Here is a 57671-nt window from a genome sequence, read left to right as displayed (position 1 = left end):
GGTTCATTATAGATTTTGGAAGTATCGATCCCCAACCTCATCAATAATCGTTGCGATCAATACTTCCAAAATTGCTTCGGGCATAGCTTTATAAGCTTGATGTAAACCGGTAAGCTCCCGGCATCAAGCGATAAATTGCTTTGTTTCCTTCAAACCTGATAAAGCTGATACCCTTTGCCCCTGCCACAGGCTTACCACCTTCAGTTATGCCTTTAACAGTAACTGCCGGAAGAAACAATGTAGCTGTGGTATTCGCCGGAACAGTTGCATCATAGGCCAATGTTTTACCGCTTACGGACCAGCTACTGTTTATCCGTCCATAAGGTGAATCATAAGATCCTTTAGCCCAGGTCATCTCCCCGGTGGGGTCGGGCTCAGGCTGCAAAATAAATTTCTTAAAACCAGGTTCATCACGCTGAATCCCGATAGAATAAGCAATCATCCATTGACCAACAGCGCCAAATGAATAGTGGTTAAAAGAGTTCATGCTGTTATTACCGCCAAAGCCGTTTTCTACAGTATACCCGTTCAGCCTTTCCCAGATAGTTGTAGCGCCCTGATTAATAGCATACAGCCACGATGGATAATGCTCGTTCTGCAACATTTTATAAGCAAGGCCCGAGTGCCCGTTATCTGAAAGGGCTTTACTGATCGCGCCCGTACCTACAAATCCGGTCATGAGGGAATAAGACGGACGGACGATCCCCTGATCATCTTTATTCTCACGTTCAACCGCAGCCTCAAGGTTCTTTGCCATATAACTGACATTTTCGTCGCTGAATACACCAAGGGCCAAACCTGTTGCATAGGCGGTTTGTGTATCCGAAACTTTAAACTCTTTCTTGCCCGGCTCGCCGAACATCCCACCCCCAATAAGACCTACGGCTTTTTTATCAGCGTTAACAAATGTTTTGTTGAAGAAAGCTTTTCGCTCTTCATATTTTTTCCTGAATTTCTCAGCATCATCTTTCTTTCCTAAAATGCCAGCCACCTTTGCCATAATGCCCAAATCATAAACATGATAAGCCGTAACCGGGAAAGCAGTGCCAAGCTGCATATACTGTGGCCCAAGCCAGTCGCCCAGCACACCATCCGTACTGAAGCCGGTTTTAGGATCAATAGTTGAGTCGATGTAATCCATATACCTGCACATGGCATCATAATGTTCGGCAAGTAATGATACATCATTATATTGCTGGTAAGTTTCCCAGGCTACAGTAATGCCAGCGCTTCCCCAAATCACGCCGCCAAATCCGCCGCCAACAGGCGCAATATCGGTAAATCGCCCTTGCTCGGTTTGCAAATCGCGCATAGCCAGCATGTGCCTGCGCAGAAACTGATCGGCATTGGATACATAGGTTGCAGTACGCGAAAAAATACTGATATCGCCCGACCAGCCCATCCGCTCATTCCTTTGCGGGCAATCGGTTGGTATTGTGAGGAAGTTATCGATGTTTGACCACGTTAGGTTGGACCATAGTTTGTTTACCCTTGGATTGGAGGTAGTATAATTGGCAGTGAGTTTTTTTACAGAACTTATAACCAGGCCTTGTACATCCTCTAACGGCAGCGGCCTATCAATGCCGGTAATTTCGATATATTGATAACCATGCGATGTAAAATGCGGTTGGATCACCTGATCGCCATCCTTCATGATATAGAGATCCTGACTTAAAGCTGCACGGTAATTTTCGGTCATGATCATACCTACATTTTTACCAGACTCCTTCAGGTTGGGATACAGGATTTCGGCATAACGTAAGGTTAGTTTTTTTCCGGCGATACCATTTTTGATGCTGATCTTGGGCACACCTACAAAATTCTGTCCCATGTCATATACATAAACACCTTTTCTAACTTCCCTCACTCCTTTTGCAGTAAGGGTTTTATAAATTCCTGCCGATGTTCCGATCTGCCCGATCATCGAAATATGATCAAAATCCAGCGGGATCTTTTTCCCGAAATAGTCAACGTCATCCCCCGTATATGTTGTTCCTTTCAGAGATACTTCCTGCGCCTTTTGCCAGTTATGATCATCATAAGCTACCGTGTTCCAGTCTTTAACTGCAACTTCCTTTGTGGCATCATCAACCTCGCCCATATCCAGGCTGCTGTAAACAACAGGGCCATCGTTAAAATATTTCCAGTTTTTGTTATTGGTTTTGATCACCTCCTGCGAACCATCAGTATAAGTAATAACCAGCTTGGCTAATAAGGATTGCCTGTCGCCAAAATGGTTCCAGACCGAGCCGTAGCTCAACAAGCCACTCCACCAGCCTTCGCCGAGCATAGCACCAATAGCGTTTTTCCCTTTACTTACCATACCGGTTACATCGTAGGTTTGATAAAGATGAGTTTTGTTATATTGTGTAAGGCCGGGGTTGTAATAATCGTTACCTACCCGTTTACCGTTAAGATAGATTTCATAAATCCCCCTTGCCGTTACATAAAGCCTTGCCTGCGAAATACTTTTATCGGCATTAAAAACCGAGCGTAGCATAGGCATAGCGTTATGACTGGGATCGGCAAGGATAAATGCGCCCGCACTTCCGCCATCTACCTCATATTTCCCATCTTTTATAACTAAACCGGATGAAGGAGTAATAACTGCTTCTTTAAAAATCCCTTTGTAATTATGTTCTTCGGGCTTTTCGCTGAATAAATTGTTGCGCGGCGACCTGAAATTGGAAACCGTCAGCTCAGAAAATTCGGCTTTCTGACCTTTATCTACAGAAAAACCTATCTCGCCAAGCATTCCAAAAGAGATTACATCATGGCGGCCAAGCGGATTAAGTGTTATCACGGCGTCGCGGTTTGCAGGTACAGGCTGGGCTATAGCAATTGCATCTTTCTCATCTGCTAAAAATGTTTTATTATCATCAACAGTGAATGTAAGTGTACCAAGCTCATTATTGATCAATATGGAGTGTTGTTTGTTCTTATTACCGTTGCCAATCAGGTCGGTTTTTATTGGGAAGCTTTTAAATACTTTATCCAATGTATCTTTTTCCGAATACCCTGCTCTGTATACGTTGATCCGTGCATTGCCTCCCTGATCCAGCCCTGAAATATCCACCTCCACTTTAAAATAAGATTGGTTCTTTTTATTGGCAAGCTGAAAAATGTTCCTGTTACTATCCATCAGCCGTGGGTCATTAGCGGCAAAAATCAGGCCTGCCCTGGAGCTCCCCGGCGCGATAGCCACTTTATATTTCAGGTTATACAGCGGCAGGTAATGTGCATAAAGCACCAGGTCATTATCTCCTCCCCCTATCCATTGCGCGCCATCCCAGGCCGACATTCCCGTGTCCATGAGCCCCATTTCAAACCAGGAGCCCGAGGAAGAAACACCGCCTGCCTGATCCCAAACATTTACCGTCCAGCTATAGCGGGTTGCGGCTTTAAGCGGCGAGCCTGCGTAAACCACAGCTAAGGCTGTTCCACTTTTTATTCTGGTGCTATTCCATACCACTTTTCCCTGTGTATCTTTTACGATGATCTGATAAGCAACCTGGTTATAGCCTCTCGATCCTTCAGGGGCCAGCATTTGCCAGCTAAACCGGGGCAGTTTAACATCAATCCCAATAGGATGATCTGTATACTCCACCTGCAGGTTAACTATCCTGGTCCCTTTTACAGCACCGTAAAGGTTAATTTGTATAAATGAAAATAACAGTAATAAAATCAGGATAGCCGGTTTAGTTATCGGGGCAGGATTTTTTGTCATAATTGGGTTTACAGTAAAAATAATTGGTAAAGCAATATGCTAATAAAATGATACTTAACTGTCCCTTACTTACCCCTTTGATTGCAAATACTTTTTTATAGGACTAAAAGCAGAATACGAAGCTTAAAGCTAATAAATTATCACGGCATCAACGCATCAACGCCCAGGCCAAACCATCAGCCCCGCGAATATCAATATGCCCGGTCACTTCTAATTTATTAAGGTCGATCACTGCCACATAATTATCACCAGTGCAGCCGATAAATGCACGTGATCCGTCGTCGTTTACCAGAATCCCTGCCGCCCCATGGCCTGTATTTATACGTTTTATTTCCTGATGCGAAGTAGCATCAAAAACGAACAAGTCGCCGGTACGAAGACTGGTAACCAATACACGTTTGCCATCAGGCGTAAATTTAAGCCGGTTGGCACCTGCCACCTTTGCATCAATTGTGGCAGTTACCTTTTTGGCCGCGATATCGACGATTGAAATATTGCCATCCTCAGCACCTGCAGTCCACAATTCGCGCCCATTGGGTGATACGTCAAAACCCTCAGAACCTTTAGCTACCGGGACAACAGTTTGTACCCAGTCATGGCGTGCCGGAGGTGCAAAACCGCCCGGAGGCCCCATTGGCTTCAGCAAACTATCCTCCAAAATGCTTACCGTTGCTGAAGATACATTTGTGGTAAACACCTTTTTCCCATCATCGGTTACATAGATCATGTGCGTTCTATCCTGGCCTGTTCCCATGGCCCAGTCAAATTTGCCGGTTGCAGGATCATAGCGGCCAACAGCTTTAGCGCCTTCGGCCGAGAACCAAACTTTTCCTCCTGCAAATGTTAATCCATGCGGCCCCATCAATGGTTTGGTATCAATGGCGGGCAGCGCTTTTTGCGCCACAAGATCAATTACTCTCAGCTCGTGCAGGCTTCCTCCACCGTAGATGGAAACATAAGCCGTCTTTCCATCGGCTGAGGCAATAACTTCATGAGGATCGGATCCCACAGGAATACGCGCGATAACCTTTAAAGTCACCGGATTGATGATCGCCAAATTATGATCGCTTTTTGAAAGTGCAAGTAAAACCCGCGAGGGTGTGGCCTGCGCTGAACATTTGTTTGAAATAAAAACCATCGGAATCCATAATATGCTTACGACGAGTAATTTGACCATGTCAAATCTCATCGCTTTAAAATTGGGGGCGAATGCAGTTTTATTCATGCGATTTGTTAATTGAAGGGCGGTTTATAATTCGTTTAAAAGTAACGAAGCCGATCATTAGAGTGATCTCTCCTTAAAACAAATATACTGATCACAGCTTTGCTACCTCTGCCGGTGGCAAACAAATCGACGAAGACCAGATTGTTATCTATCGCGGTTTGTTTTTAATAGATTAACTATAATAACACCCAAATTTCTGATAACATTATTATCAACCTGCATTGATTTTATGCATCACATAATTAACGATCACATCACAACGAGTAAGGTTAAATTCCAGAAGTTCTCCGGGCTGCCAATAACTATTTAACTCGGTGCGTAACATTTCTTTGGCCCGGTTCAATCTTATTTTAACATTAGACTCCCCTATTTCCAGCGCTTCCATTGTTTCATTAGTGGTCATTCCCTGTATCTCCCTCATTACAAATACCAACCTGTATTTTTCAGGGAGCGTTAATACCGCCTTTTCTAAAATAGCTTTTAATTCTTTGTTCATAAGATTATCTAAAGGTGTTTCAGGTTGGTGATCAATGCGAATATGTTCCGTAAGTGTTTTTTCTAATTGAGCTTTCCTCTTTTTGTGCAACAGGCTCTCGTTAATCAGGATCCGGATTAGCCAGGTGCTAAAACTCGATTGATATTTGAAATTAGACAACTGGCGATAGGCGTTTAGGTAGGCCGTTTGCATAATGTCTTCAGCCTCCTTATCGTCGTTAATGATGGACATGCTGATCCTATACAATCTTTCGTTGAATTTGCGCATTAGTTTTTCGTACAAATGCTTTTCGCCATTAACTACTCGTTTTACAATCTCCTCGTCACTGAAAGTATCGGTCATATGATCGGCAGGTGGGTTCATAAAATCTGATTTATATAATAGAGCACTGTAAAGCTAAAGGGTTACAGATTACCTCTAATTAAACTTTGTAACCCTTTGTTCAAAGGCAATCTCTAATGGATATTAATTCAAAATAATCATGGAAGATCAAACTAAAAACACTCAAACTCTTTTAAAGTTTACTTATGGTTTAGTGCCTGTTGTAGCGGGAGCCGACAAATTCACCAACCTATTGACCGATTGGTCACATTATCTCAATCCAACAATTAAAACCATGCTGCCTTTCAGCGAACATGTATTTATGATGATTGTTGGTGTAATTGAAATTGTGGCCGGGATATTAGTTCTTTTGAATCCGCAAAAAGGAGCTTATCTTGTTAGTGCCTGGTTAGTATTAATTGCATTGAGTTTATTGGCAAGCGGAACCTATTTAGATGTGGCTGTGCGTGACATTGTAATGGCAATCGGTGCCTTCTCATTAGCAAAACTATCTACTACAGTCAAAAATTAACATCATAAGCACTTTACTGTGTTGTACAATTATTTATAACGGGCCATAAAGGACATTGCGATGCAAATCTGTCGGATAAGACTTATATCCGACAGACTTATTTATATATTCACATTATTCAGGAAGGAGAAACATATTTCACATATTGCCAATCCAGTACCTGCTTCATATATTTATATCTGTAGTCTTGTAAAATCAACTTATGAATCAGCCACATATAGCCGGCATTGCTCCATTCTTCATTGTACGCAATGTCACAACGGCAATATCCTTTTATCTGGAGAAACTCGGTTTTGATACCGTTTTCCAGGAGCCGGATCATGATCCGTTTTTTGCTATTGTACAGCGGGATGGGGCAATGATCTTCCTGAAATCTGTAGGCGAGGACCCGCTTCCGAACTACAAGCAAGCCCCGGATGCCCGGTGGGACGCGTATGTTAGTGTACCTGACCCGGATACGCTGTCCGCAGAGTTTATATCGCGCGGTGTTAGTTTCACTGTACCGTTACAAAATACTCCTGATGGCTTGCGCGGCTTTGAATTGGCAGACGCTGATGGTTATATTTTATTTTTCGGCCATCCCGGTTGATAGAGATAGTTACTAAACAGGTATACTTTTTGCAAAAGGTATAGCATGGATCAAAATTATTTACTGAACTCCGTAGATGGGGTCGACGTTATCTTAATTCCCGGTTCAGGCAGTAGCGTCTGCGTTTTCGAACCGGAAACGCAAACCAGTACGGGTTCGTCCCAACCATTGCGGGCCACAATACTGGATAAAGAATTGGTTTTCCAGCCCACAGGCAATAATATTATCTCAGAGGATGAGCTATTAAAAGTTATCCGCTGGTACAGTTACCGCAAAACTTTTTCCTGAAATATTGAGACAATTTTTACGGGCAAACCAGCTTTTGCGCCCGCCCATAAGCTCAATTAGCGTATATAAACTTTCCCGAACCGGGGAAGAATTAACCCTGCCATGACCTGCCTCGGCCAACCCTCACCATCCATCTTCATTGTATTGATATTGTTACAGATAGGCTTTTACTAAAATTATTCCTTCATCGGGTGGTTGAATAGATGATTAGAGGTATAAAAAAGCCTCTCCCTGGATAGGGAAAGGCTTAAGAGCGAAAGACGAGATTCGAACTCGCGACCCCGACCTTGGCAAGGTCGTGCTCTACCAACTGAGCTACTTTCGCATTGGTGGCCGCAAATATATAACTTCCACCAGGTGCTGGCAAAATATTTTTAAAAATTTTGCAAATTAAATTTAACACACTTTTAATCAAATACTTACACACGTCTCCAGACCTATTATAGTTTGTAATTAATGTCCGTGTAAGAAACAGGCACTTAAAAAAGGCAAAGAAGGTAATTAATTTATCCGTTTGGGTGTGTTTATTTAAAGTCGTTTTCTGATATGTTGACAAACAGTTTCCAGCACTATCGCACCTAATTATTAAATTTGAAGATAATTTCCTGATCCGGGGAGCAATAATATAACAAGTGTATGGTGTTGGAGCCTTTTCATGAACTCGTCCTTAAATTTATTGAAAATACTAACCGGCCGATATTTTTAACAGGTAAGGCAGGCACCGGTAAAACCACTTTTCTCCGCTGGATCAGGGCAAACGTTACCAAAAATCTGGCGGTTGTAGCCCCTACCGCAGTAGCAGCTATTAACGCCGGCGGCGTAACCATTCATTCCTTTTTCCAGGTGCCTTTCGGGCCGCAGGTGCCTGTAACGGATTATAACAATCACAGCACCCTGCTCAGGCAGGTAAGCCTCGAAAAATCAAACATATTAAAATGCCTCGATCTGCTCATTATTGATGAGATCAGTATGGTACGCGCCGATACCCTTGATTATATTGATACTGTATTGCGCCAGGTTAAAGGATCGGCGCGACCTTTTGGCGGTGTACAGTTATTGATGATCGGCGACTTGTTTCAGCTCCCCCCTGTTTATGAAAAAGACTGGCCGGTACTCAGAAACTTTTACAAAGGGCCTTATTTTTTTGATAGCCTTGCATTCCAAAAATTTCCGGTGTTAACATTTGAACTTACACAGGTTTACCGCCAAAAAGATCCGGTATTTGTGGAGATCCTGAACAGTATTCGCAATGGCTACGCCAACAACGAAATGCTGAACAAGCTTAACGCACATTATAACCCTAATCTGAATGCCAGCTGGCTTAAAGATTATGTAACCCTATCTACCCATAACCAACTTGTTAACGAAATTAACCAGCAGCGTTTAATGGAGCTTGATGGTGAAGCCCACACTTTTAAAGCCACCGTAACCGGCGATTTCCCCAAAGATGCCTGCCCCGCCGAAGATGAGCTTGTTTTGAAAGTTGGGGCACAAGTAATGTTCATTAAAAATGACAGCTCTGGTAAAAAGCAATATTATAACGGCCGCACGGGGCGCATCGTTGCAATGGGACCGGGTAATATTCGCCTTAGTTTCCTTGACGACGGTACCGAGTTTGAAGTGATCCCAGAAACCTGGCAAAACGTAAAATATGCATTGGCCGAAAATGAGCAGAAAGTAAATGAACAAAATAACGGTTCGTTTAGCCAATATCCGCTTAGGCTGGCCTGGGCCATCACCATACACAAAAGCCAGGGACTTACATTTGAAAAAGCGGTTATTGATGTCGACGCCGCCTTTGCTTTCGGGCAAGCTTATGTTGCGCTAAGCCGTTGCCGTTCGCTTGAGGGCATGATCCTGAAATCGCCGGTACGCCCCGAAAAATATCCGCACCGATCGAGAGATCATCAGCTTTATGCAAAATGCAGCTATCTCCATACCCGATGAAAATCTGCTGGAAAGTACTATCCGGCAAATAGCCCTGGAAGAAATGAAGGACATCTTCGATTTTTCGATGCTCACGGGTGCATGGAGGCAGCTTAAAACCATCATGCTAAACAGCGCGATTAAAAATAGCCCCTTATCCGAAAACATCAACAAAACCGATCACAGCTGGGAAACTGAAATTAAAACTATTGGCGACCGTTTTATCAGGAAGGAACTGGGCGCTTTACCCGATGATCAGCTTATCTGGACCAATGCCCCGTTTATAAGCAGGCTAAAAAATGCTGCTAACTATTTTCTGCCTAAATTAAATACTTTTTCGGAGGCTATTAACAGTTTTTATACTGTCATAAATAACACCAACCCTCCTGCCGAGTTTTACGACAGCTTAAATCACTTATTGGTTAACCTGAAAGCAAAAACGGCAGCATTTGTACGTCTGCCCATTGCTACATCGGGCAGGGATGTTTTATCGTCGGTACAGGAAGCAGGGATAAGTTACAAGCCCGTATATAAAAATTGGAACCCTAAAGCACTGCCAAAAGAGAAGGAAATTGTTAATCCCGAATTATACAAACAATTACTCAATTGGCGTAAAGAAACCAGTCTCGAACGTAAAATCCCCGAACATACGCTGGTGTCTGAAAACATGCTGCGCGATATCACTGCTAAGCTACCACGGTCATTAAACCAGCTTTCGCAATTAAAAAGTTTTGGTGATGCAAAAGCAACAGACCTGGGCGAACCCATTCTAAAAATGATCAGGACTTATTTAGGCGAAAACGACTTATTTTCCTAAAAAGAACGTCTAAAACCTCGGAATTTCCGGGCCGTTATATGGATTTTCGAGGGCATTTTTGATCCTCATTAACTGGTATTGGTGACGCCAATTATCAGGATAGTTTTTCATGTTCTTCAATAATTGCTTAACAAAATCGGCAACATGGAGCTGAGTTGTAGCGCGATCTAACCTTAATTCCTGGGGTAATGTAACATTAGTAAAGTATTCACTCAATTCTTCGTAGCTCATAGTGCAAAAGTAAAAGATTTTAGTGTATCTGTGCTAAAAACTCCTGCTGTTACTTTCCTTGCGGGAATTTATCTTCCATCAAATTTAAATGGATCCCGTACTCCAGCCAGGCTTTCAATCCATCTAATACCGTTGTGAAACCTCCTGTAGAATCTTTGATAGCAGCAATTAATTCATCTCCCGTTTGATTGAACCCATAATTCTGAATCTCTACATAGGTAGCATCCCCGCCCATAGGTTTAAAATTAAAATCAACAGTTGTAGCAGGCGATCCCCATTCAACGGTGATCAATTCGTTTTCTTTAATAACTATCGGAACCACTACCGATGATACACCATACATTTCCCATGACCAGATAACTTGTTTTCCGGTTTCCAGTTTACCTGTTGATTGGGTAAACCAAAATTGCGTGGTAACATACGGATCAATAAAAGCGTTAAACACTTCAGCAACAGGCTTGCGAATCAGCATTTGCGCTTCGGCGCTCTTTGATTTTTCAACTTTCATATTAATTAAATATTAAAGGACCTAAAATGTAATAAATCCGTGCTCCAGGATAATTAGTTTTAAAATAACATTTATCATATTTTAAATGTTTTATAGCAGGCAAGTCAAATGCAAACTGCTTCATATTATCCTCATTTAGGATTTGTATCTTTGTTTAACATTATTTAACTATCATTCGCTTGGAGTTTCGGGTTTGCTTTCTTTTATTTATAAGCGTAATGCTGGCATTGTTATCCCCAACTAAAATCCGCAGAGTTTTATTTATCTGCCTGTTTATCTTTATTTTACCATCGGCCCTGTTTGCACAAAATCTTTTTTTGCAAAAGGTTGAGATGTGCAATATCACCAATTATTGCATGGACTGCGGCGATCCCAAGGCCAGTTGCGACCAGCTTGCCATTGATTTTGTTTCTGCGAGGATCAATAACCGTTATCTGCTAAAAGAAGCTACGGGTTCCATAACGTTCCAGGTTTTGGTGGATGAGCGGGGTTTTAGCTGCGTGCTTAGCCATAATGATGCGAGCAAAAGCGCCCTCACCAACGAGTTGATCACCTACCTGAACGGTTGTATCTGGAAGCCGGCCAAGGTAGATGGCAAGCCGGTGGCCTCATCTGTAAATGTGATCTTTCGCTTTATAAGCGGCGGCGTTTATGGCCAGGTACAGAGGTTGGATCTTGCCGAAATGAAACCACCCGGCGACCCAACCATTTACAATAAAACTTTCACCTACACCAATCCATCATTAAAAAACTACGACTTTACGGTATGGACAAAATATAACTCGCCCCTGGTTGATAACATCGCCAAATCAGCTGCTATGGATCAATCGGATCTGTTATGGTATGCTACCGAAAAAGGAATGACCCGCTTTGAGGGAACAACGTTTATCCCGGTTAATGAATATAATTCGCCATTCCCGTCAGATGCAAACATAAAGGAAGTCACCATCGACAGGGATAATAATAAATGGGTTTATTACGATAATAAAATATTTATGTACGGCAGTGGCGGCTGGCAGCTGTTTGATTTTAAGCAATTTTTGGCAGGTGGGGTTAACCAGGTGCTGAACAGCCGCAATGGCGAATTACTTTTCACCACCCAAAACGGTCTTGTTGTAAAAAGGAAAGATAAAGTAGTAGTAATAAACAAAAAATCGATGCCTGAAATGCCCTCAAGCAATGTGCTTTTTGCTTATGTAGATAGTCAAAAACGGCTTTGGATAGGTACGTCAAAAGGCACCATCATGATTGATAAAAGCGTTATCACCTCATTTAACAGCCTTAACAACACTCCTCTGAAAAACGCCAGTATTTCGGGCGCGGTGGAGGATGAAAAAGGAAATGTTTACTTCTCACTGGTTGATTGTAATAAACAAACAGGTGAAAATGATAGTGACAAAGAAGGTATAGCCGTACTAAAGTTTAATGGCAACTGGCTGCATTATAATGATAAAAACTCGGGCATGCCTGCTAACCATGTTAATACCATGTTGTATGATAAGTTTGAGCATGTTTTGTGGCTGGGTACAGACGAATCGGGCATTGCCAGGTTTGACTTGAATAGTGGTTGGGAAAATTACCACAACAACAATTCGCCGCTCCCTGGTTTTACTATTTACCAGATTGTACAAGATTCAAAAGGTATTATTTATGCCACCACTGCTAATGGTTTGTTAAGGATCAGGAAAAAGACGGGAGCTTAACATTAAGCAACTGTATATTATCAAAATGGCCTGAAGCTTATAAATAAGCCGTTTACGTTTGTTTGCTGATTGCCATCAGATTCCCTTTTAGCAAACGTTAATATGGCAAGCAATCAAACACAATCTAACCTAATCAAAGGATATAACTCAATAGTCTCTATTGGGTCTTAAATTTACCTGGTAAGTTCATCTATGTTTAATTTGGCATATTCCTTTTCTTGTCCCACCCCCGTAATTGTCATCTTTCCCCTTCCCTCAAACATCATTTACAATTAGTTTTGTTATGTAGCCGGTGTTTTTAAAACTATCTTTAAATAAAACTACAATCATGATGCTCCAAAATAAAAACGCGGTAATTTACGGTGCTGGCGGTTCATTAGGCGGTGCTGTTGCAAAGGCACTGGCCGGCGCCGGCGCGCGCGTATTTCTAACCGGACCTAACCCCGGGTCAATTAGAAAGATATTCGATGAAATTATTGCTGCAGGGGGATTGGCTGAAATAGCAATTGTAGATGCATTTGACGAAAAAGCAATTGATCGGCATTTACAGCAAGTGGTAAGCAGCGCAGGGACGATTGATATCTCGTTTAACGCCGTTGGAGTTGACGTTGTGCAGAATGTACCGCTTACCGAAATATCAGCCGAAGACTTTGTAAAGCCCATTACCCTTACTATGCAAACCCGTTTCATGACCGCTATTGCAGCAGGCAAAGTAATGATGAAACAAAAATCAGGAGTAATTTTATCGCTTACAGCTACGCCGGGAGGTATAGGCTATCCTCACACAGGTGGCTTTGGCCCCGCTTGCAGCAGTGTTGAAAGTTTTTCGCGCACACTGGCATCCGAATTGGGTGCTTACGGCATCCGCGTGGTTAATATCCGATCGGGAGGCTCGCCCGATTCGCGCGTGTTCAAAAACGCAATTGACGCCATGCCCGATGTTATGGACCCTATCCTCAAAAAAATGGAAGCTGATACCATGCTCAAAAAACTACCATTAATGGCCGATATTGCTAATACCGCGGTTTTTCTGGCATCGGATCTGGCTGGCCAGATTACAGGCGTTACCATTGATGTAACCGGAGGTACAACTGCAGCATTAAATTACAGAGTAAACAGGCTTGATTAAACGGGTTTAGGAAAGAAACGCCATTAATTGATCCCAAAAAAGACAAGCATAAAAATCAGGTCGGGGCATTACAGTTAACTACTTTCCGCCCATAAATCCTATCGATTTTGCCGGGACCTGTTTCGTTACTACGCCTTCAATGTAAAGCTGACCATCCTTAATTTTATAATCGAGGGCACGTTCATCAACTTTATAGTCATCATCGTTAAAAAGGTCCTTCAATTTGCTCAGCAATTCTTTGCGATCAAATACCGGGCTGATACTTAACTGATCGTCAACCGGGGCAAGTATAATGCCATCTGCTCTGTATGAAAATATTTTAGATTCCATTCATTTGATAAAGATAGGCTTATATGCCGAACATCAACAAAGCGATCTCCTATGATTTTCGCCGGTAAACCTTGTGCTTTGCAAAGCCTTTGCCGCTTTGATAAATCCCGTTTATAGGTTGTGTTTGTTTAAGCTTATCAGCCGATGTATCGTTAAAGCCATGTTTTGCTATTCCGCTATAGGCGGCAGGAATCCATTCCAACTTTAGTTTACAGGAGTTATCCATAGCTATATTCAAATAAATATAAATTTACAAAACAAGAAGCATTCATATCACGGACAAACCATACAATAGTTTATGCCAGCGCATCGGCAGCAAATTGGCGACAAATTTTCACCTCCTTTACCGCGTCTGACCCTTCAGGGATTTTATACTCCAGCTCAATGGTGGCCGGGAATTTATAGTGGTTATTTTTAAGCAGTTGCAGTACTTCTTTTATCGGAGTATCGCCCTGTCCCCAGGGTTGGTTGGGACCGTCATGAAACTTACGATCTTTGATGTGCATGCTGATTATACGGTCATGATATTTTTCAATAAAGGGAACCGGGCTGCTGCTGGTACCCGCTACATAATGGCCGATATCCAAATTAATTCCGTTATACTTTGACTGGGCCAGGGCCGCGTCCCAAAGGGTTGGCGTGGCCTGGGTGTGGGCATGGTAGCCAACCATCATTTTATGTTTGGCGGCTATATCACCAAGGCGTTTGGTTTGAACCTCATCAGGCAACTCAACAGTTACGTGATTTACACCCAAAGCTTTCCCTGCATTAAAGGCATAATCAATTTCGGCATCGCTGTTTTTAGTACCGAGGGCATTGGGTTTCCAGGCATAAATATTGACACCGGCATCATGGTACATCTTCCTGATCTCCTTAAATTTATCCATTGGAGCCGAGACACGCCATTCGGCTATCTTTTTTCCAAATGCAGCCCAGTCTTCGCCAGCTTCCTGTTTAGGGGCACCGGCGTATATTTCGGCGGCATCGCCCATAAGTTCAATGGCGTTAATATTACAGTCGATACAGTACCTCAATAAATCTTCGATTGTGCCCGGCATGCTCCTGAATGAGTAGGTGATCACGCCTATTTGTACGCCATTGATAAGCGAGTTGGGTTTATCAACCCTGCCTGAAACCACGCCGGCGAATGATGATTTTGAAAATGCTAAAAGCCCCGCTGCGGCAAGTGCGCTGCTGCCAATAAACCTGCGCCTTGATAAGTTATGCTGCTTCATAAATTTTATAGGAAATACATTGGTTTACACCAAAGTTATCAATTAATTGATGCCTGCAAATTGTGTATTGAAAGTGTTACTAACAAAGTTAATTTGTAGCGTTTTGCCTGGTATTAACGTAAAGTATTATAAACCTTATGCTATGAAAAAGCTGTTTTTATTTGGCGTGCTCGCCGTTTTATCAGGCTGTAAAAAAGGCAATACCCCTAATAATGATCAGTTGATTGGCAGGTGGGAGTACCGCGGCACCAGTTGTTACTGCGAGCCTCCCAAAGATCTTAATTCGATAAGGCCGGGCAACGGCAACATTATTGTTTTTACCGCTAATACGTACAAACGATTTAAAAAAGACACCCTGATAAACAGTGGCACTTACCGTACCCGGAAATATGATAATGCAAATGAGCAAATCATGTATGACAATGATACCACGAGCAACAGTATCACATTTTTTAGGGTAGAAGGCAAAATACTGACTTTTTACGGGACAGTTCCCCTTGCAGCAGATGGCTCCGAATCTCACTATGAGCGGTTATAATATTATGGTACAGGCCAGTGGAAGCACAGCTGATATCCATCCGGATCAAGCAGAGAAATGGCTTTCCAGCCATAACCTGTAATTTGAGGTTGTTTAAGGTGCATGCCCTTACTTAATAAATAGCTATATAGCATATCAATGTCGGGGTGGCCGAAATAAAGTGAAGTATCGGCATGGGCAGAAACACGCTGTTCATCGGGCTCGAAAGGGCGGCCTGGCTTTTCGTACACGGTGTTGAGCATTAGTTCTATACCATTAAGTTTCAATAAAACCCAATCAACATCATCTCCTTCGCCCGATGCCTGCACTATTTCAAAACCCAGCACATCGCGGTAAAATCCTAAGGCCACGGGCATATCAAAAACCTGAAGCAAGGGGGCTATGCCCTGTATTTGTTTTGTGGTAGTGCTATCGCTCATAATCTCCTTCTAATAATTCTAATAAAAAAGATTTACAGCTATTACTTTCCGAGTTGAAGCCATATATCATAATAAGATAAATGAATACCAACATACCAAATGGAGTTATTGATAAGGGTCAGACCTATCAGACATTGAAGAATGTATCCAACCGCCAAAACCCGCGACCATTAAAAAAGCAGCCATTCCAATGATAATATATTCTATTTCCTGGTGCATAGCCATGGTTATATAAAGACAACTTCCCGTTTCCGCAAACTCCACGCGCCCCTTTATCAAAGGTATAAACGAATTCCTACCAACAACTACGGGTTCAATTTTAAACTTACCAATATTTACATACCCTTTAAAAGGAGTGGGATACCTGTTGGTTAATTGTTCAAAGAAACTTCCTGTGAAAGCAGGGCTTACTTGTTCTGTCAATCTTAATCTTACCTCTTCGGGGTTAAGCGGACTTATAATGGAAAATTTTTCATATGGCCACCAATTCATAACTAACAGATATTTACGTTAAAAGTACCAATACTGCTCATCAAAACCTATTTAAATAATAGATACCCCTGCACGAAAACGAACAATAAATGTATCATAACGATGCACATTATTGCATTAAAAACAATAGCAATTAATTGAATATCAATATCATAAATACATGGCACTTAATTTGAGTTCATAACAAAGATTACTGTATATATCATGAGACACGGCAAACAACTGGAAAGGCGTACTTTTAACCAGGACCGTTTTGAAATACTTATTAAACGGCAAAAAAACGGTATAGCCACCTTTAACGAGCTCACCGAACTGGATGAGATCGTAAACCGTGACCCTGAGATCCGTGAAATTGTTTTGGAAGAAATGCAGGATGCCGATACCCCAAATCCTCCGGACGATGATCAAATTCAAATGGTTGAAAAACCGGTCAGGAAAAGTTTCATCGAAAAGATAAAGGCGTTCATTAATCGCCTGTTCGCAGTTGAAAGCGATGATCTGAATCCCGCCATCGCTGCATAGGCAATGTAAACCTGTAAACAATTTTTAATTGGCGCACCATTCAAAACAAAACGGAACAATCTTTATAGATATGTTTGCAACACTGTTATGAAGCAAACTGTTTATGAAAATATTTCAGCAAATGCTTCAGCTTAGGGAGCGCAAAAGAGGCTCACATCTTATGACAGCGAAGTAATGAATGCATTGCCTCAAATACAAGAGCTAAAAACCGGTATTTGCCAGGTATTTATTCAGCATACTTCGGCATCATTAACCATTAATGAAAATGCCGACCCAACCGTTATTTTATGCAGATTAAAATTATATGGCCGTTGTTGAAGCTGGTACCTATGTACAGCTAAGACTTGGCCACAGGTTCAGATATCTTATTCAGAATAAACGCTGCCAACCCTGTCGCGCAGGTTATAGCCTGATGCCATCACCTCACCATAAGCACCCGCGGTACGTACAGCTATCAGGTCGCCGCGGAATGACTCAGGCAGGCTCACATCCTTCTGAAAACAATCCGTGCTTTCACATATCGGCCCAACAACGTCATATTTCAGACCATGGTCTATGGTCCATGGTCCATGGCCTTTCCTGCTCAAATTCTCTATCTGGTGATAAGCCTGATAAAGCATCGGACGAATCAGCTCGGTCATGCCGGCGTCAAGGATCAGGAAGTTCTTTTTCTGCCCGTTTTTAACATACAATACACGCGATATAAGCGACGCACTTTGGGCTACCAGTGCACGGCCAAGCTCAAAATGAACTTCTTGCCCCGGCTTAACGTTCAGGAAGTTTTTAAACACCTGGAAGTAGGCTTCAAAATCGGCTATGTTGTTATCCGGGCTGTAATAATCAACCCCGAGGCCACCGCCGGTATTAAGCACTTTTATCGGGAAGCCACGATCTTCAAACCATTCCTGCATTTCATTAATGCGGGTACACAGGTTTTTGTAAACTTCAAGGTCGGTAATTTGTGAACCAATATGGAAGTGGATACCTAAAAATTGCAGGTTATCACATTTGCGCAAAGCAGCGGCAACATCAGGTAATTGCCAGGTATTGATGCCGAACTTGTTTTCATCAAGTCCGGTGGTGATGAAATGGTGAGTATGTGCATCAACATTCGGGTTAATGCGGATAGCCACGCCAGCTTTTTTGTTTTTTGCTTTAGCAAGGCCATCAATAATGAAAAGCTCCTGAATGGATTCGACATTGAAGCAGAAGATATCCGCATCAAGGGCCAGGTTTATTTCACGGTCTGATTTGCCTACACCTGCAAATACAACTTTGCTTTTATCAAAGCCATGATCAATAGCTGCCCGAACTTCATTACCGCTCACGCAATCGGCGCCAAAGCCATAGGTTTGTATGGTGTCAATGACTTTTGGGTTAAAGTTGGCCTTCATGGCATAATGCACATGGAAACCATGCTTTGCAGATGCATCGCGGCAGGCGCTTAGGGTGTTTTTAAGCACCTCGAGATCGTAGTAATAAAACGGGGTATCTAAGCCGTTGAATTTATCTATAGTTTTACTTGTGAACATGGGTAATATTTCATCAAATCATGCTGAACTATTGCATATCAGGGATTGCTTCGTTCCTCGCGATGACGTTTTAAATTAAAAATTTCAAATAAGGCAATTCCGAAATCGAAAATCCGATATCCGGAATTAAAACAACCTGTTATGTAAACTTCTTAAAGCCTCAACCTTATCCTCTGTTTTAACCAGTAACGACAGGTTGTGATCACTGCCACCGTATGATATCATTCTTAAAGGGATATGTTTAACAGCTTCAAGCACACGTGCGGCATACCCATGTTTTTCGGCCCCGAAATCACCTACCACACAAATAATGGTTTGGTTTACATCAATTTCCACCGAACCGTAAGCGTTTAATTCTTTGGTGATGTCGCCCAGGTAAGTGGTATCATCGATGGTAACAGAAACACCAACTTCTGATGTGGTGATCATATCGATAGATGTTTTATAACGTTCAAATACCTCGAATACCTTGCGTAAAAAGCCATGTGCCAAAAGCATTCTGCTCGATTGGATCTTGATAGCCGTAATGGCATCCTTAGCAGCTATAGATTTGATCTTGTCCTTTTCGCTGGTATTGGTGATTAGGGTACCCAGCGCTTTAGGATCCATTGTGTTTAATAAACGAACCGGAATCTTATATTTTTGAGCAGGGAACACGCTTTGCGGGTGCAGAATTTTGGCACCAAAATAGGCAAGCTCAGCAGCTTCATCAAACGATAGCTGAGCAATAGGCTGTGTGCCTTTTACAATCCGCGGGTCGTTATTGTGCATGCCGTCGATATCTGTCCAGATCTGGACTTCCTCGCTGCGGATGCCGGCACCAATCAATGAAGCGGTATAATCGCTGCCGCCGCGGCGCAGGTTATCTATCTCGCCATAAGCATTGCGGCAAATATATCCCTGGGTAATAAACAAGTTTACTTCGGGGTGCTTATCAAGCAGCGGGAGCAGGTTTTCGGTAATATGATCAACAATGGGCTCATTATCCTCATCTATCTTCATAAAATCCAGGGCAGGCAGCAATACCGATGGGATACCTATCTCCTTTAAATAAACATGATAGAGGGTAGTTGAAAGCAGTTCGCCCTGTGCAACGATGATCTTATCTTCAATATGGGTGAAAAGATCATTCGCCAGGTTGCTGAGCAACGAAAAATGGTAGTCGATAACCTCTTTGCCCTGGGCTAAAAATTCGGGTTTCGCAAACAATTCCTTAATAAAAATTTCGTACTTATCCTTTAGGATAGTAATAAGCTGCACTGCCTTCTTCTTATCGCCGGCGAGATATGCTTGTCCAATTTCTACGAGGCTGTTTGTTGTGCCTGACACTGCCGATAGCACCACTACCTGGCGCTCGGCCGGGTTAATGATATCAAGCAGCGCTTTCATCCGGGCGGGGCTACCTACTGATGTCCCACCAAATTTTAAAACTTTCATTTTTATGTTGCTGTTAACCGTATATGATCGGTGTTCCTGAACATCATTTTACTGATATTCAAGCACCAATATTTGAGGCGCTAAAAATAGTGTTTTAAAACGCTTTAATGTAATGTGATTGGAATTTAAATTTGACGGGCATATCGCTTCTGAGTTTTGAAATTCGTTGGGCTTTGATTGAGAAATGACATCTCCGTTCCGTCATTCGGTATAAAATGTCGGGATCGTAATAAACCCAATTTTATCACTTTCCCCTCAACATATCAAGCGAGTAAAAACTCTCGCGCCAGTAAATGCCGCCCTGTACAACTGTTATTATTGATGCTTTTAAAAAATGCCAGGCCAGAAATAGCCCCGAAAAGGGTATCATGAATGCATACCACCACTTATTTGGTGGCACTATCATCATATAAATAATATGGGATACCAGCATAATAGCAGCCATGATGCGGATACCTGCAGTGCCGAAAATAAACATCAACGGCATGGGCAGAGCTACTGTTAATAACATATTCAGCACGTTAATAATGGCTTGCACAAGATTATAGTTGGCAACAGCAAATGAGTTTTTCTGCACACCGCGCCCAAGCTCACCAAGATTTTTATACCATTCCAGGCAAACGTAACCCTTACCGGCTAAAACATCCTGCCGTAAACCTTCTTTTTTTATCAATTGACCAAGTTGAAGATCATCATCCGGGCGCAGTTTTATGCGTACATGCGTGCCAATTTTTTCATAAGCTGTACGTCTGACCAAATTGAAAGCCCCTATGCCCGACGATGCTTTTGATTTCGGTTTTTTTGCCTCCCATGGTTTCATGGCAATCATGAGCATAATGCTTAATGTGGCAAATACACTGTTTAAAATTGACGACCGGGAGATCAACTCAGGTAACATGGTTAAATGATCAACCTCGTGCTTAACGGCATAACCGACAGCCTTGTTAATAGCATCAGGATGAAAAACGATATCAGCATCGGCAAAAAGCATCCATTCCTCAGTACTGCTAAGGTAACCCTGGTAAAGTGCGTTGTTTTTACCAAGCCATCCGTCGGGTAAAGTGTCTATCGTAGTTACCTGAAGCTTTGGATAGTGTAAGCTAAAATCTTTCAGGATGTCGGTGGTACGGTCGGTTGAGCGGTCGTTCACTACAATAAGGCGATGGTTAGGATAATTGATATGGCAAACGCTTTGCAAGGCTTTTTCAAGGTCTTCCTCCTCGTTTCGCACAGCTATAATGATGGCAAGGGGTGGGGGATTATCCATCACAGGTTGTCGGCTTACCTGTTTAATTTGTTTAAAGCCGATAAGCAGATAAAAGTTAAGCGCTAAAGTGGATACAAACAGTATTACGCTGTACCAGAATAATATCATGATAAATAGGTTTGGATAAAGGTGGGCAAAATCAGGAAATAATCACAACAAAAAATGGCATATTGCATTACCAATTTTAACACCTATGAAAAACATCAGCCGCAAAAAATTTATTGCTTCGGCCGCAATAGCTGCTGCCGGTTTACCTTTTGGTTTAAGTGCTTTGGCTAAGCAATCACCCTTAAATACTGACGTTGCCACAGGTAACCCCTCTGCGGGTGAAAAAATAAAAGTGAGCATATTTTCCAAACATATGCACTGGCTTAATTATGCCGATATGGCCGCTTTAACGGTACAGCTTGGTTTTGACGGAATTGACCTTACTGTAAGGCCCGATGGCCACGTGCTGCCCGAACGTGTTGCCGATGACCTGCCTAAAGCGGTTGAAGCTATTGAAAAAGCCGGGCTCAAGGTTTATACCATAGTAACCAATATTAAAACTGCTGATGAAAAATACGCCGAACCGATCCTGAAAACAGCATCGGCATTGGGCATTAAATATTATCGTACCGCCTGGTTTAATTATGATAAGGCTACCAGTGTACCGGCCAATATCAGGGCTATCAATAAGCAACTGGCCGGTCTTGCCCAGCTCAACAAAAGGTATGGCATGCACGGCGGCTATCAAAACCACTCCGGCGACTTGTTTGGAGCATCACAATGGGATTTATGGCTGAGCCTTGAAGGGCTTGATCCTAATAACATCGGTTGTCAGTACGATGTAAGGCATGCAACAACTGAAGGTGCCGATACCTGGCCTGTTACACTTGACCTGTTGAAGGCTTATTCCAAAACAATCAATGTAAAAGATTTTTACTGGGAGAAAAAGGGCGACAAATGGCGGGTGAAAAGTGTGCCATTAGGCGAGGGTATGGTTGATTATAAAAAATACTTCAGCCTGCTAAAACAATACAATATCAATGGCCCCATGAGCCTGCACTGCGAATATCCCTTAGGCGGGGCAGAGGATGGTAAACGTGAGCTGACTATTAGTAAGGATGAGTTTTCGGCCGCTTTAAAAAAGGATTTGACCAGATTGCGTGGATGGCTGGCAGAGTATGACCTGTAGGTCTCGTTCAACGCATTACAGGTTTAAGTATCCGCGCTTCAACCTGTCATTTTTTTTACTCCCCTAAAACTTGTTTTATAACAAATTTGTTACTAAATTTAATAACAGCATGCCCGTCGCTTGATCTCCCTGATCGCCCCGGGTTGCTCATAACCAATTATTAAACTAAAAGGAGGGCTTTATGAATCTGGTTCATAAAATTGAACACTGGGGCGACACTCATCACCCTAAAGTTTTGGATATTGTGCGTATTGTTCTTGGCGTATTTTTATTAGTGAAAGGCATAACTTTTATGGAAAATACATCATACCTGCGAGGTATTATTACCGATCAGGATGTTATTAACGTATCGCCAGATATGCTGATGATCCTGGTATACTATGTATCATTTGCCCACATGGTTGGTGGTATACTCATAGCCATGGGTATATTAACCCGTTTGGGCTGCATTATTCAGATCCCTATATTGGTGGGCGCAGTATTTTTAACAGGGATTTTCCAGGAACCTATCAATACCATGTTATGGCCATCAATTACAGCTCTGGCTCTGCTTATACTATTTACCATTTTAGGCTCCGGTCCATGGTCATTGGATAAAGTACTGTCGTTTAAGGGATAATGGAGAGATAAGAAATCAAGAGCCAGGAAAGGAATTTCTTTTAACTAACACCAAAACTGTAAAACTCCCAATTTGGGACTTAAAACTTCGAACTCAAAACTTCCGACTTCCAATTAATATCCTTTAACGGCTTCATCTACATAACACCATAGCCAGCGCTCACCTGGTTCGGCAGATATAACTACGGGATGGCCTGTAGCGTGGAAATGCTTAGTCATATGCGTATTGGGTGAACTATCGCAGCAAAGCGTAACGCCGCAGGTTTGGCAGGTACGCAGGTGCAGCCATGAACCGTGATGTTTTATGCATTCCTCACAAACGTAGCCTTTGGGCTCGGTTATGCTTTCAACAGCTTCGATGTGGGCACAGGTTTCTTCCATAGGTGTATGTAGTGATTAATAATTTAAACTTCGGCAAGATATTTATGTACGAAACTTATAGCCATTGAGCCTTCGCCTACGGCAGATGCCACGCGGTTCATAGCCCCGGCACGCACATCGCCGGCTGCAAATATACCCGGGCAACTGGTTTCTAACAGGAACGGATCACGTTTAAGCTTCCAAACTTTGTTAAAGTTCTCGTAACTGCGCAACTCCCGGCCGGTTTCAATAAAGTCTTTATTATTTTTAATGATGTCCAGCTTTATCCAGTCGGTATACGGCTTGGCACCAATAAATATATATAATGCGTTAGCAGTTTTAACTTCGCTTTCCTTGGTTTTGCAGTTTTGTATCGTAAGCTTTTCAAGGCAGTTAGTGCCTTCGGCCTCAATTACCTCGGTATTTGGCATAACCTTTATATTGGGCGTATCGGCAATCTGGTTGATCAGGTAGGCAGACATGGTTGCCGTCAAATCATCCCTGCGGATAATAATATGCACGTTTTTTGCAAATTTGGAAAGGTACATAGCTGCCTGTCCGGCCGAGTTACCTCCGCCAATTACAAACACCTCTTTACCTGTACATGCCGAAGCTTCGGTAGTAGCCGCGCCATAGTAAATGCCGGCTCCGGTAAAGTTATCAACGCCTTTAACTTCCAGTTTACGGTAATCAACACCGGTAGTAATTACTACTGTACGGCTGATGATCTCGGGCCCGTCATCCAAAATAATGGTTTTGTAGCCATCTTTTTGTTTGATATCGCTTACAGATTGGGGTGATAAAAATTCGGCGCCTAAACGCATAGCCTGACTTATGGCGCGACGGGTAAGATCGGCGCCGCTTAAACCTGCCGGGAAACCCAGATAATTTTCAATACGGGAGCTGGTACCGGCCTGTCCGCCCGGTGCTTTACGCTCAATCAATAAAGTTTTTAAGCCTTCTGATGAACCATATACGGCAGCAGCCAACCCTGCAGGGCCGGCACCAATGATCACCACGTCATAAACATCAGTGAGCTGGGTTGGATTTTTACCCATTTTATCGGCAATGTCCCTGATGGTTGGTTTTGTTAAACAACTGCCATCCTCAAATATCACCATCGGCAAATCATCGGTTGTGCGGTTATTGATGGTAAGCAAACTGGCCGAATCGATATTTTTTTCAATATCAAACCAACGGTAAGGGATCAGGTTACCGGCTAAAAAATCTTTTATAACGTGCGATTGAGGCGAAAACTGGTAGCCAACGAGCTTCATACCCACAAATTCGGGTATGTAGTGGCTATGCCAGTCATCGAGCAAGTCATTTATTACAGGATAAAGTTTTTCCTCTGGCGGGTTCCAGGGCTTCATCAGGTAATAATCAAGCTGTACATCGTTAATGGCTTTAATGGCGGCATCAGTATCGGAGTAGGCGGTAAGCAGTACCCGTTTAGCCTCGGGGAATACTTTTTTTGCCTTCTCCAAAAATTTAACGCCTTCCATTTCGGGCATGCGCTGGTCGCACAAAAATAAGGCGACCACCTCCGAACTGTTTTTCAGTTCGATAAGGGTATCATATGCCTCATTTGCCGATGTTGTGCTTAGTATTTTATATTCTTTGCCATACTGCGACTTTAAATCGCGGCTTATTGACCGCAGTACCTGCGGATCATCATCTATGGAAAATATTATCGGACGGCTCATAGGGTAAATATGCAGGCAAATTAACTAATATTTTTGGTAAAATCAGTTTTTTGCTAACCATTTATCGGGAAGCAAACTATAAACTCGGTATGCCCGGGTCTTGATTTTACCTTTATTGAACCGCGGTGCTGCTTCACAATACGCTGCACCACTTCAAGGCCCATACCAGTGCCTTTGCCCATTTCTTTTGTGGTAAAGAACGGATCGTAGATCTGGCTGATATTATCTTCGGGTATACCGGGCCCATCATCAATGATTCTTACTTCAACAAAGTCGTTATCTTTTTTTGTGCGGATGGTAAGTGTGCCTCTCTCATTTATTTCCATGGCATCAAGGGCATTATCAACCAGGTTGGTCCAAACCTGGTTAAGTTCGCCGATAAGCGCTTTCACTTCGGGCAGGGTTTCATCAAACTCTTCAATTACGGTAATATTTTCCTTCCTGATCTTGTAACCCAACATGGTAATCGTGTTACGGATCCCTACGTGGATATCGGCATACTGCTTATCCTGCGCGCGGTCCATGTGGGTAAATGTTTTAACGGAACTTACCAATTCGGCAATACGTCGTGCAGACTCCTGGATATCTTCAATCATCTTTTCGCCCATAAGCTTGGCACTAAGCCAGCCCATAATGATTGGTACCGCATGTTCTGGAATGTGCGATTTTAGTGCCTCCAGATTTTCGGTAGTAAAGCTAAAGTCAACAAAGCTTTCGGCTATATCATAGGCATCCTCAACACCGTTATCTTCCAGCCATTCTGATATTTCGTCTTCAAGTTGGGTGCGCTGTTTTAGTGTAAGGCGGGTATAGCATTCCTTTTTATTCAGGATCCTGAAAAGTTCGTCTGTCAAACCATCAACCTGCTCATCACTCGCCCTTATGGCAAACATATTTTTTAGGTGGGCAGGCACCATACGCAGGTGTTTTCTTAATGACAGCGAGTCGCGCACAATGGCCGATGCCGGGTTATTAAGCTCATGCGCTAAACCGGCAGATAGCTTACCTAAAGCCATCATTTTATCATTTTGCTGCTGCATGGCCGTAAAATCGCGTACGCGGGTAGTCATGATATGTACCAGCGCCTGCGTAAGCTCAAAATGGTTCCGAATCATCTCCATGATTTCGGCTGTAGGGTAACTCAACACCGTCAGTTCGCCAACAGCCTGGGCATAGCCTTTGGCTATGAGACCGCGGGAATAGGGCATATAACCCGTGATACTTCCTTTTTCAACCATGGTATAGTCGCGACGCGAACCCTGCTGCATCATAAAGAAGCGCATGTTGCCTTCTATTATAAAATGTGGGCCTGTAAGATCCTGCCCCGGCTCCATTAGGTATTCACCATCTTCAAATGTTAAGATCTCACTTTTATCAATCAGCCATTGCAGCTGATCGTCGGGTATATTGGCCAAAGCTTCAAAAGCTTTTAAGTCTGATACGCTTACCTGTAGTTCACTTACCTTTTGCATAATTTAAAAGTAGGGAATATTATTTAATGATGTAAAAATGAGGCAAAAAATTGCAATTAGGTGAACCTGTGCAGGATGGATTTTGTTTGTCTGTACCAGGATTTTGTCTGAACCGGGATTTAGGGGATTATTGGATTCCCTGGATTCGTGTCCTCATGAAACGCTTTGTTAATATGGAAAGTTGATGGCTTTGAAGGCGATCGTGGAGACACGATCGCAGGGGCAGAATATCGAATGGCTCGGTTAATCTTCAGGCAGCATTCAAAAATCCAGTAATCAGGAAAATCCTATAAATCCGGGTTCAATTCCATTTGCTCAAAAATACCCCGAAGGCTTCTTTATACTGATCCCCAACGGTAATGTTCACTTTACCTATCTGTAAAGCGTTGCGGGTAATGGAGTTGATTTTATTGAGCGATACAATGAATGAACGATGTACACGCATAAAACGTTTGGATGGCAGTTTTTCTTCCAAAGCTTTTAAACTGGTGAGGGAAAGCAATGGTTTTTCCTTATCCTGAAGATAGATTTTTACATAATCTTTCAAACCTTCAATGTACAAGATGTCATTAAGAGCGATCCTTACTAACTGGTATTCTATCTTTAAAAACAAGTACTCTTCCTCTTCGGGTTCAGCGGCAATTACGGTTGCAGGGCTGTTCGAGCGGTTCACCAGTTCAAAATAATTCAGGGCTTTGTTTGAAGCATGCAAAAATTCTTCATAGTTAAAGGGTTTGAGCAGGTAATCGAGAGCATCAACCCGGTAGCCTTCAATAGCAAACTGGTTGTAGGCGGTGGTAAAAATAATGCGGGGTTTAGTTGCTCCGCGGCTGTCAAGCACCCGGGCCAGCTCCATGCCATTAAGGTTAGGCATTTGGATGTCCAAAAAAATAAGATCAACCTTTTGATCCTGCAAGCCGACAAGCGCCTCTACGGCACTGCTATAACGGCCAATCAGTTTCAGGAAGGGGGTTTGCTCGATAAAAGCACAAACCAGGCCCAGCGCAAGCGGCTCATCATCAATCGCTATGCAGTTAATTATCATGACAGGTTAAGGGTTAAGTGAACAGTATAGATATTGGCGGTTACATCCTCAGTAATATCCAGTTTATATTTTCCTGCATAGAGCAAATCAAGCCGGCGAATGGTATTGGTTAAACCGATACCTTTATTTTCGCCAATGTTTAGGTTATGATCTTTATAGATGCCATTCTCTACCTTTAACTCCAGCTGGTTATCATGCTGATCGATATTGATGTGGATAGCACTCGGCTCTGTAGCGCTGATGCCGTGTTTAAAGGCGTTTTCTACAAAAGGTAAAAAAATCATTGGGGCCACGGTTACATCATTAGTATGTGCAGGCGGAGTAAAGCTAACGGTTACTTTTTGGGTAAGGCGCAGTTCCATAAGGCTGATATAGTCTTTAATGAAAGCTATCTCCTGGCTTAATAATGCAGTGCCATGTTGTGTATCATATAACACATATCGCATCATGCGCGAAAGCTGGTGCAGCGCCTTGCGCGATGTTTCGGCGTTAACATGGGTAAGCGCATAAATGTTATTAAGCGTATTGAAAAAGAAATGCGGGTTAATCTGGGCTTTCAGGAATGATAATTCCGAGCTGATCTTATCCTGCTCCAGGGCCTGGCGCAGGCGGATATCCATCTGCCATTTTTGGATAGCCGTAATACTGGTGCTGATCCCTAAAACCAACGCCACTATAACGGTACCAAAAATATCCCAGCCGCCGCGGTCTTTTGGTTTTGGCGGGCGGTGCTGCCGGTGAAAAACCGCCTCCATGTGCTCATGCATATGCAGCGCTTTATCGGCCCAATTGTTAAGCAATAAAAAAACTATTACTACACCTACAACGGCTATAAAGTACATGCCGGTGCGGTCATGCAACAAAAATCGCGGAACAAGTAATTTGCTGTTAAAGTAATAGGCAGCAACCAGTATAAAAAAAGTAACCGCCTGTTTGATCCAAAACTGGTACGGAAATTCAACATTCCAGGTAAGCGGCTGGTAAAAGAACAACAGCAGTCCAAACACCACCCATATTAAGATATGAATGAGGACGGTAATGGTATTGCTTTTTGATTTAAGGCTCATTTAGGGGATTTACGCTACGGTGCACGGCAAATAAATTTACAGATATAATTCAGCAATATTACAAATCAATAAGACTATAAGACAATTATAATCGCCCGGGAGGCAAAAATCACCGATGAACGCTTTGATCTGATCTTTAAAGACTTCTATCAACCTTTCGTAGGATAACAGTCAGTGTTTATAGGCAAAAAGCTGTATCCCGTCTATACATAAACAACGCCCGTCTATTCCCTTTTTTTCACTAAAAATAATGCTATTGTTTTGGGGCTGTTAATCAGCATAAAATGAAAATCCTATACTCCTTGGCAGTAATTATTGCCTTAGCGTTTATCAAACCGTTTAACGCAAAAGCCGACCCTGGCCGTACGGTTAAAGGTGTCGTAAAAGACTCTACCGGTTACCTGGTTGCAGGTACCACTGTAAAAATGCTTACCGGTACCGACAGCACTACCGTTATTACGGGTGCCGATGGTACCTTTACATTTAACAATGTGACAGTAAGCCAGTTTAGTTTAGTTTTTAGCTCGATAGGTTATGAACCACTCAGGCGCAGGTTTGTGTTGGCTAATGATAATAAGCCGGCTAATTTGCCGCCGGTTATCCTGAAAATAGAAACTACGATGTTAAAAACCGTAGTTATTGCGGATGTGAACCCGGTAAAGCTTAAGGAAGATACCATTGAATTTAACGCCGATGCTTACAAAGTACGCGATAATGCCCCTGTTGAAGATGTGATTAAAAAACTGCCTGGTATGGATGTTGATAAAGATGGCAATATTACCGCCCAGGGCAAAAGTGTAACCAAGGTGCGTGTTAATGGAAAGGATTTTTTTGGAGGCGACGTTAAAACAGCTACAAAAAACCTGCCTGCCGATATCGTACAAAATATCCAGATCATAGATGATTATGGCGATCAGGCCAACCTTACCGGTATCAAAACCGGCGAACCCGACAAAGTATTGAACATCACCATCAAACAAAATAAAAACTATGGGTACTTTGGTCAGGCCAGTTTAGGTGGCGGTCGCGATGCTATTCCTGGGGTATCAAGCGATAAGGAGGGTAACAGGTATGTAGCTTCGGCCAATGTATTTAGTTTTAACGGCAACAGGCAACTGGCTTTCTTAGGTAACCTCAATAACACCAACACCAATCTGTTTAGTTTTGGTGGTGGTGGCCCAAGAGGTGGCGGACCGGGAGGCCCGCCGGGAGGTAACAACAGTTCGTCAAACGGAATCACTACCGCACGCTCGTTCGGATTTAATTATCGCGATAGCTGGGGCAAGAAGATTACCGCTTATGGCAGTTACAGCTTTGCCGATAATTCGGTGAACACCATCAGCAGTACCATTCAAAATAATCTTTCATCAACCAACCCGAGCACCAATACACAAACCAATAACCAGCAGGACGAAAAGCTTAACCACCGGGTAAACTTCAACATTGAATACAAGCCAGATACGGTAAATTATGTAAAAATTACCCCAACGTATGCTTACGCAAGTATCAATACTACATCTGATGCAACCAGCTTGCTGCTCCGGAATTCGGAAACGGTATCAAACTACAGCCTCGCCAACCTTAGTAAATCAACGGAGCCCAACTATGGCGTTAATGTATTATTTAATCATAGGTTTAACAGTCACGGACGCAACTTTAGCGTAAATGTTGGAACAGGCAGCTATACCATTAACAAATATCAAAACCCGGTTTACACCTATATTGACGGAGCCCGCAATGCGCCTTTAAACCAGTTTATTAATACCGATAGCCGTACCGATAGCGTGGGGACTACAGTATCATATATGGAGCCTGTGAGTAAAAAAGGTTACCTGGAACTTAACTATGCATATCATTATGCTTACACCACTGCCGACAGGGCAACCGATACCCTGGCTGATGACGGAAATATAAACCGGTACGGCTTACTGAGCAATAACTACAATTCTACCTTTGTTACCAACCGGTTCGGGCTTAACTATCGTTTTATCGACAAAAAATACAATTATACCCTGGGCCTGGTAGCGCAACCTACGCTATTAAAAGGATCGTCGATAGTTGATGGCACACCATTTACTACTAATAACAATACGTTTAATTGGGCGCCTACTGCAAGGTTCATTTATAACTTTTCGCGCAGTCAGTCACTTAGTTTAAACTATAATGGCAGCAGCAACCAGCCTACTTATACCGAGTTGCAGCCGGTTACCGATTTTAGTAACGCATCATACCCGGTACAAGGTAACCCCGATCTGAAACCGGAGTTCAACAACACGCTGTCGTTAAAATACAATAAATTCAATTTTGAAAGCGGGAACGTGTTTTTCAGTAACCTGTCGTTCATTAAAACAGATAATAAGATAGTAGCCAACACCATTACCTACCCCAGAAATTATGCACCAAACAGTAAACTTGCGGGAAGTATCTTAACCCAATATTTAAATGCCGATGGCTATTATTCGGCCCAGGGGTTTTACGTGTTCGCCAAGCCATGGCAAAAAAGAAAATATAATTTATTCATGATCGGTAACATTTCGTACAATAACAACGTCTCATATATTAGTAACGTTGACTCTGCTACCTATAACATGACAACCGAAAAGAATATAGCCAAAAATTTGGTATTATCTCAAGGCGCGCGCTTTAGGGTAAGCATTACCGACGTTATTGATGCCGAAGCAAGCACTACTTACAGCGTTAACACCTCAAGCAATTCTATCAAACAGGCAAATGTTAACAGTAACTTCCAAACGCTTAATCTTGGCCTTAATGGCAAAAGCTATTTTAAAGACTGGACCCTGAGCTATGATTATTCAAAAATGATCTACTATGGTTATACGGGCGCTACCAATCCTAATATATTGAATACCTATGTTGAGCGTCGCTTTTTGAAAGGCAATGCCGGTACGTTACGCTTTTCGGTGATGGATGTGTTTAATGAAAATACCGGGTATACTACCACTCAGAACGGCAGCTATATCACTCAAACCAACAGTAATCGTTTGGGGCGTTACTACTTGTTAACCTTTACGCTTAAGCTACAGAAATTTGCCGGCAAAAGGCCAACCATGGAGCGTGGCGGACCGGGTGCTCCACCTCCGGGCGGCGGCCCCGGCGGACCGCCGCCATTTTAAAGAACAGCAAAGGTTCATAAAATATTAAAAACCTTCCCATCCCTGAGAACGATGGTGAGTTCAGATCAAAAAGCATGATGATCTGAGATTTAGTTGATGTTATCATCAGATAACTGCAGGGCGTTCCGGGGTGAGATACGGGACGCCCCTTTTTTATTAATTATACGTTAATGCACTTATTTAGGTTTCGATTTTTGGCTTAAACCAATTTATTATTCAATCAATCTGAATATCAACGCCGTAGTATGAGATATTATTCTCATTTTTTTTATTATTTAATTAAACTACACAAACCAAAGATTAAACTTTTATGTGTTAATTTACCTGGACCGTTTTTGCGGGGGTACTTCGTAGCCCGAATATTTGTTAATTTAGCCCTTTATAAAAAATAAGCTTTTTTTACAGTTTTTAATTACATTTAACCCATTATTTGTAAATAAAACTGAATGAAGCCGCTTTTACTTAAAGTTTCTGCCGATCCTGCGCATTCCTTTAGCGTAAGGCATGATGTATCACCGGATATCAATAACCGCTGGCACTGCCATCCCGAATTGGAGCTGATTTATTTCATCAAAGGTGGCGGAACGCAATTTATAGGCGATAGTATTAAGCAGTTTGAAGACGGCGATATGGTGTTGGTTGGATCAAACCTGCCTCATTACTGGCGCTTTGACGACATGTACTTTAATAATGGCAACGAACAGGTGCCGGTTGATACCATCGTGGTACATTTTTGCGAAAACTTTTGGGGCGATCAGTTTCTTCAGCTTCCAGAAAACAAGCTAATAAAAGTATTGCTTGAACGTTCAAAACGTGGCTTGCAAATAACAGGTGAAATAAAAAAGCAGGTGGCCTCTATTTTAGCCACTATGCTTAATACTGATGGTGCCGAAAGGATCATCATGCTGCTCAAAGCATTGAATACCATAGCGGGCAGTTCACCGCTTAATTATCTAACTTCTATAGGTTTTAAGTACGATCATAATGAATCGGAAAGCGACAGGCTCAATAATATTTATGAATACTCGGTACGTAACTTCCGCAAAAAGATTTACCTGGAAGAAATTGCCGATATAGCCGGTGTGAGCGCGAACTCGTTTTGCCGGTACTTTAAATCAAAAACCCGCAAAACCTACTCACAGTTTGTGATCGAAATAAAGGTAGGCTATGCCTGCAAACTCCTCATTGAAAATAAGCTCAACATCAAGCAGCTTTGTTACGACAGCGGCTTCAATAATTTCTCCACTTTTCACAAGCATTTTAAACAGGTAACAGGTAAAAGCCCACTCATGTACCAAAAGGAGTTTACGAAGAAAACATAATTTTTTGCTATCCCCGAGTGGTTTTAATTGTATTGAAGATAACTCGGGATGGGCTGACCTTTAGAAAAAAGGCAGTTCATGACAGGGCAGCAGCCCCTTCAATATCCTTTTCCATAAGGCTGAAAATAATTCTATTATCCTATCCTGGGAATAATTTTCTAAATTCACGGTGATATATCTCTCGTTTTGCGCACTTACTATTAAACGCACTGATCATGACACATGAGATAGTTTTTGATAAACCGGCCGCCCGAAGGGAAAAACTCATTACGAAGCTTTACCAAAGCGCTTTCCCAACAGTGGCTAAATATGTAAGCAAAATGGGCGGCTCTTTTGATGACGCGAAAGATATTTTTCAGGATGCCCTTGTTATTTATTATGAAAAGACGTTAAACGGTGATCTGTCACCGCATAACGGTGAAAAGGCTTACCTGCTGGGTATTGCCAAACATCTTTGGCTCAAAAAGTTTAAGGGTGACCGCCATAACCTGCCGCTTGATAGTTGTACTAAAGATTTTGATGTTACAGATGAAACTGAAGATCAGCCATCGGCAGTTAAACTAATGAGATACCTGGAAACGGCGGGTAAAAAATGCATGGAGTTGCTAAGCGCTTTTTATTATCATAAGCTGCCCATGAAGGATCTCGCGGATTTGTTTGGCTACGCGGGTGAGCGATCAGCTACTGTGCAGAAGTATAAATGCATTGAAAAGGTAAGGGAAACAGTTAAAGAACAATCACTGGCCTATGAGGACTTCATTGAATGAGATCAAGGAAATTGACGATCATGTGCTTGGGCAAACTGCGCCTGATGAGGCACTGCTGTTCGATGCCAAACTGATCATCAACCCTGGCCTTAAGTATAAGGTGATGCGGCATAAACAAACTCTGGCCCTTGTGCAGCAATATGGCCATAACAGCCTTAAGGCCGAAATTGAAACTGTACATCAAAAGCTATTCAGCCTGCCTGAGCATGTGGGTTTCAGGCAAAAGATCATGCGTTTGTTCAATAAACGCTAAACATTAAATTTTATGAATATCAATCAAAATGAGTTCCGCAAATATGCGGTAAGGCATCGCCGTGTCCAAAGTTTACATATTGACAGGTTTATTGCGCAGGTAAATAACAGCCAAATAAGGATGGGCATGACGCCCTATATTATGGAAGAGCGGCAGCTCAATATCTCGCAAATGGATGTTTTTTCGAGACTGATGATGGACAGGATCATTTTTCTGGGCACTGCGATAGATGAGCAGGTGGCTAACATCATCCAGGCGCAATTGCTTTTCCTGCAATCGGCCGATGCCAAAAAGGATATCCAGATCTATATCAATTCACCGGGCGGTTCGGTGTATGCCGGACTGGGGATTTATGATACTATGCAGTTTATATCGCCCGATGTGGCTACTATCTGTACTGGTATGGCTGCCTCAATGGCTTCGACATTACTTTGCGCCGGCGCCAACGGCAAACGGGCCGCGTTGCCGCACTCACGGGTGATGCTGCACCAGCCATCAGGCGGAGCGCAGGGGCAGGAATCGGATATCGAAATTGCTGCCCGGCAGATCTCTAAAATGAAGCGAGAACTGTATGAGATCACAGCCAAACACAGCGGGCAAAGCTACGACAGGGTTTATGAAGTATCCGACAGAGATTACTGGATGATAGCTAAAGAAGCTAAAGCTTTTGGGATGATAGACGAGGTTTTGGGAGGTAAGGAGGACTGATTGGCATATTGAAGACTTACGAAGTTTAATTACTTCGTAAGTCTGGCTATTTAGATCACTTATGCAACGCATCTACCTTATCAAAAAATTCATTTTGCAATTTGATGGTACTGGTATCGGCCTTAATCGCTTTAAGCGTTTGTATAAAACTGGCTATTTCATGCTCTGCTATAAATTTGCCAAATCCAGGTGTAGCTTTAGCTCCTTCACCTGCATAGTGGTTAGGATAAGCGGCATACCACCATATAGGTGTATAAATATTAGCCAGGTTTAAACGGTGTTGATTGTCGCCTGATTGTGATGCCGCCCGGTCCATCTTCATCAGATCTGGGCGATAGTAAAGCATCGACGCGGTTTCACTTTCGCCGGCATGCTGATCACCTTCAATAGCTGATTTATGCATTTTGCGGTATTGATCTGTGTATTCCTTATCTGCACTATGCGGGTTATAAAAATATACTGCATAGCTGTGACGTTTGTTGAGCAGAGATTGCATAAAGAACTGGATAAACTCGGGATTGCCGCCATGGCCGTTCAGTATTACTATTTTATCAAACCCGTTTCGCGCAATTTCATCGCAGGTAGCTTCCAGTAAATCCCAGATCACTTTGCTTGGCAGCGCAAACGTTCCGGGCTGATGGCGGGCCTCATTGATCTGCCCATAAAAATAATCAGGAAATACAACAGCATATTCCAACTTAACAGCATGGGCAGCCCACTCACGTACGTGGATCAGGTCGGTTCCCAAAGGGGAATGGGGGCCGTGTTTTTCCAGGATCCCAATGGGCAGGATACAGGTTTTCGACGATTTTTCGAGCGCAGCAGGAAAATCTGAGGCAACAAGCTCGTCCCAGCGGGCAGGTATTTGCTGGGCAAAGGAATAAGCAGAAAGCAGTAGCGCTGCAAACAGTAATAAGTAAGTTTTCATAAATTATAGGTTTAATAACAGGTTATAGCAAACTGTATTTGAACTGAAATTTACGAACTTAAAATGTTGTTTTTCAACAGGTAATTTAAAAATTACAATGAAGAGGTTAATGGATATTGGGCAATGAGTAGCAGAAAATAGCTCCTTTTTCCTTGTTGTTTTCAACCCAGATCCGGCCATTCATCTTTTCGGTAAAATCTTTGCAGATCATAAGCGCTACGCCCGCGCCTTTTTCCTTTTCGTTACTGTACTGCATGTTGGCTTTAAAATTAAAGAGCAACTTCAACTTATCGGGTGAAATACCTTTTCCTTCGTCCTGTACACAAACAGTTATATCGTTGTTATCGCTTGACGCACCTATAGTAATGGTTGAATTATCTGGCGAAAACTTAATGGCGTTATGTATAAAATTGCGATGGATAAACTGTACTAGTTCCTTGTCGGCATGAATAACAATGGCCGGGTCCACTGTGATTACGAACTTAAGTCCACGGTCTTTCCCCATTAAGTAAAATGGTTGTATAGCCTCATCAATAAGATCCTTTAATGGCAATGGAACAGCTTTGTAATTAAAGCCCGACAATTGCTGTTTGATCCATTGCAAGATATTTTCAAAAATCTCCAGCGAAATATTTGAAGAATGCTCCATTGTATCTACCAATTCCATCAACTCTTCCCGTGTAAAAGTATTAGCGTCTTTAAGTACGGTTGCCAGTGTTTTGAGTGCGCCTATTGGCTGCCTGAAATCATGCGCAAGAATTGATACCAGCCGGTTGTTGAATTCATGATCTATTTCCAGTTTTTCGTTTCGTAGCTGTACAGTGCGATTAAGTTCTTCCAATGTTTGGCCATGCTTTTTCTTGAGGTTATACAGGCGGTAGGTAAATATTACAGTAATGGCAGTTATCACAAATAAAATACCAAGTACAATAGCAAGCACCTGCCTGTTTTGGCTCCGGATGGTTATAGCTTCCAGTTCCTGGTCCTTAAGTGCATAATCAATGTAATCGAAGCCCGATGTGTTAGCGAATTTTTCTTCATCTTCATAAAGCTTCAATAATTTTTCGCTGTAGCGCTGTACTTCATTCAGGTTATTTTGAGCGCTGTAGATTTCATATAATTTTTTGCCGAAGAACTTTTCATAATAATGATAACCACTTTTTTCGGCAATGGAAAGCCCTTGTTTGTAATATATAATAGCTTTGGCGATATTATTATCCATGTACAGATCGCCAAGGTTAATGATTATATCAAGGCTCAGATAGGAAAGCTCCATTGCTAAACCGTTGTTAGCAGCTTGTTGCAGTAATGCCGTACCTTTTTCGCGCTCGTTGTTTTGCACATACAATAAGCCCTGGATCTGGTCTGCTTCAACCAGCATACGGTTATCTTTAAATCTTGTTCCTATCTCCCGCGCTTTTTTAAGATAAATTTCAACGGAATCTTTTGGCACTTGCTCCGGGTATAAGAGCAAGTAATTACATAACACCAGCGACATTATAGAATCACGCTGCAGGGTTTTGCCGAGGTTCATCGCGCGTTTAAAAAAGTCTATTGCTTTTTTATTCTCTTTGGTTTCGTTAAATACGAGGCCAATGTTCATTAACCCCTGTACAATGTTCGAGGTATCTTTTAACTCCTTATAAAGATTATAGGCCTCGTTATAATACCGCAGCGAAAGCTGTAAATTGCCTTTTAGGTCATAAACAATACCTATAGCATTCAAGGCGTCGGCTTTACCGGCCTTATAGTTAAGTCGTTCGGCTATATTTCTTGCTTTTTTTGCATAAAAAAAAGCACTGTCGATGTTTTGCTCATACAAAAGTAAGCCCAGCCGGTTAAGTGCATTGACATATTGTATACTGTCATGAATTAAAGGAAGATTTTTTTTTAGTTTATTAACCTCCTTGAATTGGCCGAAACATTCAGATACAGCAAGCAACAGCAATACTAAAAGGCTTACGTTTTTTTTCATTAATTAATATTTGCAAAACGGGGCTAACGGTTCATAATATAGCCTAAAGCTATTATACGGATAAAAAATGGTATGGTTGGAGAATGTTAAATAAAATAGGCCTGAGTTACAGTTAATTTAAACTGCTATCCCCCAAAAAAAGATATTCAAGCTTATGCAGGTAATACCGGCATAATGGCTGAAATAAAAAAATGATTCAAAGAACTGTTATAACGAATCGGGATTAGGAATAAAGTTCATAAATGCCTGAAACTTGGCATAATAGTTTTGCATGTTTAACTGGTAATAATAAGCACCGCGTTTTGAGCCGGCTTTATCCTTATCGGCCAGTTTAATGAGTAAACCGGTTGCCAGCACCCTTTTACTGAAATTACGTTTATCAATAGTGGTATTAAACACGCTTTCGTAAAGTGTTTGCAATTGCGGAATAGTAAACTTGGTGGGCAAAAGCTCAAACAGGATAGGGTGCATAGCTGCTTTGTAGCGGATGCGTTTGCGGGCCTGCTCAACCATTTCCTGCTGGTCAAATATCAATTTAGGGGCGCGTTTAAGCTGAAACCATTCGGCATGGTAATCATCACTAATCTGGGCTTCATATTTATGGATGTCAACCAGTGCAAAGTATGCTACAGATACTGTACGCTCAATAGGGTCACGCTGGGGTTGCCCAAAAGTATATAATTGTTCAAGGTACACGCCCTCCAAACCGGTTAATTGCTTTAAAATGCGGTTGGCACTTTGATCAAGACTTTCATCTGGCTGAACAAAGCCACCCATCAGGCTCCAGTTTCCCTTTTCGGGTTGAAAGCCTCTTTTTATCAATAGGATCTTTAAAACTTCGCCATCAAAGCCAAAAATGATACAATCAACAGCTAATAATAACCTTGTTTGCTTGGAGTACTTGAGCATTTATAAACAGTAATAATTTTATGGTAAAAACAAATATAGAATAACATTCGATATAAGCTTGCAAATTTGCTGTGTTATACCTGTTAAAAACGCATTAATTTACAATTGTTAGTCAAATGTGTAAATTAATTGTGCTTTTTACAATAATAATTGACACTTATTCATTATTTATTCGCCCCATGCCGATATTACCAACATGCGGTTGCCGCCGTGGTTACGATGCTCGCACAAATAAATCCCCTCGCCGCTTCAAAATCGATAAAGCGAAAATCGATACGTCCGCTGCTCACAAAAAAGTTCCCGACAACCTCCCTCCTGCCGTTCCAAAGAACTTATTTTTAAAGTAGTTGGGATCTTGCGGCTCCAATTCGCTGTTATGATAATTACCTAATGTACCAAAGCACCGTAAGCCGGATTGAAATGATCAAATGCATGTGCGCGGCTAAAATTAAGCTGTCCACTAACCAACTCGTCTGAGTAATTAGGGCTTTCATCAACTACTAACGCCCCCGAAATATAATTTGTCGATTTGACAGCATCGGCAGATACCGGTTTAGGCAGATAAGCAATATCGCTATGGTGCATGGCCGGCGCATAAATATGATCACTGCATGAATATACTGGGCAGGAGCAAAAGCAGGCTGAATTTAAGTTTCATCGTAAAAGGTCCGGGTCAGGTTTATAAACAGATACTCAACAATTATACGCTAAAACAAGTAATAAAATAACAAACCCTGCTGTTTATTCAGGTTAAACGCATCTAAATGGGGTTAACATGAGTTAACACTTTCCAAATAATACACATACAAAAAACTCACAATCAATCACTTGTATTTCAACAGGGTTAACACTAAACTAAATTTTCCGAGCAATTAAGCACATCCGAATGTTTATAGTTGTTATTGGCAAAAGCCGGTGACGATGAGACCTGGGTTATTTTACCGGCACCAAGGGCACTTATATCATAACCTTATTTCGTTAGCTATATTAACAACAAGTCATCATCACTAAATATTAAAATGCGTTTGCCCAACTATTTATTATACCAGGCTACCAACAAAGTCATCCGTAAAATCATCGGCAAAATGAATTACGTTTTGCAATTCGGAAAACTCATCTATTTGATGGGTAGTAGTAAGTACAACAGCTTTCATACCTGCATTAGCGGCAGCTTCAGCACCTTTAGGTACATCCTCAAACACAATACAATCTGTGGGCAATGTATTCAGCAATTCGGCAGCTTTTAAAAATGTTTCTGGATGGGGTTTACTTAGTACTACGTCATCGGCACTTACTATTGCTTTAAAATAATGCCTGATGTTAAGGTTATCCAGTACAAAATCAATGTTAAAAGGAATAGCGGCTGAACCGATAGCCATAGGGATACCGTTTTGATAAGCTTTTTCCAAAAACTCATGCAAACCGGGCAATAGCGCCAGGTGGGGTAAAAACTCATTCTGGTAGCGCTGTTCTTTAAGGTACGAAAGCCTGTTCATTTCCTCGGTAGTAAAGCGATTGGGGCCAAACATACGTTCCAGTACTTCCTGATTTTTACCGTACATCTGTGGTTTTACTTCATCCCAGGTAAAGCTGCCGCCAAGGTCGGTATTTAAAAGATATTGCCATGCTTTGGTATGATAAGGCATGTCATTGATCATAGTGCCGTTAAGGTCGAATATAAAGGCCTTCATGTATTAATTTTCAATTTATGAGATAAAACCGAGCCAATTTTTCGGCAAACTTAAACCTTTAAAAAACTAAAAGTTGAATTAGGCCACATATTCTTTAAACACATAGGCGATTAGTTTTTAACAGCCGCACGATGAATGAATATATTGTTCGATTTTTTTAGCGAAACATTGGTCTTTTCATGTACTTAATCCATCCGATAAAAAGGTATTTAATCCTAAAGATTTTAACCATAATGAATTTTAAGCTGAAGCAATAATTCAAAAAGAGGCGCTCAACCGTATAGCTATCATACAATCGCACGAATTGCGGAGGCCGGTAGCGTCAAAGCTTGGTATATTAAACCTCATGCGAATGGAAAATATTGATTTTGGTTACTTTAATATAATAGAACATACCGTTAACGAACTGGATGAAAAGATACGGGGGATAGTAAAAGATTCGGAAGACACCATCCAGGGAGGCCATTTGTCAGTAGCCTGATCATCAATTATTTAACCGGACAAATACCATCCCACAGATTTGGTTTACACCTAAATTACGCTTTGGCTATTGCTGATTACGGTAAATTATAACTACCTTGGCGGCATTAATAAATAAAAGAATGCAAAATCAAGGAACAGTAAAATTTTTTAATGAAACAAAAGGTTTCGGATTTATAGTACCAAGCAATGGTGGTCCGGATATTTTTGTTCATTCAACAGGCCTTATTGACGAAGTTCGTGAAAACGACACCGTTGAATACGAAGTTGAAAACGGCCGTAAAGGTCTTAACGCGGTAAATGTAAAAGTTATATAATTATAATATAATCATTAAGCCTACCAGGCACTCAATTTTTGAGTGCCTTTTTTTTGCTTTATTTTTTTGTTAACCTGCTGCGTACATCGGCTTAATATTTGAATGTTACTTTCAAATAAAAACTGGCATTGTTGTTGTTTATTCTAATAATATCATAAATCGACTACACATAAAACAAAGAAAGAACATGAAAGATCAAGCAAAAATTATAGCAGCACTATTGGTAGGTGCAGCGGCGGGCGCGGCTTTGGGTTTATTGTTAGCTCCTGAAAAAGGAACTGAATTAAGAGGAGATATTGCAGACTATATAAATGATTTGGTTGATACAGCCAAAACGAAAGCGCAAACAACAGCCGGAGAAATCAAAGATTACAGCAACAATGTAATTGATAAAGCAAAAACCAAATTTAGCGGAACCGTTAGCGACCTTTGGGATGCTAAAGATAAAGCTGTTGACACAGTACAATCAAAAGCCGATGAAATTGCAGGCAAAGCCAGCGACGCCGCCGAAAGCGCAAAAGATAAAGCTAAAGCAACTGCTAATGACTGGAACAATTCTGTACAAAACGCATAATATTTAGTACTATCATAAAATAATAAAACCCTGCCAGTTGGCAGGGTTTTATTATTTATAAGCGTTTTTTTTATTATTTATTCCATGTATTGTTGCTGTCATCAGCATCCATAAATATACCGCCATCTAAAGTAGCTGATTTAATGGTTTTGGCGGTTTTGATATCTACCGAAATTTGCTTTTGATTTTTTTCCCAAACCACAGGGGTTTGATGAATGCTTTCGGCCGAACCATCAGCATAAGTAATTTTTACATCAAACGGAATTACAAAACCGCCCACGTTTTTAATTGCTACTGTATAACCACCGGCTGTTTTGGTTACACCTTTTACCGACAGATCGATATAGTAATTAGTAAAGAACCAGTTATTGAAAAACCAATCAAGGTTTTTACCTGTAATATTACTCATAGAGTTAAAATAATCCCATGGTATTGGGTGTTTGCCATGCCAGCGGTCCATATATCCATGCAGGGCTTTTTTGAATAGTTGATCGCCCAGCATGTCTTTCAGAGCTAAATAACTTAATGATGGCTTACCGTATGAGTTATTACCGTACCCACCCCTCAATTCGCTCGATGGTGTAATGACCGGCTGATCTTCGGCGGTTGAAGCATCATGGATCCATCTGTCAACACGGAAATTTTTATACAATGCTTCAGCTTTTTCTTTGCCAACTTCTGATGTTCCAATCAACAGTTCAAAAGTGGTTGCCCAGCCCTCGTCCATAAATGCATAACGGCTTTCGTTAATACCCATATAAAAAGGGAAATAAGTATGCGCTATTTCATGATCCTGCACAAACTGCGAAAAGCGCACATCGTTGGTATGGCTATCGTTAACCATCATAGGGTATTCCATATCTGCAAAGCCCTGGAACGACGTCATTTTAGGGAACGGGTAGGGTACCCCCGGCCAGTTATGTGATAACCAGCTTAATGAATTACGGCCGTTTTGTACCGCATGATGAAAATCTTCCGAGCTATCTAAAAAAGCAGCCTGCATACTGGCCCGGCGGTTTGTTGCATCATCAACCACAACGCTGGCTGCATCCCATACATAATGATCACTAATACCTACAGCCATATCGCTGATATCGTTAGCGGTCCAGGTCCAGGTGTTCATCTCCTTTTGAGCCGTTACTTTATGGGCGGCAAGCTCAGCAGCCGATGCAATATTGATAGTTGAATCACTGGTGAATGAAGCCTTCAATCGTTTTGCATATTCAGGCTGAAGCACCTCTTCAGGGTTTTGCAGGGTACCGGTAGCCCAAACTACGTAGTTTTTAGGCGCGGTAACGTGCAGGGTATAGTCGTTAAAGTCGTTGTAAAATTCCTGGGCATCTAAAAAAGGTAGCCTGTCCCAGCCATTGTAATCGTCATAAACCGACACCCGCGGATAAAAATAAGCCAGGTAGCAGGTAGTTGAATCGATCATTCCTTCGCGGCCGCTTTCTTTCGAAATTTCAAAATGCCAGCCAATATCAAGCTTAACAGAATCATGAGGCATCAACGACTTACTTAAACCAACCATTTGATTTGTTGAACCTGATGCAACTTTTTTTGCTTCGCCATTAATTGAAAAGCTATCAAACTGAATGCCCGGTGTAAGATAGTCAGCCCCTGCATCGCCAAAACGGGCGGCACCCGGTTTATGAATGTTCAGGATGAGCTTCATGTTAAGCCTTTTTAAAGTATCCGGACTATTATTAACATAAGTGATCTGTTCTGTGCCTTTTACAGTACGATTTTGAGGCACAGCCGTAATACTGATATTATAACGGCCATAATTTTGCCAGTACTTTTTGCCGGGGCGGCCATCAGTCGAGCGCGTTTCGTTTTTAAATGCTTTTTGTATATCGCGTGGCATATACAAGGTTTGGGCCTTAACCTGTATAAATGCAATGCAGGCTAATGCAGATAAAATAATGGGTTTGGTCATACGTCTTAAATTTCGTTGCCAATTTAAATTAATTGGACTAAATAACGATATGCAAGAAACATTAATCGGAAAATTTAAAACAAAAAATCGCTTGATAAATCGCTATATCAGAGCTTATTTTGTAACAAAGCTGTCACAAAGATTATTTATAAATAAATATTTTGCGGTATCGAATATATTTTTTTTTACTTTGTTACCAGTTATTTTAATAGGGGTATTAAATAACTAACATTTAAGCCATCTGCGCTATGCGGATGGCTTTCTTATTTCCCCTCTCAATCAGCAACAATATATTCTTTGGAAATGAGCGTAAAAAGCTCGTCATTATCAATTGATTCATCTTTACACTCGGTAAGTAATTGTTGAGCTTCAGTATAATTAAGCTGCTTGGCCACCATTATTAACATATGGCACGAAGTGATATTAATATGTTCAAGTAGCTGCAGATACAACATAATATCCATATCCAACAATACTGGTATAGTTTGCTCTTCGTCCAGGCAAAACTCATCCTTAACAATGGACTTTATAGGGTTACAGTTCTTATCCGATGGAATTTCATTAATCAGGGTATACACCTTATTCATCCGTTCTATCTGTTTTTTGATATCGTCCCAAAACTCCTGTATCGCTTGCTGCAATGCGGTAAAAGAAGCGAGGCCTTTCAGGTGCCCAAGGTGCTTATCAAGATAACACTTACCAAAATAAATGCGGTTTAAATTGTGGACAAATACCTTTTTTAATAAGTCATTGTCCAGTGTTTTAGGGGCATTTTTACTCATAGCATAAAATTAAAGTGTAGTTGTGGTTGATTATATTCTTAAAGCTATTAATTACATCATTGCTCATCAAACTTACCTTAAAAATAAGTAAGTTTTATTACCTGACAGATGTGCCCGATAAATTAACTTTGCACTGCAATAACATAATGCTATGAAATATAAATTAGGCGATTTTGTTCGGTTTGTTGATGAAAAAATGGAAGGTTTTGTAACGCGCATCATCGACGAACAGATGATAGGCGTTACCGGCGAAGACGATTTTGAGATTCCGGTACTGGCCAGTAAAGTAACTTACGTTCATGGTTACCAACCGGCAGGGGCGACAAAAAGCAACAATACAACAGCTGAAAAGCCCTTAACACCAGGTGAATTTGTAAAAAAAGGCGTTTATATAGGCGTGGTTACTGATGCCAGGGCAAGTTCTGTCGTACATTTTCATTTAATCAATGAAACTTCGTTTCAGTTGCTGGCTACTTTAACCACAGATAAGCAACAGGTATTTAAAGGCGAATTTGCAGGGATCATCGCGCCAAAATCAACCGAAAATATCTACTCCGCCCAACTGGCCGATCTGCAGGTTTGGCCAAAGTTTATTTTCAGCGTTTTATTCAGTACCAAACAAAACGTTGAACCACCGGCACCGTTGGCTGTACATGAAAAGTTTAAGGCCAAGGATTTCTCAACCACTAAAAAGAACATTCCATTCCTTAACCAGGCCGGCTGGCTCATCAGGCTCGACGAGCCTGAACTGATTATTGATGCTCAAAAACTGAAGGAAAGCTTTTTTGAAAGCCCTACAGAAAAAATAGTGATTGAAAAGCCGGTTAGCGAAGTTGACCTGCATATAGAAAAGCTGCGGGACGATTATCAGTTTTTAAGCAGCGCTGAGATTATGGAGATTCAGCTGGCCCATTTTCACAAAGCGCTGGATGCGGCTATTGTTCATCAACTACCTGATATTACTTTTATACACGGTGGTGGCAATGGCACGCTGCGTAATGAGCTGCACAAACAATTAGGCAGGCATAAAAAAGTACAAACCTTTATGGATGCCCGTAAAGAAAAATTTGGTTACGGCGCTACCAAGGTGGTGTTGAAGTAACAATTTACGAGAGTAAGTAAGCCTTACGAAGTTTTGAAACCTTCGTAAGGCGGTTTTTCTTACTTTTTCGCAAACCAGATTTCAAGATTAGGCAACTTTAAAGTTTGATGCGGCGATGCCGGATCATGTAACTTTAAACTCACCGGGTAAAGTTCATTTGCTTCAAACGTTAAAGGTTCAAGATCTTTAATATAGAGATTTTGTGGAATACTATGTGTGAGCGCAAAAGGAATGTTCTTTTTAAAGTTGTTGAACACTTTTATCAGTAACTGGTTATTGCCGGGCATCAAATCCAAACCGATTACATGACTTACAGAGGCAGCCTTACCCGGATTATTATTGATGAGCAGCTGTCTGCCATTTAGCAAAACAATTATACCATCGCCGCTGGTAACCTTAACCTGCGCGTAAATTAAATCCTTACCTGCGTTAATGTTTTGCAAAATGTAGTAAGCATTATCCATGCCTGCAGGCAGATCAATCAGCTGCCCGTTTTTATAGTAATTTACAGACCGCCATGGTTTATCGGTGTCTTTGGTAAAAGGTTTTGAGATATCGATTTCATCCGCGCTGCCATTTAAACCTCCTAAGCCCGCGGAGTATGGGCCGGTTATATATAATGGCCCCCATTTTATTTTAGCCGTATCGGGTTTATACTTCATCTTCCTGTCGCTGTCGAGTTTGAGCGTGGTGGTTACATTATTTACATTTAGGTCAACAATGCTGCCTTTTTCTTCGTCGGTATATTGTATAGCAGGCTGATACCTGCCTTTGTGTTTGGGCTTAATTGTCCAGCCTTGCTTTACCGTACTTTGATAATTGCTGTTATAATCAATACCCGATGAACTATAATAATTATAAGCGTTGTGCTCATCCAGTTTTATGTGGTCATAACTGCTGCTCAGGATATGAGCAGGTTGCACTTTGTAACCTTCGGCAACGTCAACCGCTATAACTTTTATTTGTTTTTCACTGTCAAAACCTGCGGGTAAGGTTATCACAGCGGCATCAGTTGCCTGTTTAAAGCTAAGCGATTGTTGTTCACCCAAAACAGAAACATTACTAATCCTGCCTTCCAGACCGGGTAAAGTGATCAGGCCATCAGCGGGTGCCGAGGTTACAAAAAGATAAAGCTTATTGGGTTTACTGGTTATATTCCCCCAGTCAAAAGAGGCAAAAAAGGGATCGGCAGTTGTGCCATAAACAGCTTCGGCATTTTTATGGAGCCAGGTGCCTATCTTCAATAAAACATCCTTTTCAAAACCAACTACTGAGCCATCTCCTTTGGGCCCGATATTAAGCAGGTAATTCCCTCCCCTGCTAATCACGCGGATCAGGCTTTCCAATTTCTCTTTATACTTTTCATCCTCGCTTCCGCGTTTTTGCCACGACCGGTAGCCCCAGGTTTCGTCAAAAAATGAAGCGGGCGACTGCCAGGGCACTCCGATGGAATAATCGGGATACTGATTATCACCCATTACGGCAAAATCGCCCTGATCATTACCCAAACGGCTGCTTACCATACAATCAGGCTGCAGGCGGTGCACCAATTGATAAAGCTCTTTACTTTGTTCAGGGCTTTGCGACCCCATATCAAACCAAAGTTCGGATATAGTACCATAGTTTGATAGCAACTCGGTTACCTGCTTCTTGTTATATTCATGATGCTCGGGTGTTATATAATCAGAATTATGACTTGATATGGGTGATGCCTGCGGATAATGCCAGTCTATCAGCGAAAAATACAAACCAAACCTTAAACCACGCCTTTTACAGGCTTCGGCCATTTCCTTTACCACATCACGTTTAAATGGAGTAGCATCAACCACATTAAAATCGGTAGTTGCAGTTTTAAACATGCAAAATCCATCGTGATGTTTTGAAGTTAATACAACAGAGCGCATCCCAGCCGCTTTAGCCAGCAGGGCAATACTATCAGCATTCCAGTTTATCGGGTTAAAGTTTTTGGCCAGGTTGGCGTAAGTATCACTGTAAATACCAGCATGGGCCTGGATTTGCTCACTTAAGCCGCGGATAACCGGCTTCCCATCCCAAACACCACCCAAAACTGAATAAATACCACCAAAATGGATAAACATGGAAAACTTCTGATCCTGCCATTGCTTTATCGAAGAAGATGGCGGTTGTGCAAATGCAAAATGAATACAAACTAATAACGATAACAGTGTGCTTATGATTTTTTTCATGAGGAGGAATTCAATATCTCAAAGTGTAAAAAAGTTGTTAATAAACAAAAAACTCACAACTTAAACTTGCCTGTTATAAACTAACAGCTACACAATTATGCACACAAAATAACTCAACTTTACACTTTTGCTAATAAACATGTTATATAATTGTGAAATACGCTTCACAAATTGCATTTTTTTAATAAAAATATTATTTGCATCTTTGTAGCAACACAACCCTAACCCTAATTCATAATGAAAAAAATTCTCTTGCTCAGTAGCAAGGGTTCATTTAACCTTTAAAAAAACGTAATGTCCGAATCTATTCAAATTCAACCCAATATCCATTGTGAGCCTTGCAAAGAATGTGGTGCACGCCCGGTAATTAATCAAACCCGTAAAGGTTTTGTGGTTACCTGCCCAACAAATAAAAAGCATTATGAAACTGCTCCCGGTATGGTAAATATTGATGAATGGAACAGGTTTAACCAAAAATCGCCCGTGCTTACAGGCACACAATATAAAAGCAAAGCCTCATAAAAACTATTCCATAAAAGTAATAGTTTCAGTTTTGGGTATTTAATCAATAAAAACCTGCTTATGAGGATACAATGGGTTTAATTGTATTCATGTTATGCATATTGTAGATACTGAAAATGAACCTTCAAAAAAAAGGCACAGCTATACATTTTGTCCAAAGTGCCAAACCAATACCGGCCAAAGGATCCACCGGCCGGCATTGTTAAAGCTATTGACATTTTGGCTGCCGGTTAAAAGGTATTTTTGTTATAGCTGCAACAAAAAATACCTGGTAATTGAAAGGTAACGAAACCGTTCGGTAACAACACTTCCTATTGTTCAAAACACAGTATAGCTTAACAATATAAGACCCTTTCACTTTGCAAAAAGCGGAGCTGTTTGCCTGCTACCCGATTTGAGATACTCGGCATAGCTTTTTTTAATATAACTGATCATATCATAATCGCTCATTTTTTTCACTTTTTTAATTTCGGGGTGATATTGGTTCATAAAGTTTTGCAGCGAATCGCCTTTAAGATTAGTTATTGAGCTCACCTTTTCTGGCGAAAAAAACCTGTCCACATACTCATCTTCTTCATCTTTCAGCAAAATCTTTTGCAGCTTTGATTGCGGAGCTCTGTTTTTATTCAACATGTCGATCACCGACAGCAAGTTGATGCTCAAGATAGTTGCTGTACTTTTATCCGCATTTATGTGATTGCTGGGTTTACCAAAATCAAGATCAGCCGGACGTGCTATAAACGCATCTTTTATGGTTGAGCTATGATAGGCAAAAACAGAGGCAAACTCCCTCCTGTTACGTAATGAATCGGCCCTGGCATTACGCCTGGCCCTGATCTTTACCTCACTTAAAACAGTTGCCGCAGGCTCAATGTAACATCTTAAGGTATCAAATTTTAAAAAACTGACTATAAGCTTAAAAGGCTTGTAACCTATGCTGGTGATCCTTAAAGTATCACCGGGCTTTACGTTGGCCAACACAAACTTCCCTTCGGCATTACTTATACTTTTTGATGCAGGTGTATTGATAAAAGCATTTGCCACCGGCAAATAGGTAGCTTTATCAATAACAATACCTTTAACACGCTGGGCAAACAGATTTATTGACAAGAGCATCAATATCACTGTTGAGGTAAGTTTCAATGTTTTCATGACGGGTTCAGTTAACAGGTGAGCAGGTTAACTAAATATACGCATAAATTATTAACCTTTAAACTTTTAACAAATATTAACACTTGCCGCATTACGGTCACAAAACTTTTCTTTCCGTTAAAAAAGCCAATAAACTACTTCATCATAGCTTCAAAAATTTCATCAAAACCTTTGCTTTTAAATTTTTGGAAGGTTCCGTCAAACTTTTCGCTAACGGGGTTAAGCAATTGAAAGCAAAGCTGTTTATCTTCCTCGCTCAATGCGCTGGTCATCATTCGCGCAACTTCAAGTACACGTACTTTGGCTTTTCCAAGAGTTTCCTCTCCAAGGGCTGTTAATTTTAAACGCTTAATACGTTTATCATCAATATCTTCATACTCGGTTATCAGTTCGCGTTTTTTTAGCCTGTTAAGCATATTGGTACCGCTTGATAGTTCGATTATGTTATTATAAATAGCTTCAGATTTTATTGGGTTAACCTGGTTAAAAATAGTAACCAATATACCGAACTCCTCTATCTGATCAAGCCCTGTACCTTCAAGCGCTTTGTTTGAATATACCATATGGTACTTTCCTATCCGTCTTATCAAAATCATGAGCTTGCCGTTAATTCCCGGCCTTAATTGCCAGTCGGGCGTTGCTTTCTTCTCATCTGCTGCCTTGGCCATTAGCTGATGCCGGAAGAAATCATCCAAATTACAACCGGGATTTTGCTCCTCATAATCGCCCCAAAGCTTAACCAATTCAACTGTTTTATTCACGTGTTATTTCCTTTTGGTATCAAATCTAAAAAAAAGGTCTCCAATATTTGCTATTTACTTTCTTTTGGTATAATATTGCATTAGCTTACTACCATATGGTACATTTTATAAATTTAATCGATCATACCAAATGAATACCTCACTCTTTTTACCAGCACTATTAATACTACACTTAACAGGGCTAACTATAATGGCGGGCACCACCATTGTTGATTTTACAGTATTTAAAACCTTTTGGAAGCATTTTGATGATGATACAGAAAAATCAAAAGGTATACTGGCAGGTACATCTAAGTCATCAACACTGATTGGAATAGGTGCCGCCCTGCTGGTTATAACAGGCATTGGCATGATGGCCTTAACCCATGGCGTATTTGGCGAACAGCTATGGTTTAGAATAAAAATAGGAATTGTTTTGGTTCTAATGCTAAACGGGATATTTTTTGGAAGGAAGCAAGGCGAAAAGCTACGAATGATTATGAGTAACGACAAAGCTTACTTAGCAGAACGGGTTGACCAAATTAAGGTGAACCTTAATATCTTTTTTACGGTACAACTGATATTGTTTTTCAGCATAGTTTTTTTAAGCATTTTCAAATTTAGTTAATCAAAAAAAAATGGAAATGCAACAAAACACGCCTATTTATAAGTTGGTAATTGTAGGCGCAAACGGCGGCATTGGCAGGCAGTGCGTTGAACAGGCCCTTCAGGCGGGACACTTGGTTACTGCAATATTACGAAACCCGGCCAAATTAGCAATCGAGCACCCCAATCTAAAAAAAGTAAGCGGTGATGTTATGCAACCCGGCGCATTTGAAAATCATTTTGAAAACCAGGATGCTGTGATTTCGGCAATAGGCGTAGCCGGCGGTTTCGGATCAGATAAACCCACAGCTTTATATTCGCAAGGCAATGCCAATGTTTTAAAAGCGATGGAACAAAAAGGCATAAAACGCATGTTCCTGATCTCGGCCAGTGCAATTGAAATAAGTCCCGTACTCCCATTTTATATCAGGCTTATTGAAAAATATGTAGTTCAAAAACTGCTGAAACATATGTATACCGATTTGCTCAAAATGGAGGCAGTGATAAAAAGCAGTAACATTAGCTGGACTATCATTAGACCACCGCAGCTTACAAACCAAGCCGTTACCGGCACATATCGCATAGCTATTAATACATTTCTTAAAAACTGCCTCAAAATATCAAGGGCCGATGTTGCACACTTTATCATCAATAACGTTGCTACCCGGGATACTTACCAGGCAACAGTTGAAATTGGATATTAACACTAAAATCCGCCAATGAAGCAGAGCACCTTTCACTACGTGTTAACTTAGTGATCCAAACAAAGCTGACTATTTCATATAGCAAAAAAAGACCTTTCCATTACTGAAAAGGTCTTTTGCTTTAGTACCCTGCGGATTATTTTCCGTAAACTATCCAGGAAGCTTTCGACCAGTCATTAGCAGGATCGATCGCACCTATATAGTTGGTTTTATCAAAGAATGAATCGGATAAGGAGCCATCAAACTTGCCCGCAACAATTGCCGGTGAACCTGTTTTAGGCAATAAGTTTGGAGCAGCATTGTTAAACGGATCGGTCAACATAATATCTGCTGCAGCAGTGAATGATTTTGTGCCATCACGGCCTTCAACTAAAGCTTTCAAACCTGCTGCGTCCAATAAACCAGCTGTAGCCAATTTGTCAACTTTATAAGGTGAAGTTACCGCCTGTAACAAGCTGTTTTTTAAACCGCTTGTCCCGGCAATATAATACTGCGCGGTTGGGTCATTATCCAGGTCTAAGCCCGCTTTTTGCCCCCCCATTACTATGGCATTAGCCAAAATAAATTTTGCACCTCTTCTCCAGCGCATACCGTAACCATAATCCGCAGATACTCCTGTGGCGTTATTAGGCCCTACAGCCGTAAAGTTCGACAACAAAGGGAATGTGTTAGGAGTTAATAAATAACCTTTAGCATCTGTTGTGTTATCCACTTCAAAATTGTTGGAGATATCACCGCTGGTACCTTTATTATCTGTAAATGCCGGATCTTTAACAGAGATCGCGTATTGGATCTTACCGTGATATCCGTCATCAAAATCAAAGTCATCATCAGCGTTGTTATAGGCAACCAGGTATTTAGCATTAAATGAACCCCCGAAAAACTCGTAAGCATCGTCAAGGCCGCGAAGCACTTCAATGTGGTCTATTTTGGTGCCGCTCCCTACGGTATACATACTTAAGCCGTTTACTTCATCACCAGGGTTAACCGCTTTACCGGCATATTCAATACGTACATATTGTAAAACACCTGAATTATCAGCATCGTTTGTGCCGCCGAATGGCTGGTGCTCGGTATCTACGCCACCTTCCAAAACAGCGTGGTTGCCATTACCCGTAGCCGATCCAACGATCACAAGGCCACCGAAATTACCTGGTTTCGGGTCAGCCTCCGCCGAGGTGAAAACAATTGGCTTATCAGCAGTTCCGGCGGCATTGATCTTGCTTCCTTTATAAATGATGAGGACACCTGCTGAGTCTTTATTGCTCACAATTTTGGTTCCCGGATCGATGGTTAAAGTTGCGTTATTATCCACGTAAACGTAACCGCGAAGCCTGTAAGTGATATCGGCGGTCCAGTGCGTGTCTTTAGTAATCTTTCCCCTAACATCCATTTTGGTAACAGCAGGAGGATTAACCGGCGGATTTGTACCCGGGTCATTGTTTTTTGAGCAGGAAGCTAATCCTATCATGGCTAATGAGCCAAGTAAATACAACGTTTTTTTCATAATAATTGTTAATAATAATTGATAATAAATTGAAGGCCTTTTACTGTATAGCGTGATTATTTTTTGAAACTGAAATTATATTTAAACGAAAGGGTTGTTCCAAAACCCGAATAACGGCTTTGGATTATTTTATCCTCTTTAGCATTATATGCGGTACTCCCCGAGCTTCCGTAATTATTATACAATGCAAAAGGCTGCGCAAGCAGGTCGGATACGGTCAGTTTAAGCTCGGCACGCTTTTTAAATAAAGCCTTACTTAGCTGCATATCGATCACATTCCGTGGCTTCTCATAGATGTCCACACCACCGGTAACGGCCCTGAAACGTAAACGCTCCCCTATCCTGTTATAAAGCACGTTGAAAGAAAAATCAGTACCTTCGGGTGTATAATACAGGCCCGAGTTAATCAGGTAGGGTGACTGTCCCTGAAGGGGGGTAGACGCGTTACGGCCATCAGCCAGCTTTACCTTGGCATTGATATAGGAAGCATTCACATAAAATGTTACATCATTCAAGAAACTTCCCTCAGCAATAAAATTCAGTTTCTTCCTCATCTCGGCTTCAAAACCGAAATCCTTGGCATTGAGCGCATTCTGATAAGTCAAAATATCGTTACCCTGATTAATCTGCTCGATCGGATTCTTAAATTTCTTGTAAAAAGCCGAAACCGAGATGATCTCCCCTCCTGACGGGTAATATTCAAAGCGAAGGTCTGCGTTATCAATTATACTTCGCTGCAGGTCCGGGTTACCGCTGACGATAAAGTTAGTCTGGTAGTCAAAATAGCGAAAACTGGCAAGCTCTCTGAACTCCGGACGGTTTACCGACCTGAAGTATGCCGCACGTAAATTGACCTTCTCCGATAAACTATAGGTCAGGTTACCCGAAGGCAGAACATCAGTATTATTATATTTCTGTTCGGTCTGGCCCAGCGGTTTGAGCGATTGCGCATACCGTTCAACACGTGCCCCCCAAACCAAACGGATTTTTTTGCTCAGCTTATTGTCCAGCATCACATACCCCGCGTCCTGATCGGCTTTTCCTTTGTAATCGGTGGAGCTAAGGTCCAGGCGCGACAGATCGATCCCGTTTTGAGCGATACTTTGAGGACTGAACACATTAAAGATCGTATAACCGCCGGTGAGCGGGATTGCTTTGTTTCCGAAGCCGATGGCGTCAGTGTATCCCAGCGCGTCAATGCTGAAATCACGGTCACGATGAGAAATAAGACCACCGAATTTCAATTTCTGCGACTCATTAAGCCACTTGAACGGAACTGCCAGGTTTGCTTTCGCACCGTAAATATTTTCATTTAATTTTGAATACACACGGCCAAGGTCATTAGGTTTGGGGCTGTTTTCGCTGGATAATGAGATATATTCGGGCTGGTTCAAAGGTGTATAGATGGTTACGATCCTTTGATCGGGCTGGTTCCGGTATGATAAACCGTAGGAAGCATTCCAGTCAAAAATAATATTCTTTTTGCCCAGCGTGTGCTGTCCTTCCAATGCAGAAGTATAAATGCCGTTTTGAGTTGTCTCTACAGAGTAGCCTTTGTAGCGCAGCGGGTCTGTTTGACCGGCCTCAAAATTCAGGGCATTGTTGGTTTGCTCGAAGTCAACAGAAAAATCGTTGTTGTAAAGGTTTCTCCAGGCAATTTTGTTTTTTCCGAATGTATAAGCGAAATTCAGCAAACCGCCAAGGCTTTTATAATTGGTGTAAGTATTACGGTCAAAGCTGTACAGAGGAAGCTCTTTCGACGCGTCATTGAACCCGGTATAGCCAATTCTGTCACCAAATGACGCTCGGTGCCCATTGCTGTAGTTCAGACTGAAATTATAACCCAGGCGATTGCCATTAGTATTGGTCTTAGAGTTGCCCGTGGAAAATTGGAAACCAATATTGGGAAGGCTCATTTGCGCTTCTTTATAATAAAAGGTATTGGGAAATTGCTGCGCTATAGCGATTTTTTCGGCACTTGTTGTCCCGGATGTATAGTCTTTTTTCACATTAGAATAAGCTGCAGGCAGCTTTCGTGAACCGTCATCGAATCCAAGGAAATCATATTTACCGTTAGGCCTCGCATCGATAAAGTTATTCTTAAGGGTAGTTTTGGAATTATAGCCAACACTTAGCGCCACTTCCAGGAACCTGCTGTCGGGAATATCTTTGGTAATAGTATTGATCGTACCACCCGCAAAATCACCGGGCAGATCGGGCGTCGCCGTTTTGTACACGATAATATTATCGACAAGACTTGAAGGAATGATGTCAAAAGCAAAAGCTTTTTTATCCGGTTCAGAACTTGGCAGCGTTGTCCCGTTCATCATATTGTTATTATACCTTTCGGATAAACCACGGATAACAACGAATTTGCCCTCCTGCACGCTTGTTCCGCTGACGCGTTTCAAAACGTCACCAGTATTCCGGTCAGGGGATTTACGGATCATATCGGCAGATATACCATCACTTAATTGTATACTATTCTTCTGCCTTGCGTAAAGGGCGTTTACTGAAGCCTGGCGGTATGTAGCTTTCACAACAACTTCATTAAGAGCCTGCGTTGACGATTGGGTCAAAGCGACATCCAGCGAGGTTACTGCACCTGCCTGAACTTCCACATCAGAAACCGATTTGCTCTGGTAACCGATGTATTTAACAACGATACTGTATTTGCCCGGCTGAAGTCCACTCAATATATACCGGCCTTCCACATTGGTGGCAGCGCCCTTGCTGCCGCTCTGTAAGCCAACTGTCGCGCCTATGAGTGTTTCACCAGTCTTTTGGTCGATTACCTTACCGGCAATTTTACCCAATGACTGTGCAAATGAATTGGAGCTTATTAAAAAACTTAAAATAATGAAAGGAAAGAGCCGAGTAAACTTTTGCATAATCTTAAATGACGCTCAAAATTATCGGCGATAAATTAAGCCAATGTTAAGTTCATATTATCAAAAAGAATATATTGAATAATCGATATTATAGACAATATTAAATAGGTCAAGAAGCTTCCAACATTCAAAAAACAAACTCTATTTTAGCACGATCAAATAATTGTAAACAGCGATGGCACAAAAGAAAACAGAAGAGTTCAGTTATCCCGACCAGTTCATCTCAGATGTATCCATAGCACTGTCGCATCCCGGTAGGATCTCTATTATCCGTATCATTGCCCGGAAACCTGGGATTACCACAGGCGAGCTCGTGGAATTTCTACCGTTCGCACAATCTACAGTATCCCACCATTTGAAGGAGTTGATCAAAACCGAATTGATCTCGGTTAGCATCGATGGAAAAAGATCTTTGTATACATTAAATGAAAATATGTGGAGCAGATTCGCCAGACATTATGGTCGCCTCGTGGAAGAACTGGGCATACCGGATTCCCACGAAGCTGAACCGGAACAACATTAATTTATATTCTATAATATCGTATCTATGCCCGGTTCAAATATGGATATCAATAAAGCAGATCTGGAACTTTGCAACTTTGCCAGGTTGCTGGCGCTCCCAATCAGGGTATATATCTTCAAAGCGCTTATCGCTAATAACAACATACTATCTCAAGAGGTATTGCTTTCTCTTCCTTTTAACCCAGGGCAATTAACGAAGCATATAACCGATCTTAAAAAAGCAGGCTTTGTAACCATCAGACGCGAGAATAGAAAGATCAGATATGAGCTTAAAACATCCGATATAAAGCGCCCTGCCAGGCAGTTGGCCGATCTTTTCAAAATCATCGGCAGCTACGCACCTATTGAGCCACTAAACCCTAACACCGCCGCTTCCGGGAAAGAGAGCCTCCCACCTGCCGCTTTGAGCTTTGGTAGGTTGATCAAAAAGTATAGGACAACATTAAAGTTTTCACAAGAATATTTATCCGCAGAACTTGGAATGAACCGGAGCGACTTAAGCAGGATAGAATCAAATAAAAAGGACTTTCCTCCGGGGAAGCTACAATTGCTGGCGCTGGCACTATCTGTTGAATATGATGTATTAAAAAAGCAATTCTATAGCTTCAAAATTGTGGAAATGGTTGACAAAAGCGGGTTTGACGAGGCCGTATTAAAAAATGTCAGTCACGTGCTGCAGGCCGGCATTCCCGTCTCCGAACATTTCCCAACCAAGCGGGCTACCCGATAAAGGCTGTTTATATTACATTCATATGTTATGTAGGAGATTGTCACGCCCCCTTAGTGATATCCTTTTTAATGCAATGGCTGAGCATAATTCAGTATAACATTAAATGTATATTAAAGGCAACAAGCGAAGATTGAATCGATCTTACGATATAAACTCATTTTTCATGCAATTTAATCTTCATATGTAACCTGTTTAATACCAATTGCCCAACTTGCTCACCCTCTTCTGTTCCAACTATGCAGGAATTTTTAAAATGTATACCGCCATAAACGCGCGATATGCCCGCTTCCATTGCTGCTTCCCTAAAAGATCTAAAGCTACGGGGTGCTATTCCAAACTCAGTCTCTGATGTATCCCGGTATGCAAAATTATCTCCGAATTGGTTGGTCAAAATCTCGGCTGCTGCTGCCGAGATTACAGCATGGCCGCTTACGTATTCGGGGAATGAGGGCGTTTGAATATATGTTTTCCAGTCAGGGTCCAAATATTTGGTTATTACA

Annotated in this window: 56 protein-coding genes and 1 tRNA gene (1 of these 57 running past the window's edge); 25 read left to right on the top strand and 32 right to left on the bottom strand. The window is 41.6% G+C overall.

What is annotated here, in order from left to right; genetic code table 11:
- Nucleotides 1–88 precede the first annotated feature (88 nt).
- The 3 genes from ABID99_RS04730 to ABID99_RS04720 form a co-directional block, all read right to left on the bottom strand.
- The gene (locus ABID99_RS04730) at nucleotides 89–3727 is read right to left on the bottom strand and encodes a family 78 glycoside hydrolase catalytic domain (RefSeq protein WP_373613026.1); all 3639 of its coding nucleotides are present in this window, start codon (nucleotides 3725–3727) and stop codon (nucleotides 89–91) included.
- 148 nt (nucleotides 3728–3875) lie between these two features.
- Entirely contained in the window at nucleotides 3876–4952 is a 1077-nt protein-coding gene (locus ABID99_RS04725) for a YncE family protein (RefSeq protein WP_373613024.1), read from the bottom strand.
- Between the two features lie 211 nt (nucleotides 4953–5163).
- Complete coding sequence (locus ABID99_RS04720; RefSeq protein WP_354437224.1) at nucleotides 5164–5790, bottom strand: sigma-70 family RNA polymerase sigma factor; 627 nt, start codon at nucleotides 5788–5790, stop codon at nucleotides 5164–5166.
- A 139-nt stretch (nucleotides 5791–5929) separates the two neighbouring features.
- Between ABID99_RS04720 and ABID99_RS04715 the strand changes: the two genes are divergently transcribed.
- Together ABID99_RS04715 and ABID99_RS04710 are read left to right on the top strand one after the other, a co-directional pair.
- Nucleotides 5930–6301, top strand: coding sequence for a hypothetical protein (locus ABID99_RS04715; RefSeq protein ID WP_373613023.1), 372 nt, complete (start codon nucleotides 5930–5932; stop codon nucleotides 6299–6301).
- A gap of 202 nt (nucleotides 6302–6503) precedes the next feature.
- Nucleotides 6504–6890 (top strand): VOC family protein, encoded by a 387-nt coding sequence (locus ABID99_RS04710; RefSeq protein WP_373613022.1) that lies wholly within the window; start codon nucleotides 6504–6506, stop codon nucleotides 6888–6890.
- Between the two features lie 540 nt (nucleotides 6891–7430).
- Here ABID99_RS04710 and ABID99_RS04705 read toward each other — a convergent pair.
- Nucleotides 7431–7503: transfer RNA gene (locus ABID99_RS04705), tRNA-Gly, on the bottom strand.
- 311 nt (nucleotides 7504–7814) lie between these two features.
- Between ABID99_RS04705 and ABID99_RS04700 the strand changes: the two genes are divergently transcribed.
- A complete protein-coding gene (locus ABID99_RS04700; RefSeq protein WP_373613021.1) occupies nucleotides 7815–9125 on the top strand; it encodes an ATP-dependent RecD-like DNA helicase in 1311 nt (436 codons plus the stop codon).
- Entirely contained in the window at nucleotides 9094–9921 is an 828-nt protein-coding gene (locus ABID99_RS04695; RefSeq protein ID WP_373613020.1) for an HRDC domain-containing protein, read from the top strand. Before ABID99_RS04700 ends, ABID99_RS04695 begins: the two co-directional genes overlap by 32 nt.
- Nucleotides 9922–9930: 9 nt before the next feature.
- On the opposite strand, the gene ABID99_RS04690 is transcribed toward ABID99_RS04695, so the two are convergent.
- Both ABID99_RS04690 and ABID99_RS04685 read right to left on the bottom strand, forming a co-directional pair.
- The gene (locus ABID99_RS04690) at nucleotides 9931–10152 is read right to left on the bottom strand and encodes a hypothetical protein (RefSeq protein ID WP_129570495.1); all 222 of its coding nucleotides are present in this window, start codon (nucleotides 10150–10152) and stop codon (nucleotides 9931–9933) included.
- Nucleotides 10153–10201: 49 nt separating this feature from the next.
- Nucleotides 10202–10660 carry an SRPBCC family protein gene (locus ABID99_RS04685; protein ID WP_218117307.1) on the bottom strand — a complete coding sequence of 153 codons (459 nt, stop codon included), beginning with the start codon at nucleotides 10658–10660 and terminating at the stop codon, nucleotides 10202–10204.
- A 218-nt stretch (nucleotides 10661–10878) separates the two neighbouring features.
- On the opposite strand from ABID99_RS04685, the gene ABID99_RS04680 reads away from it, so the two are divergent.
- Both ABID99_RS04680 and ABID99_RS04675 read left to right on the top strand, forming a co-directional pair.
- Nucleotides 10879–12363, top strand: coding sequence for a hypothetical protein (locus ABID99_RS04680; protein WP_354486366.1), 1485 nt, complete (start codon nucleotides 10879–10881; stop codon nucleotides 12361–12363).
- Nucleotides 12364–12691: 328 nt separating this feature from the next.
- Nucleotides 12692–13492: an SDR family NAD(P)-dependent oxidoreductase gene (locus ABID99_RS04675; RefSeq protein ID WP_176628620.1), complete on the top strand. Its 801-nt coding sequence runs from the start codon at nucleotides 12692–12694 to the stop codon at nucleotides 13490–13492.
- 78 nt (nucleotides 13493–13570) lie between these two features.
- On the opposite strand, the gene ABID99_RS04670 is transcribed toward ABID99_RS04675, so the two are convergent.
- The 3 genes from ABID99_RS04670 to ABID99_RS04660 all read right to left on the bottom strand — a co-directional run bounded on the left by ABID99_RS04670 (nucleotide 13571) and on the right by ABID99_RS04660 (nucleotide 15057).
- Nucleotides 13571–13822, bottom strand: coding sequence for a hypothetical protein (locus ABID99_RS04670; RefSeq protein WP_188833867.1), 252 nt, complete (start codon nucleotides 13820–13822; stop codon nucleotides 13571–13573).
- 49 nt (nucleotides 13823–13871) lie between these two features.
- Nucleotides 13872–14048 carry a hypothetical protein gene (locus ABID99_RS04665; RefSeq protein ID WP_188833868.1) on the bottom strand — a complete coding sequence of 59 codons (177 nt, stop codon included), beginning with the start codon at nucleotides 14046–14048 and terminating at the stop codon, nucleotides 13872–13874.
- Nucleotides 14049–14118: 70 nt separating this feature from the next.
- Nucleotides 14119–15057 (bottom strand): sugar phosphate isomerase/epimerase family protein, encoded by a 939-nt coding sequence (locus ABID99_RS04660; RefSeq protein WP_373613018.1) that lies wholly within the window; start codon nucleotides 15055–15057, stop codon nucleotides 14119–14121.
- A 142-nt stretch (nucleotides 15058–15199) separates the two neighbouring features.
- Between ABID99_RS04660 and ABID99_RS04655 the strand changes: the two genes are divergently transcribed.
- Nucleotides 15200–15595: a hypothetical protein gene (locus tag ABID99_RS04655; RefSeq protein WP_373613017.1), complete on the top strand. Its 396-nt coding sequence runs from the start codon at nucleotides 15200–15202 to the stop codon at nucleotides 15593–15595.
- A 2-nt stretch (nucleotides 15596–15597) separates the two neighbouring features.
- On the opposite strand, the gene ABID99_RS04650 is transcribed toward ABID99_RS04655, so the two are convergent.
- Nucleotides 15598–16014: a VOC family protein gene (locus ABID99_RS04650; RefSeq protein ID WP_373613016.1), complete on the bottom strand. Its 417-nt coding sequence runs from the start codon at nucleotides 16012–16014 to the stop codon at nucleotides 15598–15600.
- A 105-nt stretch (nucleotides 16015–16119) separates the two neighbouring features.
- Nucleotides 16120–16437, bottom strand: coding sequence for a hypothetical protein (locus ABID99_RS04645; RefSeq protein ID WP_373613015.1), 318 nt, complete (start codon nucleotides 16435–16437; stop codon nucleotides 16120–16122).
- Between the two features lie 273 nt (nucleotides 16438–16710).
- On the opposite strand from ABID99_RS04645, the gene ABID99_RS04640 reads away from it, so the two are divergent.
- Both ABID99_RS04640 and ABID99_RS04635 read left to right on the top strand, forming a co-directional pair.
- Nucleotides 16711–17028 (top strand): hypothetical protein, encoded by a 318-nt coding sequence (locus ABID99_RS04640; protein ID WP_090533293.1) that lies wholly within the window; start codon nucleotides 16711–16713, stop codon nucleotides 17026–17028.
- Nucleotides 17029–17202: 174 nt separating this feature from the next.
- Nucleotides 17203–17346: a YjbQ family protein gene (locus ABID99_RS04635; RefSeq protein WP_354486364.1), complete on the top strand. Its 144-nt coding sequence runs from the start codon at nucleotides 17203–17205 to the stop codon at nucleotides 17344–17346.
- 47 nt (nucleotides 17347–17393) lie between these two features.
- Here ABID99_RS04635 and lysA read toward each other — a convergent pair whose 3' ends face one another.
- The 3 genes from lysA to ABID99_RS04620 form a co-directional block, all read right to left on the bottom strand.
- Nucleotides 17394–18560, bottom strand: a complete 1167-nt coding sequence (lysA, locus tag ABID99_RS04630) for a diaminopimelate decarboxylase (protein ID WP_373613014.1) — start codon at nucleotides 18558–18560, stop codon at nucleotides 17394–17396.
- 126 nt (nucleotides 18561–18686) lie between these two features.
- Nucleotides 18687–19997, bottom strand: a complete 1311-nt coding sequence (locus tag ABID99_RS04625) for an aspartate kinase (RefSeq protein WP_091170343.1) — start codon at nucleotides 19995–19997, stop codon at nucleotides 18687–18689.
- Nucleotides 19998–20241: 244 nt separating this feature from the next.
- Nucleotides 20242–21372 carry a glycosyltransferase family 2 protein gene (locus tag ABID99_RS04620; protein WP_090533299.1) on the bottom strand — a complete coding sequence of 377 codons (1131 nt, stop codon included), beginning with the start codon at nucleotides 21370–21372 and terminating at the stop codon, nucleotides 20242–20244.
- A gap of 85 nt (nucleotides 21373–21457) precedes the next feature.
- Here ABID99_RS04620 and ABID99_RS04615 point away from each other — a divergent pair, with 85 nt between their 5' ends.
- Complete coding sequence (locus ABID99_RS04615) at nucleotides 21458–22441, top strand: sugar phosphate isomerase/epimerase (protein ID WP_090533301.1); 984 nt, start codon at nucleotides 21458–21460, stop codon at nucleotides 22439–22441.
- Nucleotides 22442–22622: 181 nt separating this feature from the next.
- Entirely contained in the window at nucleotides 22623–23060 is a 438-nt protein-coding gene (locus ABID99_RS04610; protein WP_090533303.1) for a DoxX family protein, read from the top strand.
- Between the two features lie 113 nt (nucleotides 23061–23173).
- Here the strand turns inward: ABID99_RS04610 and ABID99_RS04605 are convergent, their stop codons facing one another.
- The 5 genes from ABID99_RS04605 to ABID99_RS04585 all read right to left on the bottom strand — a co-directional run bounded on the left by ABID99_RS04605 (nucleotide 23174) and on the right by ABID99_RS04585 (nucleotide 28709).
- Entirely contained in the window at nucleotides 23174–23440 is a 267-nt protein-coding gene (locus ABID99_RS04605) for a UBP-type zinc finger domain-containing protein (protein ID WP_090533305.1), read from the bottom strand.
- A gap of 23 nt (nucleotides 23441–23463) precedes the next feature.
- Nucleotides 23464–25125: a response regulator gene (locus ABID99_RS04600; RefSeq protein ID WP_188833878.1), complete on the bottom strand. Its 1662-nt coding sequence runs from the start codon at nucleotides 25123–25125 to the stop codon at nucleotides 23464–23466.
- Between the two features lie 53 nt (nucleotides 25126–25178).
- Nucleotides 25179–26597 carry an ATP-binding protein gene (locus tag ABID99_RS04595; RefSeq protein ID WP_090533309.1) on the bottom strand — a complete coding sequence of 473 codons (1419 nt, stop codon included), beginning with the start codon at nucleotides 26595–26597 and terminating at the stop codon, nucleotides 25179–25181.
- 301 nt (nucleotides 26598–26898) lie between these two features.
- Entirely contained in the window at nucleotides 26899–27642 is a 744-nt protein-coding gene (locus ABID99_RS04590) for a LytTR family DNA-binding domain-containing protein (protein WP_188833879.1), read from the bottom strand.
- Nucleotides 27639–28709: a sensor histidine kinase gene (locus ABID99_RS04585; RefSeq protein ID WP_373613013.1), complete on the bottom strand. Its 1071-nt coding sequence runs from the start codon at nucleotides 28707–28709 to the stop codon at nucleotides 27639–27641. Before ABID99_RS04585 ends, ABID99_RS04590 begins: the two co-directional genes overlap by 4 nt.
- 284 nt (nucleotides 28710–28993) lie before the next feature.
- Between ABID99_RS04585 and ABID99_RS04580 the strand changes: the two genes are divergently transcribed.
- The 5 genes from ABID99_RS04580 (at nucleotide 28994) to ABID99_RS04560 (ending at nucleotide 34893) form a co-directional block, all read left to right on the top strand.
- On the top strand, nucleotides 28994–31843 hold the full coding sequence (locus ABID99_RS04580) for a TonB-dependent receptor (protein ID WP_373613012.1): 2850 nt from the start codon (nucleotides 28994–28996) through the stop codon (nucleotides 31841–31843).
- A 446-nt stretch (nucleotides 31844–32289) separates the two neighbouring features.
- On the top strand, nucleotides 32290–33165 hold the full coding sequence (locus ABID99_RS04575; protein WP_090533316.1) for an AraC family transcriptional regulator: 876 nt from the start codon (nucleotides 32290–32292) through the stop codon (nucleotides 33163–33165).
- A gap of 215 nt (nucleotides 33166–33380) precedes the next feature.
- Nucleotides 33381–33932 (top strand): RNA polymerase sigma factor, encoded by a 552-nt coding sequence (locus ABID99_RS04570; protein ID WP_373613011.1) that lies wholly within the window; start codon nucleotides 33381–33383, stop codon nucleotides 33930–33932.
- Entirely contained in the window at nucleotides 33913–34185 is a 273-nt protein-coding gene (locus ABID99_RS04565; RefSeq protein ID WP_188833881.1) for a hypothetical protein, read from the top strand. Before ABID99_RS04570 ends, ABID99_RS04565 begins: the two co-directional genes overlap by 20 nt.
- Before the next feature lie 12 nt (nucleotides 34186–34197).
- Complete coding sequence (locus tag ABID99_RS04560) at nucleotides 34198–34893, top strand: ATP-dependent Clp protease proteolytic subunit (protein ID WP_373613010.1); 696 nt, start codon at nucleotides 34198–34200, stop codon at nucleotides 34891–34893.
- Between the two features lie 55 nt (nucleotides 34894–34948).
- Here the strand turns inward: ABID99_RS04560 and ABID99_RS04555 are convergent, their stop codons facing one another.
- From ABID99_RS04555 to ABID99_RS04535, 5 genes are all read right to left on the bottom strand, one after another.
- Nucleotides 34949–35821 carry a creatininase family protein gene (locus ABID99_RS04555; protein WP_373613009.1) on the bottom strand — a complete coding sequence of 291 codons (873 nt, stop codon included), beginning with the start codon at nucleotides 35819–35821 and terminating at the stop codon, nucleotides 34949–34951.
- A 106-nt stretch (nucleotides 35822–35927) separates the two neighbouring features.
- A complete protein-coding gene (locus ABID99_RS04550) occupies nucleotides 35928–37796 on the bottom strand; it encodes an ATP-binding protein (protein WP_354486356.1) in 1869 nt (622 codons plus the stop codon).
- 207 nt (nucleotides 37797–38003) lie between these two features.
- Nucleotides 38004–38705 (bottom strand): NUDIX domain-containing protein, encoded by a 702-nt coding sequence (locus ABID99_RS04545; protein ID WP_090533328.1) that lies wholly within the window; start codon nucleotides 38703–38705, stop codon nucleotides 38004–38006.
- A gap of 387 nt (nucleotides 38706–39092) precedes the next feature.
- On the bottom strand, nucleotides 39093–39290 hold the full coding sequence (locus ABID99_RS04540; RefSeq protein WP_354486355.1) for a hypothetical protein: 198 nt from the start codon (nucleotides 39288–39290) through the stop codon (nucleotides 39093–39095).
- A 455-nt stretch (nucleotides 39291–39745) separates the two neighbouring features.
- Entirely contained in the window at nucleotides 39746–40396 is a 651-nt protein-coding gene (locus ABID99_RS04535; RefSeq protein WP_176628605.1) for an HAD family phosphatase, read from the bottom strand.
- 352 nt (nucleotides 40397–40748) lie between these two features.
- Between ABID99_RS04535 and ABID99_RS04530 the strand changes: the two genes are divergently transcribed.
- The 3 genes from ABID99_RS04530 (at nucleotide 40749) to ABID99_RS04520 (ending at nucleotide 41767) form a co-directional block, all read left to right on the top strand.
- Complete coding sequence (locus ABID99_RS04530) at nucleotides 40749–40877, top strand: hypothetical protein (RefSeq protein WP_256382337.1); 129 nt, start codon at nucleotides 40749–40751, stop codon at nucleotides 40875–40877.
- Between the two features lie 121 nt (nucleotides 40878–40998).
- Nucleotides 40999–41193 carry a cold-shock protein gene (locus ABID99_RS04525; protein WP_090533335.1) on the top strand — a complete coding sequence of 65 codons (195 nt, stop codon included), beginning with the start codon at nucleotides 40999–41001 and terminating at the stop codon, nucleotides 41191–41193.
- A gap of 187 nt (nucleotides 41194–41380) precedes the next feature.
- Nucleotides 41381–41767, top strand: coding sequence for a YtxH domain-containing protein (locus ABID99_RS04520; RefSeq protein ID WP_090533337.1), 387 nt, complete (start codon nucleotides 41381–41383; stop codon nucleotides 41765–41767).
- A 73-nt stretch (nucleotides 41768–41840) separates the two neighbouring features.
- Here ABID99_RS04520 and ABID99_RS04515 read toward each other — a convergent pair whose 3' ends face one another.
- Both ABID99_RS04515 and ABID99_RS04510 read right to left on the bottom strand, forming a co-directional pair.
- The gene (locus ABID99_RS04515) at nucleotides 41841–43706 is read right to left on the bottom strand and encodes a M1 family metallopeptidase (RefSeq protein ID WP_188833886.1); all 1866 of its coding nucleotides are present in this window, start codon (nucleotides 43704–43706) and stop codon (nucleotides 41841–41843) included.
- A 275-nt stretch (nucleotides 43707–43981) separates the two neighbouring features.
- The gene (locus ABID99_RS04510; RefSeq protein ID WP_090533342.1) at nucleotides 43982–44488 is read right to left on the bottom strand and encodes a DUF892 family protein; all 507 of its coding nucleotides are present in this window, start codon (nucleotides 44486–44488) and stop codon (nucleotides 43982–43984) included.
- 151 nt (nucleotides 44489–44639) lie between these two features.
- On the opposite strand from ABID99_RS04510, the gene ABID99_RS04505 reads away from it, so the two are divergent.
- Entirely contained in the window at nucleotides 44640–45590 is a 951-nt protein-coding gene (locus tag ABID99_RS04505; RefSeq protein ID WP_373613006.1) for a Smr/MutS family protein, read from the top strand.
- Between the two features lie 59 nt (nucleotides 45591–45649).
- Here ABID99_RS04505 and ABID99_RS04500 read toward each other — a convergent pair whose 3' ends face one another.
- Nucleotides 45650–47797: an alpha-L-fucosidase gene (locus tag ABID99_RS04500; protein WP_373613005.1), complete on the bottom strand. Its 2148-nt coding sequence runs from the start codon at nucleotides 47795–47797 to the stop codon at nucleotides 45650–45652.
- A 294-nt stretch (nucleotides 47798–48091) separates the two neighbouring features.
- Here ABID99_RS04500 and ABID99_RS04495 point away from each other — a divergent pair, with 294 nt between their 5' ends.
- Complete coding sequence (locus ABID99_RS04495) at nucleotides 48092–48319, top strand: hypothetical protein (protein ID WP_090533348.1); 228 nt, start codon at nucleotides 48092–48094, stop codon at nucleotides 48317–48319.
- Between the two features lie 354 nt (nucleotides 48320–48673).
- Here the strand turns inward: ABID99_RS04495 and ABID99_RS04490 are convergent, their stop codons facing one another.
- Entirely contained in the window at nucleotides 48674–49471 is a 798-nt protein-coding gene (locus ABID99_RS04490) for a carboxypeptidase-like regulatory domain-containing protein (protein ID WP_090533352.1), read from the bottom strand.
- A gap of 134 nt (nucleotides 49472–49605) precedes the next feature.
- On the bottom strand, nucleotides 49606–50232 hold the full coding sequence (locus ABID99_RS04485; protein WP_176628598.1) for a MarR family winged helix-turn-helix transcriptional regulator: 627 nt from the start codon (nucleotides 50230–50232) through the stop codon (nucleotides 49606–49608).
- A 130-nt stretch (nucleotides 50233–50362) separates the two neighbouring features.
- On the opposite strand from ABID99_RS04485, the gene ABID99_RS04480 reads away from it, so the two are divergent.
- Both ABID99_RS04480 and ABID99_RS04475 read left to right on the top strand, forming a co-directional pair.
- Nucleotides 50363–50839: a hypothetical protein gene (locus tag ABID99_RS04480; RefSeq protein ID WP_373613003.1), complete on the top strand. Its 477-nt coding sequence runs from the start codon at nucleotides 50363–50365 to the stop codon at nucleotides 50837–50839.
- A gap of 10 nt (nucleotides 50840–50849) precedes the next feature.
- On the top strand, nucleotides 50850–51521 hold the full coding sequence (locus tag ABID99_RS04475) for an NAD(P)-dependent oxidoreductase (RefSeq protein ID WP_373613002.1): 672 nt from the start codon (nucleotides 50850–50852) through the stop codon (nucleotides 51519–51521).
- Nucleotides 51522–51657: 136 nt separating this feature from the next.
- Here the strand turns inward: ABID99_RS04475 and ABID99_RS04470 are convergent, their stop codons facing one another.
- Nucleotides 51658–53028: a hypothetical protein gene (locus tag ABID99_RS04470; RefSeq protein ID WP_373613001.1), complete on the bottom strand. Its 1371-nt coding sequence runs from the start codon at nucleotides 53026–53028 to the stop codon at nucleotides 51658–51660.
- Nucleotides 53029–53084: 56 nt separating this feature from the next.
- Nucleotides 53085–55919 carry a TonB-dependent receptor domain-containing protein gene (locus ABID99_RS04465; RefSeq protein ID WP_373612999.1) on the bottom strand — a complete coding sequence of 945 codons (2835 nt, stop codon included), beginning with the start codon at nucleotides 55917–55919 and terminating at the stop codon, nucleotides 53085–53087.
- 175 nt (nucleotides 55920–56094) lie between these two features.
- On the opposite strand from ABID99_RS04465, the gene ABID99_RS04460 reads away from it, so the two are divergent.
- Together ABID99_RS04460 and ABID99_RS04455 are read left to right on the top strand one after the other, a co-directional pair.
- Nucleotides 56095–56442 (top strand): helix-turn-helix transcriptional regulator, encoded by a 348-nt coding sequence (locus tag ABID99_RS04460; protein WP_090533366.1) that lies wholly within the window; start codon nucleotides 56095–56097, stop codon nucleotides 56440–56442.
- Between the two features lie 24 nt (nucleotides 56443–56466).
- A complete protein-coding gene (locus ABID99_RS04455; protein ID WP_373612998.1) occupies nucleotides 56467–57171 on the top strand; it encodes a helix-turn-helix domain-containing protein in 705 nt (234 codons plus the stop codon).
- A 154-nt stretch (nucleotides 57172–57325) separates the two neighbouring features.
- Here the strand turns inward: ABID99_RS04455 and ABID99_RS04450 are convergent, their stop codons facing one another.
- Nucleotides 57326–57671 carry the final stretch of a vanadium-dependent haloperoxidase gene (locus ABID99_RS04450; RefSeq protein WP_373612996.1) on the bottom strand. Its footprint extends 758 nt past the window's final position, so 346 of the gene's 1104 nt are visible here — the last part of the coding sequence; the start codon falls outside the window, past its right edge — the gene reads right to left on this strand; its stop codon occupies nucleotides 57326–57328.

Origin of the sequence: Mucilaginibacter sp. OAE612, assembly GCF_041806395.1 — a bacterium.
Taxonomy (GTDB): domain Bacteria; phylum Bacteroidota; class Bacteroidia; order Sphingobacteriales; family Sphingobacteriaceae; genus Mucilaginibacter; species Mucilaginibacter rubeus.
Note: the sequence above shows the minus strand (reverse complement) of the source record. Positions and strands in the feature narration are given on the sequence as shown.

Bases quoted from the DNA above. Each gene is read 5' to 3' on its own strand.
- ABID99_RS04620 (WP_090533299.1), bottom strand. From the start codon at position 21,372: ATGATATTATTCTGGTACAGCGTAATACTGTTTGTATCCACTTTAGCG.
- ABID99_RS04495 (WP_090533348.1), top strand. From the start codon at position 48,092: ATGTCCGAATCTATTCAAATTCAACCCAATATCCATTGTGAGCCTTGC.
- ABID99_RS04730 (WP_373613026.1), bottom strand. From the start codon at position 3,727: ATGACAAAAAATCCTGCCCCGATAACTAAACCGGCTATCCTGATTTTA.
- ABID99_RS04540 (WP_354486355.1), bottom strand. From the start codon at position 39,290: ATGCACCATAGCGATATTGCTTATCTGCCTAAACCGGTATCTGCCGAT.
- ABID99_RS04625 (WP_091170343.1), bottom strand. From the start codon at position 19,997: ATGAAAGTTTTAAAATTTGGTGGGACATCAGTAGGTAGCCCCGCCCGG.
- ABID99_RS04585 (WP_373613013.1), bottom strand. From the start codon at position 28,709: ATGAGCCTTAAATCAAAAAGCAATACCATTACCGTCCTCATTCATATC.
- ABID99_RS04615 (WP_090533301.1), top strand. From the start codon at position 21,458: ATGAAAAACATCAGCCGCAAAAAATTTATTGCTTCGGCCGCAATAGCT.
- ABID99_RS04710 (WP_373613022.1), top strand. From the start codon at position 6,504: ATGAATCAGCCACATATAGCCGGCATTGCTCCATTCTTCATTGTACGC.
- ABID99_RS04715 (WP_373613023.1), top strand. From the start codon at position 5,930: ATGGAAGATCAAACTAAAAACACTCAAACTCTTTTAAAGTTTACTTAT.
- ABID99_RS04555 (WP_373613009.1), bottom strand. From the start codon at position 35,821: ATGAAAACTTACTTATTACTGTTTGCAGCGCTACTGCTTTCTGCTTAT.
- ABID99_RS04650 (WP_373613016.1), bottom strand. From the start codon at position 16,014: ATGAGCGATAGCACTACCACAAAACAAATACAGGGCATAGCCCCCTTG.
- ABID99_RS04675 (WP_176628620.1), top strand. From the start codon at position 12,692: ATGATGCTCCAAAATAAAAACGCGGTAATTTACGGTGCTGGCGGTTCA.
- lysA (WP_373613014.1), bottom strand. From the start codon at position 18,560: ATGTTCACAAGTAAAACTATAGATAAATTCAACGGCTTAGATACCCCG.
- ABID99_RS04695 (WP_373613020.1), top strand. From the start codon at position 9,094: ATGCAAAATGCAGCTATCTCCATACCCGATGAAAATCTGCTGGAAAGT.
- ABID99_RS04455 (WP_373612998.1), top strand. From the start codon at position 56,467: ATGCCCGGTTCAAATATGGATATCAATAAAGCAGATCTGGAACTTTGC.
- ABID99_RS04545 (WP_090533328.1), bottom strand. From the start codon at position 38,705: ATGCTCAAGTACTCCAAGCAAACAAGGTTATTATTAGCTGTTGATTGT.
- ABID99_RS04535 (WP_176628605.1), bottom strand. From the start codon at position 40,396: ATGAAGGCCTTTATATTCGACCTTAACGGCACTATGATCAATGACATG.
- ABID99_RS04605 (WP_090533305.1), bottom strand. From the start codon at position 23,440: ATGGAAGAAACCTGTGCCCACATCGAAGCTGTTGAAAGCATAACCGAG.
- ABID99_RS04690 (WP_129570495.1), bottom strand. From the start codon at position 10,152: ATGAGCTACGAAGAATTGAGTGAATACTTTACTAATGTTACATTACCC.
- ABID99_RS04580 (WP_373613012.1), top strand. From the start codon at position 28,994: ATGAAAATCCTATACTCCTTGGCAGTAATTATTGCCTTAGCGTTTATC.
- ABID99_RS04610 (WP_090533303.1), top strand. From the start codon at position 22,623: ATGAATCTGGTTCATAAAATTGAACACTGGGGCGACACTCATCACCCT.
- ABID99_RS04475 (WP_373613002.1), top strand. From the start codon at position 50,850: ATGGAAATGCAACAAAACACGCCTATTTATAAGTTGGTAATTGTAGGC.
- ABID99_RS04465 (WP_373612999.1), bottom strand. From the start codon at position 55,919: ATGCAAAAGTTTACTCGGCTCTTTCCTTTCATTATTTTAAGTTTTTTA.
- ABID99_RS04520 (WP_090533337.1), top strand. From the start codon at position 41,381: ATGAAAGATCAAGCAAAAATTATAGCAGCACTATTGGTAGGTGCAGCG.
- ABID99_RS04590 (WP_188833879.1), bottom strand. From the start codon at position 27,642: ATGATAATTAACTGCATAGCGATTGATGATGAGCCGCTTGCGCTGGGC.
- ABID99_RS04480 (WP_373613003.1), top strand. From the start codon at position 50,363: ATGAATACCTCACTCTTTTTACCAGCACTATTAATACTACACTTAACA.
- ABID99_RS04685 (WP_218117307.1), bottom strand. From the start codon at position 10,660: ATGAAAGTTGAAAAATCAAAGAGCGCCGAAGCGCAAATGCTGATTCGC.
- ABID99_RS04700 (WP_373613021.1), top strand. From the start codon at position 7,815: ATGGTGTTGGAGCCTTTTCATGAACTCGTCCTTAAATTTATTGAAAAT.
- ABID99_RS04600 (WP_188833878.1), bottom strand. From the start codon at position 25,125: ATGAGCCGTCCGATAATATTTTCCATAGATGATGATCCGCAGGTACTG.
- ABID99_RS04595 (WP_090533309.1), bottom strand. From the start codon at position 26,597: ATGCAAAAGGTAAGTGAACTACAGGTAAGCGTATCAGACTTAAAAGCT.
- ABID99_RS04725 (WP_373613024.1), bottom strand. From the start codon at position 4,952: ATGAATAAAACTGCATTCGCCCCCAATTTTAAAGCGATGAGATTTGAC.
- ABID99_RS04510 (WP_090533342.1), bottom strand. From the start codon at position 44,488: ATGAGTAAAAATGCCCCTAAAACACTGGACAATGACTTATTAAAAAAG.
- ABID99_RS04635 (WP_354486364.1), top strand. From the start codon at position 17,203: ATGAATGCATTGCCTCAAATACAAGAGCTAAAAACCGGTATTTGCCAG.
- ABID99_RS04470 (WP_373613001.1), bottom strand. From the start codon at position 53,028: ATGAAAAAAACGTTGTATTTACTTGGCTCATTAGCCATGATAGGATTA.
- ABID99_RS04530 (WP_256382337.1), top strand. From the start codon at position 40,749: ATGGAAAATATTGATTTTGGTTACTTTAATATAATAGAACATACCGTT.
- ABID99_RS04575 (WP_090533316.1), top strand. From the start codon at position 32,290: ATGAAGCCGCTTTTACTTAAAGTTTCTGCCGATCCTGCGCATTCCTTT.
- ABID99_RS04665 (WP_188833868.1), bottom strand. From the start codon at position 14,048: ATGGATAACTCCTGTAAACTAAAGTTGGAATGGATTCCTGCCGCCTAT.
- ABID99_RS04460 (WP_090533366.1), top strand. From the start codon at position 56,095: ATGGCACAAAAGAAAACAGAAGAGTTCAGTTATCCCGACCAGTTCATC.
- ABID99_RS04490 (WP_090533352.1), bottom strand. From the start codon at position 49,471: ATGAAAACATTGAAACTTACCTCAACAGTGATATTGATGCTCTTGTCA.
- ABID99_RS04640 (WP_090533293.1), top strand. From the start codon at position 16,711: ATGAGACACGGCAAACAACTGGAAAGGCGTACTTTTAACCAGGACCGT.
- ABID99_RS04570 (WP_373613011.1), top strand. From the start codon at position 33,381: ATGACACATGAGATAGTTTTTGATAAACCGGCCGCCCGAAGGGAAAAA.
- ABID99_RS04550 (WP_354486356.1), bottom strand. From the start codon at position 37,796: ATGAAAAAAAACGTAAGCCTTTTAGTATTGCTGTTGCTTGCTGTATCT.
- ABID99_RS04560 (WP_373613010.1), top strand. From the start codon at position 34,198: ATGAATATCAATCAAAATGAGTTCCGCAAATATGCGGTAAGGCATCGC.
- ABID99_RS04565 (WP_188833881.1), top strand. From the start codon at position 33,913: ATGAGGACTTCATTGAATGAGATCAAGGAAATTGACGATCATGTGCTT.
- ABID99_RS04515 (WP_188833886.1), bottom strand. From the start codon at position 43,706: ATGACCAAACCCATTATTTTATCTGCATTAGCCTGCATTGCATTTATA.
- ABID99_RS04680 (WP_354486366.1), top strand. From the start codon at position 10,879: ATGCTGGCATTGTTATCCCCAACTAAAATCCGCAGAGTTTTATTTATC.
- ABID99_RS04505 (WP_373613006.1), top strand. From the start codon at position 44,640: ATGAAATATAAATTAGGCGATTTTGTTCGGTTTGTTGATGAAAAAATG.
- ABID99_RS04525 (WP_090533335.1), top strand. From the start codon at position 40,999: ATGCAAAATCAAGGAACAGTAAAATTTTTTAATGAAACAAAAGGTTTC.
- ABID99_RS04660 (WP_373613018.1), bottom strand. From the start codon at position 15,057: ATGAAGCAGCATAACTTATCAAGGCGCAGGTTTATTGGCAGCAGCGCA.
- ABID99_RS04720 (WP_354437224.1), bottom strand. From the start codon at position 5,790: ATGACCGATACTTTCAGTGACGAGGAGATTGTAAAACGAGTAGTTAAT.
- ABID99_RS04655 (WP_373613017.1), top strand. From the start codon at position 15,200: ATGAAAAAGCTGTTTTTATTTGGCGTGCTCGCCGTTTTATCAGGCTGT.
- ABID99_RS04670 (WP_188833867.1), bottom strand. From the start codon at position 13,822: ATGGAATCTAAAATATTTTCATACAGAGCAGATGGCATTATACTTGCC.
- ABID99_RS04500 (WP_373613005.1), bottom strand. From the start codon at position 47,797: ATGAAAAAAATCATAAGCACACTGTTATCGTTATTAGTTTGTATTCAT.